The sequence below is a fragment of the Pseudoclavibacter soli DSM 23366 genome (genome assembly GCF_000423505.1).
GTDB classification, from domain to species: domain Bacteria; phylum Actinomycetota; class Actinomycetes; order Actinomycetales; family Microbacteriaceae; genus Pseudoclavibacter_A; species Pseudoclavibacter_A soli.
This window is the reverse complement of the sequence record NZ_AUIC01000005.1, coordinates 57,672-113,240: the sequence shown is the minus strand read 5'-3', so window position 1 is coordinate 113,240 and position 55,569 is coordinate 57,672. Positions and strand designations below refer to the sequence as shown.

57 protein-coding genes and 6 tRNA genes (2 of these 63 running past the window's edge) are annotated in these 55,569 nt (G+C 65.7%); 23 read left to right on the top strand and 40 right to left on the bottom strand.

Annotated features, from left to right (window positions below):
- The 3 genes in view from prpB to G557_RS11970 are tightly spaced (each overlapping or abutting the next) and all read right to left on the bottom strand, a layout consistent with a single transcriptional unit that may run on beyond the window.
- Positions 1 to 405, bottom strand: partial view of a methylisocitrate lyase gene (prpB, locus tag G557_RS0105620; protein ID WP_028245274.1) — the 5' end (the start) only. It extends 507 nt beyond the left edge of the window; the window shows 405 of its 912 coding nt (coding positions 1-405); it begins with the start codon at positions 403 to 405; its stop codon lies beyond the left edge, outside the window.
- The gene (locus G557_RS0105615; RefSeq protein ID WP_036961485.1) at positions 405 to 1,949 is read right to left on the bottom strand and encodes an MmgE/PrpD family protein; all 1,545 of its coding nucleotides are present in this window, start codon (positions 1,947 to 1,949) and stop codon (positions 405 to 407) included. The genes prpB and G557_RS0105615 overlap by 1 nt, the downstream gene beginning before the upstream one ends.
- Positions 1,930 to 2,628, bottom strand: coding sequence for a GntR family transcriptional regulator (locus G557_RS11970; RefSeq protein ID WP_051224712.1), 699 nt, complete (start codon positions 2,626 to 2,628; stop codon positions 1,930 to 1,932). The genes G557_RS0105615 and G557_RS11970 overlap by 20 nt, the downstream gene beginning before the upstream one ends.
- Before the next feature lie 209 nt (positions 2,629 to 2,837).
- Between G557_RS11970 and G557_RS11965 the strand changes: the two genes are divergently transcribed.
- Complete coding sequence (locus G557_RS11965; protein ID WP_051224709.1) at positions 2,838 to 4,799, top strand: acetate--CoA ligase; 1,962 nt, start codon at positions 2,838 to 2,840, stop codon at positions 4,797 to 4,799.
- A 215-nt stretch (positions 4,800 to 5,014) separates the two neighbouring features.
- Here G557_RS11965 and G557_RS0105600 read toward each other — a convergent pair.
- The 12 genes from G557_RS0105600 to sp36 all read right to left on the bottom strand — a co-directional run bounded on the left by G557_RS0105600 (position 5,015) and on the right by sp36 (position 15,014).
- Positions 5,015 to 5,090: transfer RNA gene (locus tag G557_RS0105600), tRNA-Thr, on the bottom strand.
- A gap of 34 nt (positions 5,091 to 5,124) precedes the next feature.
- On the bottom strand, positions 5,125 to 6,624 hold the full coding sequence (locus G557_RS11960; RefSeq protein ID WP_169337746.1) for an alpha/beta hydrolase: 1,500 nt from the start codon (positions 6,622 to 6,624) through the stop codon (positions 5,125 to 5,127).
- Positions 6,625 to 6,653: 29 nt separating this feature from the next.
- Positions 6,654 to 7,802: a DNA polymerase III subunit delta' gene (locus G557_RS0105590; protein WP_028245272.1), complete on the bottom strand. Its 1,149-nt coding sequence runs from the start codon at positions 7,800 to 7,802 to the stop codon at positions 6,654 to 6,656.
- Between the two features lie 10 nt (positions 7,803 to 7,812).
- Positions 7,813 to 8,469: a dTMP kinase gene (gene tmk / locus G557_RS11955; protein WP_051224769.1), complete on the bottom strand. Its 657-nt coding sequence runs from the start codon at positions 8,467 to 8,469 to the stop codon at positions 7,813 to 7,815.
- Positions 8,470 to 8,471: 2 nt separating this feature from the next.
- Positions 8,472 to 11,195, bottom strand: coding sequence for a type I DNA topoisomerase (gene topA / locus G557_RS0105580; RefSeq protein ID WP_028245271.1), 2,724 nt, complete (start codon positions 11,193 to 11,195; stop codon positions 8,472 to 8,474).
- A 103-nt stretch (positions 11,196 to 11,298) separates the two neighbouring features.
- On the bottom strand, positions 11,299 to 11,652 hold the full coding sequence (locus G557_RS11950; RefSeq protein ID WP_051224707.1) for a hypothetical protein: 354 nt from the start codon (positions 11,650 to 11,652) through the stop codon (positions 11,299 to 11,301).
- Entirely contained in the window at positions 11,649 to 11,990 is a 342-nt protein-coding gene (locus G557_RS11945) for a TadE family type IV pilus minor pilin (protein WP_036961477.1), read from the bottom strand. Before G557_RS11945 ends, G557_RS11950 begins: the two co-directional genes overlap by 4 nt.
- Entirely contained in the window at positions 11,968 to 12,189 is a 222-nt protein-coding gene (locus G557_RS11940) for a DUF4244 domain-containing protein (RefSeq protein ID WP_425414035.1), read from the bottom strand. The genes G557_RS11945 and G557_RS11940 overlap by 23 nt, the downstream gene beginning before the upstream one ends.
- Before the next feature lie 197 nt (positions 12,190 to 12,386).
- Complete coding sequence (locus tag G557_RS0105560; protein WP_028245270.1) at positions 12,387 to 13,352, bottom strand: type II secretion system F family protein; 966 nt, start codon at positions 13,350 to 13,352, stop codon at positions 12,387 to 12,389.
- Positions 13,349 to 14,296: a TadA family conjugal transfer-associated ATPase gene (locus G557_RS0105555; protein ID WP_028245269.1), complete on the bottom strand. Its 948-nt coding sequence runs from the start codon at positions 14,294 to 14,296 to the stop codon at positions 13,349 to 13,351. The genes G557_RS0105560 and G557_RS0105555 overlap by 4 nt, the downstream gene beginning before the upstream one ends.
- A 95-nt stretch (positions 14,297 to 14,391) precedes the next feature.
- Positions 14,392 to 14,862 carry a RidA family protein gene (locus G557_RS0105550; protein WP_036961473.1) on the bottom strand — a complete coding sequence of 157 codons (471 nt, stop codon included), beginning with the start codon at positions 14,860 to 14,862 and terminating at the stop codon, positions 14,392 to 14,394.
- Positions 14,862 to 15,014 (bottom strand): Sp36 family protein, encoded by a 153-nt coding sequence (gene sp36 / locus G557_RS13915; RefSeq protein WP_156877086.1) that lies wholly within the window; start codon positions 15,012 to 15,014, stop codon positions 14,862 to 14,864. Before sp36 ends, G557_RS0105550 begins: the two co-directional genes overlap by 1 nt.
- A 41-nt stretch (positions 15,015 to 15,055) precedes the next feature.
- On the opposite strand from sp36, the gene G557_RS11935 reads away from it, so the two are divergent.
- The 6 genes from G557_RS11935 to G557_RS0105515 all read left to right on the top strand — a co-directional run bounded on the left by G557_RS11935 (position 15,056) and on the right by G557_RS0105515 (position 23,622).
- Positions 15,056 to 17,425, top strand: a complete 2,370-nt coding sequence (locus tag G557_RS11935) for a penicillin-binding protein (protein WP_051224705.1) — start codon at positions 15,056 to 15,058, stop codon at positions 17,423 to 17,425.
- A gap of 2 nt (positions 17,426 to 17,427) precedes the next feature.
- On the top strand, positions 17,428 to 18,351 hold the full coding sequence (locus G557_RS0105535) for a metallophosphoesterase (protein WP_028245267.1): 924 nt from the start codon (positions 17,428 to 17,430) through the stop codon (positions 18,349 to 18,351).
- A gap of 23 nt (positions 18,352 to 18,374) precedes the next feature.
- Positions 18,375 to 18,451: transfer RNA gene (locus G557_RS0105530), tRNA-Pro, on the top strand.
- 53 nt (positions 18,452 to 18,504) lie between these two features.
- Entirely contained in the window at positions 18,505 to 19,488 is a 984-nt protein-coding gene (locus G557_RS14225; RefSeq protein WP_051224703.1) for a glycosyltransferase family 2 protein, read from the top strand.
- Positions 19,489 to 19,521: 33 nt separating this feature from the next.
- On the top strand, positions 19,522 to 21,474 hold the full coding sequence (locus G557_RS13720) for a DEAD/DEAH box helicase (protein ID WP_211220529.1): 1,953 nt from the start codon (positions 19,522 to 19,524) through the stop codon (positions 21,472 to 21,474).
- Between the two features lie 60 nt (positions 21,475 to 21,534).
- Positions 21,535 to 23,622 (top strand): M3 family metallopeptidase, encoded by a 2,088-nt coding sequence (locus tag G557_RS0105515; RefSeq protein WP_028245266.1) that lies wholly within the window; start codon positions 21,535 to 21,537, stop codon positions 23,620 to 23,622.
- A gap of 4 nt (positions 23,623 to 23,626) precedes the next feature.
- Here G557_RS0105515 and G557_RS0105510 read toward each other — a convergent pair whose 3' ends face one another.
- Both G557_RS0105510 and G557_RS13320 read right to left on the bottom strand, forming a co-directional pair.
- Positions 23,627 to 25,585 carry a potassium transporter Kup gene (locus G557_RS0105510; protein ID WP_245542778.1) on the bottom strand — a complete coding sequence of 653 codons (1,959 nt, stop codon included), beginning with the start codon at positions 25,583 to 25,585 and terminating at the stop codon, positions 23,627 to 23,629.
- A 45-nt stretch (positions 25,586 to 25,630) separates the two neighbouring features.
- Entirely contained in the window at positions 25,631 to 26,356 is a 726-nt protein-coding gene (locus tag G557_RS13320) for a purine nucleoside phosphorylase YfiH/LACC1 family protein (RefSeq protein ID WP_028245264.1), read from the bottom strand.
- Positions 26,357 to 26,415: 59 nt separating this feature from the next.
- Here G557_RS13320 and G557_RS11915 point away from each other — a divergent pair, with 59 nt between their 5' ends.
- Genes G557_RS11915 through G557_RS0105490 form a run of 3 tightly spaced genes read left to right on the top strand, consistent with a single transcriptional unit; the run spans position 26,416 to position 30,240 of the window.
- Positions 26,416 to 27,861 (top strand): glycoside hydrolase family 30 protein, encoded by a 1,446-nt coding sequence (locus G557_RS11915; protein ID WP_051224700.1) that lies wholly within the window; start codon positions 26,416 to 26,418, stop codon positions 27,859 to 27,861.
- A 9-nt stretch (positions 27,862 to 27,870) separates the two neighbouring features.
- Positions 27,871 to 29,241 carry an MFS transporter gene (locus G557_RS0105495; RefSeq protein WP_028245263.1) on the top strand — a complete coding sequence of 457 codons (1,371 nt, stop codon included), beginning with the start codon at positions 27,871 to 27,873 and terminating at the stop codon, positions 29,239 to 29,241.
- A gap of 9 nt (positions 29,242 to 29,250) precedes the next feature.
- A complete protein-coding gene (locus G557_RS0105490) occupies positions 29,251 to 30,240 on the top strand; it encodes a DMT family transporter (RefSeq protein WP_051224698.1) in 990 nt (329 codons plus the stop codon).
- A gap of 14 nt (positions 30,241 to 30,254) precedes the next feature.
- Here the strand turns inward: G557_RS0105490 and G557_RS0105485 are convergent, their stop codons facing one another.
- The 3 genes from G557_RS0105485 to rplJ form a co-directional block, all read right to left on the bottom strand.
- Positions 30,255 to 31,451, bottom strand: coding sequence for a cystathionine gamma-synthase (locus tag G557_RS0105485; RefSeq protein ID WP_051224696.1), 1,197 nt, complete (start codon positions 31,449 to 31,451; stop codon positions 30,255 to 30,257).
- A gap of 156 nt (positions 31,452 to 31,607) precedes the next feature.
- Entirely contained in the window at positions 31,608 to 31,991 is a 384-nt protein-coding gene (gene rplL, locus G557_RS0105480; RefSeq protein WP_028245260.1) for a 50S ribosomal protein L7/L12, read from the bottom strand.
- Positions 31,992 to 32,049: 58 nt separating this feature from the next.
- Entirely contained in the window at positions 32,050 to 32,565 is a 516-nt protein-coding gene (gene rplJ / locus G557_RS0105475; RefSeq protein ID WP_028245259.1) for a 50S ribosomal protein L10, read from the bottom strand.
- 489 nt (positions 32,566 to 33,054) lie between these two features.
- Here rplJ and G557_RS14465 point away from each other — a divergent pair, with 489 nt between their 5' ends.
- Together G557_RS14465 and G557_RS11910 are read left to right on the top strand one after the other, a co-directional pair.
- Positions 33,055 to 33,498 carry a DUF6882 domain-containing protein gene (locus G557_RS14465; protein WP_156877085.1) on the top strand — a complete coding sequence of 148 codons (444 nt, stop codon included), beginning with the start codon at positions 33,055 to 33,057 and terminating at the stop codon, positions 33,496 to 33,498.
- Positions 33,495 to 34,097, top strand: a complete 603-nt coding sequence (locus G557_RS11910; protein WP_036961468.1) for a YqaJ viral recombinase family protein — start codon at positions 33,495 to 33,497, stop codon at positions 34,095 to 34,097. The genes G557_RS14465 and G557_RS11910 overlap by 4 nt, the downstream gene beginning before the upstream one ends.
- Before the next feature lie 193 nt (positions 34,098 to 34,290).
- Here G557_RS11910 and rplA read toward each other — a convergent pair whose 3' ends face one another.
- The 5 genes from rplA to G557_RS0105440 all read right to left on the bottom strand — a co-directional run bounded on the left by rplA (position 34,291) and on the right by G557_RS0105440 (position 36,806).
- A complete protein-coding gene (rplA, locus tag G557_RS0105460; protein WP_028245257.1) occupies positions 34,291 to 34,992 on the bottom strand; it encodes a 50S ribosomal protein L1 in 702 nt (233 codons plus the stop codon).
- Positions 34,993 to 35,114: 122 nt separating this feature from the next.
- The gene (rplK, locus tag G557_RS0105455) at positions 35,115 to 35,546 is read right to left on the bottom strand and encodes a 50S ribosomal protein L11 (RefSeq protein ID WP_028245256.1); all 432 of its coding nucleotides are present in this window, start codon (positions 35,544 to 35,546) and stop codon (positions 35,115 to 35,117) included.
- Positions 35,547 to 35,613: 67 nt separating this feature from the next.
- Entirely contained in the window at positions 35,614 to 36,363 is a 750-nt protein-coding gene (gene nusG / locus G557_RS11905; protein WP_051224694.1) for a transcription termination/antitermination protein NusG, read from the bottom strand.
- 41 nt (positions 36,364 to 36,404) lie between these two features.
- Complete coding sequence (secE, locus tag G557_RS0105445; RefSeq protein ID WP_028245255.1) at positions 36,405 to 36,677, bottom strand: preprotein translocase subunit SecE; 273 nt, start codon at positions 36,675 to 36,677, stop codon at positions 36,405 to 36,407.
- A gap of 56 nt (positions 36,678 to 36,733) precedes the next feature.
- Positions 36,734 to 36,806 (bottom strand) — tRNA-Trp (locus tag G557_RS0105440).
- A 183-nt stretch (positions 36,807 to 36,989) separates the two neighbouring features.
- On the opposite strand from G557_RS0105440, the gene G557_RS0105435 reads away from it, so the two are divergent.
- Genes G557_RS0105435 through G557_RS13315 form a run of 3 tightly spaced genes read left to right on the top strand, consistent with a single transcriptional unit; the run spans position 36,990 to position 38,954 of the window.
- Complete coding sequence (locus G557_RS0105435) at positions 36,990 to 38,195, top strand: pyridoxal phosphate-dependent aminotransferase (RefSeq protein WP_028245254.1); 1,206 nt, start codon at positions 36,990 to 36,992, stop codon at positions 38,193 to 38,195.
- A 52-nt stretch (positions 38,196 to 38,247) separates the two neighbouring features.
- Positions 38,248 to 38,658 (top strand): phage holin family protein, encoded by a 411-nt coding sequence (locus tag G557_RS0105430; protein WP_036961465.1) that lies wholly within the window; start codon positions 38,248 to 38,250, stop codon positions 38,656 to 38,658.
- Positions 38,655 to 38,954: a DUF3618 domain-containing protein gene (locus G557_RS13315; protein ID WP_028245252.1), complete on the top strand. Its 300-nt coding sequence runs from the start codon at positions 38,655 to 38,657 to the stop codon at positions 38,952 to 38,954. The genes G557_RS0105430 and G557_RS13315 overlap by 4 nt, the downstream gene beginning before the upstream one ends.
- A 3-nt stretch (positions 38,955 to 38,957) precedes the next feature.
- Here G557_RS13315 and G557_RS0105420 read toward each other — a convergent pair whose 3' ends face one another.
- The 3 genes from G557_RS0105420 to G557_RS0105410 are packed head-to-tail and all read right to left on the bottom strand — an operon-like array spanning position 38,958 to position 41,016.
- Positions 38,958 to 40,088, bottom strand: coding sequence for a UDP-N-acetylmuramate dehydrogenase (locus tag G557_RS0105420; RefSeq protein ID WP_028245251.1), 1,131 nt, complete (start codon positions 40,086 to 40,088; stop codon positions 38,958 to 38,960).
- Positions 40,085 to 40,534, bottom strand: coding sequence for a MaoC/PaaZ C-terminal domain-containing protein (locus G557_RS0105415; RefSeq protein ID WP_028245250.1), 450 nt, complete (start codon positions 40,532 to 40,534; stop codon positions 40,085 to 40,087). The genes G557_RS0105420 and G557_RS0105415 overlap by 4 nt, the downstream gene beginning before the upstream one ends.
- A complete protein-coding gene (locus G557_RS0105410; RefSeq protein ID WP_028245249.1) occupies positions 40,531 to 41,016 on the bottom strand; it encodes an FAS1-like dehydratase domain-containing protein in 486 nt (161 codons plus the stop codon). Before G557_RS0105410 ends, G557_RS0105415 begins: the two co-directional genes overlap by 4 nt.
- An 81-nt stretch (positions 41,017 to 41,097) precedes the next feature.
- Here G557_RS0105410 and G557_RS0105405 point away from each other — a divergent pair, with 81 nt between their 5' ends.
- Both G557_RS0105405 and G557_RS0105400 read left to right on the top strand, forming a co-directional pair.
- Positions 41,098 to 41,832 (top strand): AzlC family ABC transporter permease, encoded by a 735-nt coding sequence (locus G557_RS0105405; protein WP_028245248.1) that lies wholly within the window; start codon positions 41,098 to 41,100, stop codon positions 41,830 to 41,832.
- On the top strand, positions 41,829 to 42,137 hold the full coding sequence (locus G557_RS0105400) for an AzlD domain-containing protein (protein ID WP_028245247.1): 309 nt from the start codon (positions 41,829 to 41,831) through the stop codon (positions 42,135 to 42,137). The genes G557_RS0105405 and G557_RS0105400 overlap by 4 nt, the downstream gene beginning before the upstream one ends.
- A gap of 14 nt (positions 42,138 to 42,151) precedes the next feature.
- On the opposite strand, the gene G557_RS0105395 is transcribed toward G557_RS0105400, so the two are convergent.
- From G557_RS0105395 to G557_RS0105385, 3 genes are all read right to left on the bottom strand, one after another.
- Positions 42,152 to 42,225 (bottom strand) — tRNA-Met (locus G557_RS0105395).
- A gap of 69 nt (positions 42,226 to 42,294) precedes the next feature.
- Positions 42,295 to 42,366, bottom strand: a tRNA-Thr gene (locus G557_RS0105390).
- Between the two features lie 96 nt (positions 42,367 to 42,462).
- Positions 42,463 to 42,544: transfer RNA gene (locus G557_RS0105385), tRNA-Tyr, on the bottom strand.
- 83 nt (positions 42,545 to 42,627) lie between these two features.
- Between G557_RS0105385 and G557_RS0105380 the strand changes: the two genes are divergently transcribed.
- The 3 genes from G557_RS0105380 to G557_RS0105370 are packed head-to-tail and all read left to right on the top strand — an operon-like array spanning position 42,628 to position 43,822.
- Positions 42,628 to 43,116 carry a YajQ family cyclic di-GMP-binding protein gene (locus tag G557_RS0105380; RefSeq protein ID WP_028245246.1) on the top strand — a complete coding sequence of 163 codons (489 nt, stop codon included), beginning with the start codon at positions 42,628 to 42,630 and terminating at the stop codon, positions 43,114 to 43,116.
- A 12-nt stretch (positions 43,117 to 43,128) separates the two neighbouring features.
- Positions 43,129 to 43,647 (top strand): tetratricopeptide repeat protein, encoded by a 519-nt coding sequence (locus tag G557_RS0105375; RefSeq protein ID WP_028245245.1) that lies wholly within the window; start codon positions 43,129 to 43,131, stop codon positions 43,645 to 43,647.
- The gene (locus G557_RS0105370; protein WP_028245244.1) at positions 43,640 to 43,822 is read left to right on the top strand and encodes a hypothetical protein; all 183 of its coding nucleotides are present in this window, start codon (positions 43,640 to 43,642) and stop codon (positions 43,820 to 43,822) included. Before G557_RS0105375 ends, G557_RS0105370 begins: the two co-directional genes overlap by 8 nt.
- A 10-nt stretch (positions 43,823 to 43,832) precedes the next feature.
- Here the strand turns inward: G557_RS0105370 and G557_RS0105365 are convergent, their stop codons facing one another.
- Genes G557_RS0105365 through G557_RS0105355 form a run of 3 tightly spaced genes read right to left on the bottom strand, consistent with a single transcriptional unit; the run spans position 43,833 to position 46,958 of the window.
- Positions 43,833 to 45,197: an FAD-dependent oxidoreductase gene (locus G557_RS0105365; protein ID WP_028245243.1), complete on the bottom strand. Its 1,365-nt coding sequence runs from the start codon at positions 45,195 to 45,197 to the stop codon at positions 43,833 to 43,835.
- Positions 45,198 to 45,216: 19 nt separating this feature from the next.
- The gene (locus G557_RS0105360) at positions 45,217 to 46,245 is read right to left on the bottom strand and encodes a polyprenyl synthetase family protein (RefSeq protein WP_051224690.1); all 1,029 of its coding nucleotides are present in this window, start codon (positions 46,243 to 46,245) and stop codon (positions 45,217 to 45,219) included.
- Entirely contained in the window at positions 46,242 to 46,958 is a 717-nt protein-coding gene (locus G557_RS0105355) for a demethylmenaquinone methyltransferase (RefSeq protein ID WP_028245241.1), read from the bottom strand. Before G557_RS0105355 ends, G557_RS0105360 begins: the two co-directional genes overlap by 4 nt.
- A 72-nt stretch (positions 46,959 to 47,030) precedes the next feature.
- Between G557_RS0105355 and G557_RS0105350 the strand changes: the two genes are divergently transcribed.
- Entirely contained in the window at positions 47,031 to 48,296 is a 1,266-nt protein-coding gene (locus tag G557_RS0105350) for an isochorismate synthase (protein WP_028245240.1), read from the top strand.
- Here G557_RS0105350 and G557_RS0105345 read toward each other — a convergent pair.
- Genes G557_RS0105345 through G557_RS14105 form a run of 3 tightly spaced genes read right to left on the bottom strand, consistent with a single transcriptional unit; the run spans position 48,274 to position 50,910 of the window.
- Positions 48,274 to 48,984, bottom strand: coding sequence for an IspD/TarI family cytidylyltransferase (locus tag G557_RS0105345; RefSeq protein ID WP_036961462.1), 711 nt, complete (start codon positions 48,982 to 48,984; stop codon positions 48,274 to 48,276). The two genes, G557_RS0105350 and G557_RS0105345, sit on opposite strands and share 23 nt — an antisense overlap.
- A complete protein-coding gene (locus tag G557_RS11900; protein ID WP_051224688.1) occupies positions 48,977 to 50,560 on the bottom strand; it encodes a thiamine pyrophosphate-binding protein in 1,584 nt (527 codons plus the stop codon). The genes G557_RS0105345 and G557_RS11900 overlap by 8 nt, the downstream gene beginning before the upstream one ends.
- Positions 50,557 to 50,910 carry a PLD nuclease N-terminal domain-containing protein gene (locus G557_RS14105; RefSeq protein ID WP_051224687.1) on the bottom strand — a complete coding sequence of 118 codons (354 nt, stop codon included), beginning with the start codon at positions 50,908 to 50,910 and terminating at the stop codon, positions 50,557 to 50,559. Before G557_RS14105 ends, G557_RS11900 begins: the two co-directional genes overlap by 4 nt.
- Positions 50,911 to 50,968: 58 nt before the next feature.
- Here G557_RS14105 and G557_RS13715 point away from each other — a divergent pair, with 58 nt between their 5' ends.
- Positions 50,969 to 51,352, top strand: a complete 384-nt coding sequence (locus G557_RS13715; RefSeq protein WP_169337745.1) for a DUF4229 domain-containing protein — start codon at positions 50,969 to 50,971, stop codon at positions 51,350 to 51,352.
- Here G557_RS13715 and G557_RS11890 read toward each other — a convergent pair.
- From G557_RS11890 to G557_RS0105315, 3 genes are all read right to left on the bottom strand, one after another.
- Complete coding sequence (locus G557_RS11890; protein ID WP_245542777.1) at positions 51,296 to 52,210, bottom strand: 1,4-dihydroxy-2-naphthoate polyprenyltransferase; 915 nt, start codon at positions 52,208 to 52,210, stop codon at positions 51,296 to 51,298. The genes G557_RS13715 and G557_RS11890 overlap by 57 nt on opposite strands.
- Positions 52,207 to 53,670: an AMP-binding protein gene (locus G557_RS11885; protein WP_051224685.1), complete on the bottom strand. Its 1,464-nt coding sequence runs from the start codon at positions 53,668 to 53,670 to the stop codon at positions 52,207 to 52,209. The genes G557_RS11890 and G557_RS11885 overlap by 4 nt, the downstream gene beginning before the upstream one ends.
- A 194-nt stretch (positions 53,671 to 53,864) precedes the next feature.
- Positions 53,865 to 54,767 (bottom strand): 1,4-dihydroxy-2-naphthoyl-CoA synthase, encoded by a 903-nt coding sequence (locus G557_RS0105315; RefSeq protein ID WP_028245237.1) that lies wholly within the window; start codon positions 54,765 to 54,767, stop codon positions 53,865 to 53,867.
- A gap of 130 nt (positions 54,768 to 54,897) precedes the next feature.
- On the opposite strand from G557_RS0105315, the gene nadE reads away from it, so the two are divergent.
- Positions 54,898 to 55,569, top strand: partial view of an ammonia-dependent NAD(+) synthetase gene (nadE, locus tag G557_RS0105310; protein ID WP_028245236.1) — the 5' portion only. Its footprint extends 174 nt past the window's final position; the window shows 672 of its 846 coding nt (coding positions 1-672); it begins with the start codon at positions 54,898 to 54,900; its stop codon lies off the right edge, out of view.

Below are 55,569 nucleotides of genomic sequence, written 5' to 3'. Positions count from 1 at the left end.
AACGACCGACTTGCCGTCGAGGTGACCACACCGCTTCGGGTTGATCTGATCTTCGATGTGCGTGCCGGCGACGCCGGCATCTTCGAGCGCCTGGATGGTGCGGGCCACGTTGAGCGGCTCACCGAAGCCGGTGTCGCCGTCGACGAGCACCGGCAGATCGGTGGCGCGCGCGTAGGTCGCCGTGCGACCGGCCACCTCGCTCAGCGTGGTGAGGCCGATATCGGGCAGGCCAAGATCGTTGGCCAGCACGCCGCCCGAGGCGTAGACGCCCTCGAACCCCTTGCGCTGGATGAGCTTTGCGGTCAGTGCGTTGTAGGCACCGGGAAAGCGCTGCAGCTCGCCGCTGGCCAGCCCCTCGCGGAATGCGCGACGCTTGGCCTCAGGAGTGACTTTGGAATACAGCATTAGAAGATTCCCTCCGGATCAGTCACGCTCTCGAGCAGGCCGGGCTTGGCGACGATGGTCAGCTGGCCGAGCTCCTCAGGCTTCAGCGTATCGAGACGCTGAGCCACGTCGAGGAAGCGCTCGATCTCGCTGGCCTCGAGCACGGGCTCGGCAAGCTTCTTGAACTTCGCGATGTAGTTGTCGCGGGCGAACGGACGAGCGCCCAGCGGGTGCGCGTCGGCAACGGCGATCTCGGCGGTGATGTGGCCGCCATCGGTCAGCTCGATCTCAGCGCGGCCGCCGAAGGCCTTCTCAGCCGGGTCGATCGAGTGGTAGCGACGGGTCCAGTCGTCATCTTCGGTCGTGGTGATCTTGTGCCACAGCTCGACGGTGTCGGGACGGCCAGCGCGCTCCGGGGTGTAAGAGGCCACGTGATCCCAGCCGCCATCTTGCAGCGCCACGGCGAAGATGTAGGGCACTGAGTGGTCGAGGGTCTCGCGAGTCGCGGTGGGGTCGTACTTCTGCGGGTCGTTGGCACCCGAACCGATCACGATGTGCGTGTGGTTCGAGGTGTGCAGCACAATCGACTTGATGTTCTTCGGGTCGGTGAGCTCAGGGTGCTCGTTGTGCAGGCGACGCGCCAGGTCGATCCAGGCCTGCGCCTGGTACTCGGCCGAGTGCTCTTTGGTGTAGGTGTCGAGGATGCCGCGCTTGGCCTCGCCTGCCTCGGGCAGCGGCACGTGGTAGAGCGCCTCGGGGCCGCCGAGCAGCCAGGCGATGACGCCGTCTTCGCCTTCCCAGATCGGCTCAGGGCTGGTCTGGCCGCGCAGGGCACGGTCGACGGCCTCAACGGCCTGCTTGCCGGCGAACGCCGGAGCGTGCGACTTCCAGGTCGAGATCTGGCCCTTACGCGACTGGCGCGTCTGAGTGGTGGTGTGCAGCGCCTGGCCGATGGCCTGGAAGATGACCTCGGGGTCGAGGTGCAGCAGGGTGCCGAGACCGGCGGCGATCGACGGGCCGAGGTGGGCGATGTGGTCGATCTTGTGCGAGTGCAGATCGATGGCCTTGGTCAGGTCGACCTGAATCTCGTAGCCGGTGGCGATGCCGCGCACGACGTCGTGGCCGGTCACCTGACGGCTGCCCTTGCCGTTGACGTGCTGAGCGACAGCAACGATCGCGGGGATGTTGTCGCCGGGGTGCGAGTACTCAGCAGCAAGGAAGGTGTCGTGGTAGTCGAGCTCGCGCACTGCCACACCGTTGGCCCAAGCGGCCCATTCCGGCGAGAAGCGGTCGGGCACGGGCAGACCAAAAACGGTCGAGCCTCCACCGTTGCTGATCGGGTGAGCCTTCGCCTGCGCGCGGGCGGCGACAATCGGGCCACGCAGCAGCGATGCAGCGGCGACCGAGGCGTTGTCGATCACGCGGTTGATGACCTGATCGGTCACCTCCTGGGTAACCTCGACGGGGTCAGCGGCGACCTCGGCGATCTTCCAGGCCAGCTGCTGCTCGCGGGGCAGGCTCTCTTCGCTCTTGTAAACACGGACATCATGCAGTTTCACGTGCATCTCCTTCATCTGGGCTGACGGACTCAGCGCGGGTGGGATCTTTCAGCGCACTCGCCTTGGTCAGGCGGTGGGCAAGGCTGCGGTAGAGGTGCACGTGCGTGGCGTCGGCGGCCAGCTGCTCGTCGCCATCGATGATGGCCTGCACGATGAGCGCATGCTCGCGAGCGGCCTCGAGCAGGCGGTCGCGGTCTGAGCGGGCCAAGTGGCGCACTCGCGCCAAGTGCGTGCGCACAGTGGTCATGGCGGCCACTAAATATGGATTGCCGACGGCGTCGTCGATGGCCGTGTCGAAGCGCTCGACGAGTTCGTAGTATTCACGGCGGGTGTGGTCTTCGGCATTGAGCAGATCGCCCACCCGCGCGAAGTCGGCCAGCAGGGCCCGGAACACTGTGACGTCGCGGTGACGAGCTGCCAGGCGTGCGGCCTGCGATTCAAGCGCCTGGCGCACCTCGTAGAGTTCGCTGATGTTCTCGAGCGATACCTCAGAGACGACGACCTCTCGCGCACCTTTGACAGCCAGACCTTCACTGATCAGACGACGAAGCGCCTCACGTACGGGTGTGCGGGAAATGCCCAAGCGCAGTGCCTGCTCGACCTCGCCCAGCGGCGTGCCGGCGGCGAGGTCTCCGTTGGTGATCTCATCACGAAGCGTGACATACGCCTTATCGCCAGCACGCATGTCACTTCCTTTCGTCACCTTCGCACGATCGCCTTCAGTGTATACACAAAATCCCCCGTGGCGGGAGAATCTGGCAATGAAGTCGCACTTTTTGGCACTTGTGTATACAGAAGTTGTGTTATATTCGTGGCAACGCTTCGAGGATGCAGCGCCACAGAGCCGTCGTGCTCGCATCCTCGAATGATCGCACTCAATGAGGAGGCAGCACGATGAACGTGACCCGCAGCGAGGTTCGTGCCGGGGCGTACGGCCAGGCATACCAGCGCAGCATCGAAGATCCCGAGGGGTTCTGGCTCGACGCCGCCAAGGCCATCGACTGGCACTCGAAACCCACGCAGGCCCTCGACACTTCGAACGAGCCAGAGTACAGCTGGTTCCCCAACGGCACGCTCAACGTCGCATACAACGCCCTCGACCGTCACATCGAGGCAGGCCGTGGCGATCAGGCCGCGCTCATCTACGAGTCGGCAGTCACTGATAAGTCACGCACGTACACCTATAACGAGCTGCGCGACGAGGTCGCCCGCTTCGCTGGTGTGCTCGCCGACCACGGTGTCGGCCTTGGCGACCGAGTGGTCATCTACATGCCGATGATTCCCGAGGCGACCATCGCCGCGCTCGCCTGTGCCCGTCTGGGGGCCGTGCACTCGGTGGTGTTCGGCGGGTTCGCCGCCAAAGAGCTGGCCTCTCGCGTCAACGACGCCAAGCCCAAGGTCATTGTCACCGCTGACGGCGGCATCGAGCCCAACCGCATCGTCGAGTACCTGCCCATCGTGGCCGAGGCGCTGGCACTGTGCGACCACTTCGTCGACGCAGTGATTGTCAAAGACCGCCCGGAGATTCCCGGCGGCGCCAAAGACGGCACCGATTGGGTCGCCAATCTCATCGAGACCGAGTGGTTCGACTGGGATAATGAGATCTCCCGCGCCGCACCGCACGATCCGGTTCCGGTGGTCTCAACGCACCCGTTGTACATCCTCTATACCTCAGGCACCACTGGTGCGCCCAAGGGCGTGGTGCGCGATTCGGGTGGCTATGCCGTCGCTCTCGCCTGGACCATGAAGAACCTCTACAACATCGAGGCCGGCCAGGTCATGTGGACCGCCTCCGACGTGGGCTGGGTCGTCGGCCACAGCTACATCATCTACGGCCCGCTGCTCGCCGGCGCCACCACGCTGGTTTATGAGGGCAAGCCTGTCGGCACCCCCGACGCCGCACAGTTCTGGCGCATCATCGAGCGCCACCGTGTGCGTTCATTCTTCACCGCACCCACCGCTATTCGCGCCGTGCGCAAAGAAGACCCGAAGGCCGAGCTGATCAAACAGTTCGATCTCTCGTCACTGCAGGCACTGTTCTTGGCCGGTGAGCGCACTGATCCCGACACCTATCACTGGGCTGTCGCGAACATCCACCCGACCGTGGTCGACCACTGGTGGCAGACCGAGACGGGCTGGGCCATCACGGGCAACTTCGTGGGGTTGCAGAAGCTCGAGTCACGTGCCGGTTCTTCGGGCCTGCGCACCCCTGGCTACAACGTGCAGGTCGTCGACGACGAGGGCAACCCGGTGCCCGATCTCGGCGAGGGCAACATCGTGATCAAGCAGCCGATGCCCCCGGGCACGCTGACCACGCTGTGGCGCCGCCACAAGCGCTACGCACGCTGCTACCTGAAGCCCTTCCCGGGCTACTACCTCACCGGAGACTCAGGCTATGTCGACCGTGAGGGCTACGTCTACGTGATGGGTCGCACCGACGATGTGATCAACGTCGCCGGCCACCGCTTGAGCACCGGTCAGATGGAAGGCATCTTGGCCGCGCATCCGGCAGTCGCCGAGGCCGCCGTCGTGGGCGCCGCAGACAAGCTCAAGGGCGAGAAGCCCTATGGCTTCGTGGTGCTGAAGTCAGGCGTCGACAGTGACGAGGCCACGCTGCGCAAAGAGCTGGTCAAGAAGGTGCGCGACGAACTCGGCCCCGTGGCGGCGTTCAAAGACGTGGTCATCGTTCACGGTCTGCCAAAGACTCGCTCTGGCAAGATTCTGCGCAAGAACCTGCGCCAGATCGTCAACGAAGAGAAGCTGATCGTGCCGCCGACCATCGAAGACACCGCGGTGCTGACCCAGGTGCAGATCGCCGTGCACAACTACGAACGCGACAAGGCCGGCGTGGCCTGATCTGACGCGCGTAGCCACAGGGCGGGCATCCTTCGGGGTGCTCGCCCTTTTGCCACGCGCCCTCGTTGGTCACGGCGTGCGCTCACTCGCCACAAACAGGCCCGCTACTGACCAGCGACGACGCATCCTGACCAACGAGCGTGCGGCGACGCTCATGGGGGCAGCAAGAAGGCCCCCGGAACCCCGAGGCCTCTGAATATTGCGCCAGTCTGATGTGGAGCCACCTGCGGGAATTGAACCCGCGACCCCTTCATTACGAGTGAAGTGCTCTACCGACTGAGCTAAGGTGGCCAAGCGCCTGCGAGAAGCGCCGCGGAACAGTTTATCAGGTGCAGCGCAGATCGTCTTGCGGCTTGGTGCCATCGACCAAGAAGCTCTCGACTGCATTGGTGATGCAGGTCGAGGCAAGGGCACGATACGCGGTGTGGCCTTCACCTACATTCGTCACCAAGAACCCCGAAGACAGTTGATCTGCCAGCGACTCTGCCCAGGCATATGGGGTTGCCGGGTCGCCCGTGGTGCCGATGACCATGATGGGGGCGGCGCCGTCGGCGGTGACGCGATGCGCGGTGCCGGTGGCTGACTCTGGCCAGCCGAGGCACATGGTGGTTCCGTCGGCGTAGAACGGGCCGAAAATGCTGCTCGCCTGGCGCAGCCGCTCGCTCAGCCGCTCCCCGGCTCCCTCGCTGTGGTCGGTGGGCAAGTCGAGGCAGTTGACCGCCTGCTGCGCTTCGAAGGAGTTGTCGTCGTAGGTGCCGTCGGTGCGACCGTAGTACGAGTCGACCAGCTGCATGGCCAGGTCTGCATTGCCCTGTTGCACCTGAGTGATGGCCTTGCGCAGGGTCGGCCACTGCAGACGGCTGTACAGCGCGGCGCTGATCGCGGTGAGCATGGATGACGACCCCAGTCGTCGCCCGTCATCAGCCTGCAGCGGTTGATCGTCGAGCGCTGAAACGAGGGCGGCAAGCTGGGTGGCCGCCCCATCTGCATCACTCGCGCTGAACGGGCACGATGTGGCCTGCAGGCAGTCGGAGAGGAACGATCTCGTGGCCTGGTCGAATCCGCTGACCTGTTCGACCAAGGTATCTTCGGCGCTCAGCGATGGGTCGATGGCCCCATCGAGCACAAACGCGCCGACTTGCTCGGGAAACAGCTCAGCATACGAAGAGCCGATGCGAGTGCCGTACGAATACCCCAGATAGTTGAGGGTTGACTGCCCGAGCACCGCACGCAGAACGTCGAGGTCGCGGGCGACGCTCGCAGTGTCAACATGCCCCAGCAGGGCGCCGGTGTTGTCGACGCATGCCTGCCCGAATGCCTCGGCCGCTTGCGTCACCTCGGCGATGTAGGCATCGGTGCCCCGAGCGTTCTCGGGCAGATCGAACAGGTAGCTGTCGGTGTCGGCAGCGTCGTAGCAGCGCACAGCTGTTGACTCGCCGACGCCGCGCGGGTCGAAGGTGACCAAGTCGAAGGCGTTGCTCAGCGCATCTCCGAAGAAGTAATCGCGATACTGCTGCACGCGCACATAGTCGAGGCTGGCTGCGCCTGGGCCGCCCGGGTTCATGACCAGAGCCCGGCCGTTCGACGAGCCGGACTGGTGCCTGGTGACGGCGATCTGGATGGTGTCTCCGGTGGGCTCGGCCCAGTCGAGCGGCACCGTCATGTCGGCACATTGAGAATCGTCGCCGCAACTGCTCCAGCGCAGCTGCTGATCGTAGAAGCTCACGAGGTCAGAGTCGACGGTCTCGGTCGAGTTCGAAGCAGAACTCGAAGAAACCGGAGCGCAGCCAGCTGCACTGACCGCCACCGCCAGTGTCAGTGCCACCCACAACCGACGCAGCTGCTGACCTTGCCTCACCGAAGCACCCCCGGAATCATCGTGACCAAGAAGGCATCAAGGGCGAGTGCAGGCGGCACGTTGCGCCGAAGCTGCTGACGCGCCTCGTCGATGGCGTCGATGGCCGACAGCAGTTGAGCCGCATTGCGGCGAGCGGCGAATTCGGCGACGCCTTCTGCCACGTCGACGTTGATCAGCGCCTCGCCAGACCCCAATGACAGCAACAACGCGTCGCGCAGCAACGCCTGTGCGTCGGTGAGCACTCGATCGACCCCGTCGACGAGCGCGCGTTTGCGCCGCCGCTTGGCGTCATCTTCGGCTTCGCGCAGCTGCCCGCGCAGCCGAGGCGGCACGCGATCATCGGGTCCGAGACCCATCTGGCGCAGCAGTCGTGCTCGCTCGGTCGCCTCGGCATCGCCCAACAGCGCCTCGGCGTCGTCTTTGGCGAGGGCGAGCAGCCGGCGCGACACATCGAGTGCCGCAGACAGCGACGTGATGCCCAGCAACGCCTGCATGGTCTCGGCGCGACGCTGACGCGCATCGGAGTCGGTGGCCAACCGGCGAGCCATGCCCACGTGAGACTGCGCAACCGTGGCACTGATCAGGGCACGCTCGGGGTCGACGCCGTCACGCCGTACCAATAGGTCGGCGACCTCTTGAGGCGTGGGGGTGTCGAGCCGCACAACGCGGGCTCGCGATCTGATGGTCGGCAGCAGATCGGCATCGCTGGGTGCGCAGAGGATCCAGACGGTGTGGTCTGGCGGTTCTTCGATGTCTTTGAGCAGAAAGTTCGAGGTGGACTCGGTCATGCGGTCGGCGTCTTCGATGATCTGGATGCGCCAGTGGCCCATCGACGGCGACATCTGCGCGGTGCGCAGCATCTTGGTGACCTCTTCGCGCTTGATCAGCACGTTTTCGGTGTGCAGTACGGTGACGTCAGGGTGCGTGCCCGCTGCGACCAGTTGGCGCTGTCGATCTGGGTCTTGCGCAGCAGCAGCCTGCAGCTCGGCGGCAAAGGCAATCGCCGCCTTTGACCGCCCTGAGCCGGCCGGCCCGGTGAACAGCCACGCATGGGTCATGACCTGCGGGTCTTCGGCGTGCGCGCTGGTGTGGCGCAGCATCTCGACGACTCGAGCCTGCCCTACCAAATCGTCGAAGGCATCCATGGGGGTCAGTCTATCGGTCGCCTCTGACACCCACGGCGGCCTCGGCAGCGAACCATTCGTCGACCGCCTGCCGCACCTGCGCATCCACCCGCTCTGGAACCTGATCGGCCGAGACCACACGGAACCGCTCGGGCTCGGCTGCGGCGAAGCGCAGAAAGGCGTCACGCACACGCTGGTGAAAGTCGATGTGCTCGCGCTCGAGGCGATCGGGCGCCCCGGCGCCGCCAGCCACACGAGCCAGCGCGGTGGGCACCGGCAGGTCGAGCAGGATGCTCAGGTCGGGCAGCAGCCCACCGGTCGCCCAGAGCGACAGCTCACGGATCTCACGGGCGCTGAGTTCGCGCCCACCGCCCTGGTAAGCCACAGACGAGTCGAGGTAGCGGTCGGAGATGACCACTGCGCCACGTGCCAGCGCCGGTTCGACGACCTCGGCGACGTGCTGAGCACGATCAGCCGCGTAGAGCAGTGCCTCTGTGCGTGACGCAATTGGCCCCTCAGTATGCAGCAGCAGCTCACGCAGTTCGCGGCCGAGTGCGGTCGCTCCCGGTTCGAGCGTTTCGACCACCTCGTGCCCCTGTTCGCGCAGCCCCAGCGCCAGCTGATGGATGCGCGACGACTTGCCAGCTCCGTCGATGCCCTCGACGCTGATGAACACGCCTCGGCTCATCATCACTCGCCGTCGGCAGGCTTGGCGGTCGTGGTCTTCTTCGCCGCAGGCTTCTTCGCCGGAGCCTTCTTCGCCGTTGACTTCTTTGCGGTCGCCTTTTTTGCGGTGCTGGCGCGTTTGGTCGTGGTCTTCTTCTTGGCCGGACCCTTCTCGCGCTTGATCGCCAACAGCTCGACAGCACGCTCGTACGTCAGCTGCTCGGGGTCTTCGGCCTTGGGCACCGTGGCATTGACCGTGCCATCGGTGACGTACGGCCCAAAGCGGCCAGATTTCACCACGATGGGCGCTTCACTCACCGGGTCTGGCTTGTCGAAGCTGCGCAACGGAGGAGCAGCCGCACGGCGACCGCCGTATTTCGGTTGAGCGAGCAGCTGCTTGGCCTCGTCGAGCGTGATCGCGAAGATCGCATCTTCGTCGGGCAGCGAACGTGTCTCTTTGCCGTGTTTGAGATACGGGCCATAGCGACCGTTGAGCGCCTCTACCGGCACCTCGTCGAGGTCGCCAACCACTCGAGGCAGACTGAGCAGTCGCAGCGCAGTGGCCAGATCGACGGTCTCTGGCTGCATCGACTTGAACAGTGATGCCGTCGGCGGCTTGACCCCCTTGGGCCACTCTTCGCCCTCGGGCAGCACCTCGGTGACATAGGGGCCAAACCTGCCGTCTTTGACCACGACGGTGTGCCCGGTGTCGGGGTTCTCACCGAGCTCGCGGGCACCGATCACCGGCGCGTCAACGATCTCCTGCGCACGCGCAGCGGTCAGTTCGTCGGGTTCGAGCCCCTCGGGCAGATTCACTCGACGCACCTCGTCGCTGTCGGGCTGGGCGACCTCGAGGTACGGGCCGTATTTGCCGATGCGCAACGTAATGGTGTCGGTGATGTGCGTTGAGTTGATGTCTCGCGCATCGATCTCGCCGAGGTTGTCGATCACCGAGCGCAGCCCCGGATGGTCGCCCTCGCCAAAGTAGAACTGGCTGAGCCAGTGGCGGCGGTCTTCCTGCCCGGCGGCGATGCGGTCGAGGTCGCTCTCCATGCCTGCCGTGAAGTCGTAATCGACCAGCGAGGCGAAGTGCTGCTCGAGCAGGCGCACCACCGAGAAGGCGGTCCAACCGGGCACCAGGGCCTGGCCCTTCGGCGTGACATACCCACGGTCGACGATCGTCGAGATGATCGCAGCGTAGGTTGAGGGGCGCCCGATGCCGAGCTCTTCGAGCGTTTTGACCAAGCTGGCCTCCGTGTAGCGCGGCGGCGGCAGGGTCTCGTGCTGTTTGGCTTCGCGCTCAAGCACCGACACGAACTGCCCTGCGGTCAGCGGCGGCAGGCGGTGCTCACGTTGGCTGGCGCGCTCGTCGTGGTCATCGTGACGAGTGGCATCACGGCCTTCTTCATAGGCGTCGAGAAAGCCCCGGAAGGTGATCACCGTGCCGGATGCGGTGAACTCGGCCTGCAGCGCCGTGCCTTTGTAAGCCAATGTGGCTGTTGCCGTAGAGCCCGTGGCGTCGGCCATCTGTGAGGCGACCGTGCGCTTCCAGATCAGGTCGTAGAGCTTGAGTTCGTCTGCGCGCAGGTTGGATGCGACCTCGCGCGGCAGCCGGAAATGGTCGCCCGAGGGGCGGATCGCCTCATGTGCCTCTTGCGCGTTCTTCGACTTGCTGCTGTAGACCCGCGGCTTCTCGGGCACGGACTGTGCGCCATAGAGCTCGGTGGCCTGAGCCCGGGCGGCGGTGATCGCCTGGTGCGAGAGACTCGATGAGTCGGTTCGCATGTAGGTGATGTAACCGTTCTCGTACAGCCCTTGGGCGACACTCATGGTCTGCCGGGCAGAGAAGCGCAGCTTGCGTGCGGCCTCTTGCTGCAGCGTCGACGTGGTGAACGGCGCCGCTGGTCGGCGGCGATACGGCTTAGACTCGACGTTGCTGACTTCGAGGCGTGCCGACTCGAGGGCCTTGGCGAGCTGCTGAGCCTCTTCTGAGGTGACCACGTGAGCCGCGCTCTTGAGCTCGCCTTTGTCGCTGAAGTCACGACCGGTGGCGATGCGCACTCCGCCGAAGGACTGCAGCCGTGCCTCGAAGGTTGGCTCGTCGGCGCTGGTCTGCGCCTCGACCGTGACGTCCCAGTATTCAGCTGAGTGGAAGGCGATGCGCTCACGCTCGCGATCGACCACCAAACGCGTGGCCGCCGACTGCACACGACCGGCAGACAGCCCCGGCCCCACCTTTCGCCACAGCACCGGCGAGATCTCGTAGCCGTAGAGTCGGTCGAGGATGCGGCGGGTCTCTTGAGCGTCGACGAGCGCCACGTTCAGATCGCGAGTCTGCTCTTTGGCCTTGGAGATCGCCTCTTCGGTGATCTCGTGGAACACCATGCGACGAACCGGCACCTTGGGCTTGAGCACTTGCAGCAGATGCCAGGCGATCGCCTCTCCCTCGCGATCTTCATCGGTTGCGAGGTAGAGCTCGTCAGCGTCTTTCAACGCTCGTTTGAGTTCAGCGACTGTCTTCTTCTTTGAAGCGGAGACCTCATAGTAGGGCTCGAAACCATTGTCGACGTCGACTGAGAATTTGCCGAGCGCGCCCTTCTTGAGCTCTGGCGGAAGGTTCTTAGGCTCGACCAGATCACGCACATGCCCGACCGAGGCGAGCACAGTGTAATCTTCGCCGAGGTATTTGCCGATGGTCTTGGCCTTCGCCGGAGACTCCACGATGACCAGTCGCTTGGTGTGTGCCACGTGTTCCTCACCCCGCAAATTCGCGGTTGCTGTGGTTGTGCGGCCAACTCAGGCCTGCCGATTCCTCAATATAGGGTAGCGCCGGTGTGAACGACAAACGACGTCACCCGGTTGGTCGGCCGCCATGGGCCGTGGCCGACATCGACCCGAACACGCTGTCATGATGCAGAACGACCAACATGCCCCGCTCGGTGGCCGTGCACTCAGCCACATCGAACCCGTTGAGCCGAGCGATGCGCGCCGCCACGTCGCAAGGCACGCCGGCAGTGATGCCGCGCCGGGCATCCGCCGCACTCACTGCCGCAGCGTCAGCCGCGGCACGCAGCAGCGCATGCTGCCGCAGCCCTACAACGATCAGGGCCAGAGCCATGAGCAGCGCAGCGGCGGCAGCGACGAGCGCCACGCCAACCGCCACGCTGCCATCGCTGGTGTGCCAACCGCTCAATTTGGGAGTCATCGGCCACCAGCCGGTGCACATACCCGGGCCGGCACATCGATAGGCACCGGCCCAAAGACGGCACGCACGGATGCGGTCACACAGACCACGTCTGATGCGTAATCAATCTGCAGAGCAGACCCTGGCGCCACTCGCGCAGCGAGCGAACGAGCCTGCTGCTCAGACTCGCCCCGAGCCAGGCTGCGTGCTGTGGCGCCAGCTGCCTCGGCAGCGACGGCGGTGCGTGCCGCAATCACGCCGGCTTGCACGATGAACGCCACAAACAGGGCGATGATCGGCAGCACCACAGCAAGCTCGACGGTGGCCGAGCCCGCCTCACGGTGCCGAGTTAAGCGCATTGCGCACGAGGTTGGTGAGTATCTCGCGCACTTCATCGCCGCGCAGGATGACCACGAGCAACCCAGCGAACCCCACCGCAGCAAGCAGCGCGATTGCGTACTCTGCCGTGGCGGCACCAGTCTCGTTACGCCACAACTGAAGACGCCGCAGCAGCCCGGGCCGCGTGCGGGCGTTGCTGTGGCTAGGCACTGGTGGCACTGGGTGTGACCCCTCAGTTTGGGCGTTGAGTCGGGAAAAGGGTAGACGTCGCATGTTCGCTCCTCTGCTGCTGAATCTGTGGAATGTGACCAGCCTGCCGTTCGCTGGCAACCAGCACGAGTGAATACGGGCGCCTGTGGATAGATCTGCCGCGAATTCGTGCTGTGCAGAAACAGTGGACGACGGCTGTTGCCGCTTCAGCCCAGCCCGGCCAGTGTCGAGAAGAGTATGGAGGCGATCATCGGCAGGATGGCAACCACCACGAACGCCGGCAGCGAGCACAACCCAAGCGGCAATAGCAGGCGCGATTCGAGCTGAGCAGCGCGCACTCGCAGACGGGCCTGACGAGCATGCGCGAGTTCGTCGAACTGAGCGCGAAGCAGGTCGAGCATGGGCACACCCGAGCGCCGCCAAAGTGCGATCAACTGCTGGAGGCGCTGCCGCTCGTCATCACGATCGTCGTGCGCTCCGACGCGCATCAGCCACCGGTCTGTCTCGGCGCAGGCCGACGCTGGATCTCTGCCAGCCTGCACGCCGAGGCCAACGCACAGCAGCAGCAAGCCGTCAGAGTGGTCGGTCTGGGTCAGTCTGCGCAGCATGCGCCGATGCCACCGAGCACCACCGAGTGTCAGACCGGCACCCACGAGCAGACACCCCCACCCGAACGGGGTACCGAGCAGCACGCCGAGCGCATCGACGCCCATGAGCACTGACAGCCCCAGGCCGAGCAGCGGCAGCATCTGCAGCACTCGCGCGGTGCTCGTCGGCCCGGCAGAGACCACCTCGGCTTCGAGACGTGCTTGGTCAACCCGGTCGAGCATGCTGCTCACTGCCTTGAGCGCGCTGGCCAGAGGGGCCCCAGTCTGCTCGGCGACGCCCCAAACCACCGCGAGCGCCGCCCACGCTTCAACCGCGCGAATATGCTCCGTTGAATGATTGCGCCCGAAGCGCAGCGGACGATGGCGCAGCGTGACAGAAGTGGCCAATGCGGCATGCGCCACCCCCTGACGAGGCGCAGTCGCAACAGTCTGTTCACTGAGCGCACGCACAAGTTCTGTTGCAGAGCCTCCCACCAAGCGCAAGGCATCGATCGGGCTGACCCCCGCATCGACCAGCGCCGCGACCGCCCGAGCAACACCCGCCACCTCTGCCGCGGCGCTCACGTGGCCGTACCCGCCAGCAGCTCAGTCTGCAGTCGACCTCGTTCATCGAGTCTCAGGCGACCGAGTTGTTCAAGCCTGCGACGCCCCGAAGTGCGCCCCACGTGCAGCAGCACATTGAATGCGCTGGCTGCCTGACGAGCCAGGGCCTCAGGAGAGAGCCCGCCGAGCAGCCCGAGCGCCTCGAGGCGAGCCGGCACATCGTGCACAGAGTTGGCATGAATGGTGCCCGCGCCCCCGCGATGCCCGGTATTGAGCGCCGACATCAGCTGGGTGAGTTCAGCACCACGGCACTCGCCCACAACAATGCGATCGGGCCGCATGCGCAGGGCCTGTCGCAGCAGTAGGTCGAGACCGATGCCGCCACGCCCGTCTGCGTTGGGCTGCCTCGCCTCGAGCTGCACCACGTGCGGGTGCGCGACCGCCAGCTCGGCGACGTCTTCAACGCAGAGGATGCGCTGGTCATGCGGCACCTCGGCCAACATTGCACGCAGCAGAGTGGTCTTGCCAGCACCGGTCGGCCCACTCACCAGCACGTTGTCGCCTCGATGTACCATCTGCGCGAGCATCTCGTGCTGCTGTGGCTGCAGCATGCCCGCCGCCACCAGCTGAGTGAGCTGAGTGAGCCCCGGCTGCGGCACTCGGATCGACAACTGCACCGCGGCCACCGCGATCGGCGGCAACACCGCATGCACCCGCAGATCGCCCAGACGCACGTCAACGAACGGCGTGGCGTCGTCGAGGTGACGCCCGCCGGCACTGATCACCGCCATGGCCAGCGTGCGCAGGCGTTGGTGGTCGCCCAGGCGCAGCGGAACCGGCTCAAGGCCAGCCCCGCGATCGATCCAGATTTGGTCGGGGCCGTTGACCAGCACGTCGGTGACGCCAGGCAGCTCAATCAGTGATCGAAGTGGCCCGAGGGCACCGAATGCAGGATGTTCGCGCATGCCTCCAGCGTTGCTCGGATGCGCTCGTCGCACCATCCACAGCAGGCACCTGTGTACAGATTCGGCTCACGTTGAGCCTGTGCATAACCGGCGGGCTAAGCCACCTGCACCGTGATCTCGACCTCGACCGGCGAGTCGAGCGGCAGCACAGCCACGCCCACCGCGCTGCGCGCGTGCACCCCGGCGTCACCGAAGATCTGCTGCAGCACCTCGCTGGCGCCATTGATGACCGCGGGTTGCGCGGTGAACGCCGGGTCGCTGGCCACAAAGCCAACGACTTTGACCACACGCACGATATGGTCGACGCCGCCGGCCGCAGCCGCAGCCGCAGCGACTGCGTTCAGGGCAGCCGTGCGGGCGAGATCGGCGGCGACCTCGGCAGTCACCTCTGCACCGACCTTGCCGGTGTGTGCCAGCGCGCCGTCGACGAACGGGAGCTGACCCGAGGTATGCACCAGGTCATCCACCCGCAGCGCCGGTGTGTATGCAGCCACCGGTACAGCGACGGGTGGCAGTTCGATGCCCAGCTCGTGCAGGCGAGCTGAAGGAAGTACCTGTTCGCTCATCACTCGGCCTCTCGCTTGAAGTAGGCCACGGGCCCGCCGGTGGGGCCTTCAATGACCTGGACGAGCTCCCAGCCCTCTGAACCGAAGTTGTTCAGAATGGCCTGAGTGTTGTGAATCAGCAGCGGCGCGGTGAGGTACTCCCACTTCGGCATAGGTGGCTCCGTTCATAGGTTTATCGCGTACGATCTACTCTATGTCCTCGCAGCATCCCGGCCTTCGCGAATCCAAAGGACGCGCAATCGTCCGTTATATCGCCGCCACTCTGGCCCTCGGTCTCGCACTCACCGGTCTGACCGCTCCTGCGCTCGCCGCCATCAGCGTCTTCGGTGGCGATGCCCTGAACATCGCTAAGACACTGCCCGCCGAGCTCGCCAATGTCGAGCTGCAGAGCCCCTCGACGCTCTATGGCAAAGTCGATGGCCAAGATGTCGCCTTCGCGACGTTCTATGAGAAGAACCGCATTCCGCTGACTTCCGAGGAGATCCCCGACATCGTCAAGAACGCCGTGGTCGCCATCGAAGACCCGCGCTTCTACGAACACGGTGGTGTCGATTTCCAGGCCGTCGCTCGCGCCGCGCTGCAAAACCAGACGGCCGGTTCTACTCAGTCAGGCGCTTCGACCATCACTATGCAGCTGGTGCGCAACCTGCGCATCGAGGCTGCTGAGTGGGAAGATGACGACGACGCCATCGCTGAGGCTCGCGCCGAGACTGCGACCCGCAAGCTGCTCGAGATGCGCTACGCAATTGGTCTCGAGCAAAACTACACCAAAGACCAAATACTCACCAGCTATCTGAACTTTGCCAGCTTCGGCGGCAACGTCTACGGCATCGGCGCGGCCGCCGAGTACTACTACGGCAAGAGCGCGGCCGATCTCACACTGCCCGAAGCTGCGCAGCTGGTCAGCGTCTTTCCCTCACCCAACGCCTACAAAGTCGACGACGAGGCCAACCTCGAGGCCGCTCTGGCTCGTCGCAACCTCGTGCTGCAGCGCATGAACGAGCGCGGCTACATCGACGATGCCACCTATCAGGAGGCGGTCAACACACCGATCACTCCACACATCACGCAGCAGTCACGTGGCTGTGAAGCCGCACTCTACGACGCCAGCTACTTCTGCGACTATGTGGTCAACCTGATCCGCAACGACAGCTCGTATGGCGAGACCGCCGAAGACCGCATTGCGCTGCTGCGCCGCGGCGGACTGCAGATCTACACCACCATCGACCTGAACCTGCAGCAAGAGACCCAGGCCGCCATCGACAAGAACATCAACCGCACCGACAAGATCGGTGCAGCCTCGACCATCATGCAGGTGGGCACCGGGCAGATTCTCGCCATGGCGCAAAACCGCACCTTCTCACAGTCGTCAAGCGACGACTCAGACCTGAGCAAGACCGCGGTCAACTACAACACGAACTCTGACACCGGTGATTCGCAAGGGTTCCAGCCCGGGTCGGTATACAAGGTCTTCACTCTGCTCGACTGGTTGAAGAACGGGCACTCGTTGAATGAGAAACTCAGCGCGCCCGTGACGACCCTGAACCAAAAAGACTTTCCAGACCGCTGCAAAGACGGCGGCTGGGTCGGCACGTGGAAGCTCCAGAACTCCGAGAGTTTCGGCTCCTCCTTTGACGTGAGTTATGCCACAAAGCACTCGATCAACACGGGCTTCGCGGCAATGGCCAAGCAGCTCGACCTGTGCGATATTCGCGATACCGCCGAGTCATTCGGCATCACCACACAGGCAAACGGCAACGAGCTCGACCACCAGCCTGCCAGCATCATCGGCGGTTCGAACAACCTCTCGCCGCTGCAGGTGGCCGGCGCCTACGCTGGCATCTCCAACGACGGCACATACTGCAGCCCCGTTGCGATTCTTCGCGTGGTCGACGGTAACACCGGCGCTGAGCGGCAGATCTCTGGCACACAGTGCTCGCAGGCAGTCACCACAGATGTGGCACGCACAGCCACCTCTGCATTGACGCAGGTGTTCGCATCTGGTGGTACTGCATCCCAAGGCAACCCGAACGATGGGTCTGCCATTGCAGGCAAAACCGGTTCAACCGATTACTACCACCACACGTGGCTGGTGGGTTACACGACAACCACGGTGCAGGCCACTTGGGTGGGCAACGGCACAGGCGCATCCCTGTCTGATCTCCGCTACTACTACATCAAAGGCACCGCTGGCTGGAACGTACGTTTTCAGCTGTTCAAAGACATCCAGAAAAACGTGCATGACTCTTACCCAGGCGCGGCCTCGTTCCCCGCTGCCGATGACACCTCTCTGACCACGAAGTCCGTGGCAATCCCCGATGTCACTGGGCAGTCAGTGTCAGAGGCACAGAGCGCTCTGGAAGATACCGGGTTTGCCGTCGCCATCAGCCCCAATCAGGTGGCCTCTGACACCGTCGACGCCGGAGCCGTGGTCTCTACCGACCCGGCAGCCGGCACCGAGACACCGCTCGGCACAACCGTCACGGTGACGCTCAGCAGCGGCCGCTCCTCCAGCGCATCAAGCGCCCCGTCGACGACTCCGTCGCCCGCCGCCGGCCAGTGAGCATGAATCGGCACCCGATCGCGAGCGCCGCCGGAGCCTTAGCTGCTGCGGGTGCCGCCACCGTGGCATACGCATCGATGATCGAGCGCCGGGCCTACGCGCTGCGCCGAATCGAGGTGCCCGTGTTGTCCGAAGACGCCAGCGCATTTCGTGTATTGCACATCTCTGACCTGCACCTGGCGCCCTGGCAGCGAGATCGTGTGCGCTGGGTGCGCGAACTCGCAGACACTCAGCCCGACCTGGTGATCAACACCGGCGACAATTACGGCCACCGCGATGCCTTCGGCGCTCTGCGTGAGGCACTGGAGCCGCTGCTCGCGGTGCCCGGCGCCTTTGTCTACGGCTCGAATGACTACTTCACCCCGCGGCCAAAGAATCCCGCGGGCTATCTGTTTCGGTCAAGCCATGTTGCGCGCACCACACCAGATATCGACACCACCGAGCTGACGCATCTGCTCGTCGACGCCGGCTGGCACAACCTGAACAATCGCGCTGCAGTGCTCGATATCGCAGGCAGCCGAGTGGCACTGGTCGGCACTGGTGACGCGCACAATGGCCATGCCGATCTCGAGTTGCTCGCCCGCAACCTCACGGCATCCCCCGCCGACGCCGACCTGCTGCTGGGCGTCACGCACGCTCCGTACCGCGCGGTGCTCGACGCGTTCACCACGCTCGGGGCCGATGTGGTGCTCGCCGGCCACACGCATGGCGGGCAGATTCAGCTGCCGTTCGTCGGCGCACTGACCACCAATTGCGATTTGCCCACTGCCTTTGCCAACGGCCTGCACACGTGGCATGCCGGTGACCGCTCGACCCAATTGCACGTGAGCGCAGGGCTCGGCACCTCGATCTACGCTCCCGTGCGCCTGGGCGTGCGGCCCGAGGCGACGCTGCTGACATTGGTGCCACGGGCGAGAACGCGGTAGACTGTTCTGGTTGCATGCAACTTCGGGGTATGGCGCAGCTTGGTAGCGCGCGTCGTTCGGGACGACGAGGCCGCAGGTTCAAATCCTGTTACCCCGACCACATGCTCATGATGCCACCGCGATCATGAGCACACATCGACACAGCGGAGACTCATGAGCGATCAGCGCAAGAAGATCAGCATCTTGGTGCCGGCCTACAACGAGCAAGAGTCGCTGCCCGCACTCTACGCGCATCTCACCGCTCTGGCCGACCGCTTACCGGCATATCGGTTCGAGTTCATGTTCGTCGACGACGGCAGCTCCGACGCCACGATATCGATCATCCGCAATCTTGGCGCCCACGACGATCGCATCGCCTGGGTCGAGCTGTCGCGCAACTTCGGCAAAGAGATCGCCATGATCGCCGGGCTCGACCACGTCACTGGTGACGCCACCGTGCTGCTCGATGCCGATCTGCAAGACCCACCCGAGCTCATTCCCGCCATGATCGAGAAGTGGCAAGAGGGTTACGACGATGTCTACGCCCGCCGCCGTTTTCGCGACGGCGAGACCTGGCTCAAGAAGTTCACCTCGAAGACCTACTACCGACTGCTGCAGCGTTCGACACGCATTCGGCTGCAGCGCGACACCGGCGACTTCCGCCTGCTCGACCGGCGCTGCGTCGAGGCTCTGCGACGCTTTCGCGAGTCAGAGCGATACACCAAGGGTCTGTTCAGCTGGATCGGTTTTCGCAAATACGAGCTGCTGTTCGACCGCGCACCCCGCCAGGCTGGCGTCACGAAATGGAACTACCGCCAACTGACCAACCTCGCCCTCGACGGGCTCACCTCGTTCACCACGGCACCGCTGCGCTGGTCGAGCTTCATTGGAGCCATCGTGTCGGCTGCAGCTTTCGTCTACATTCTCGTCATCGTGCTGCGCACGCTGATCTGGGGCAGCGATCTGGCCGGCTACCCCTCGCTCATGGCCGTCGTGCTCTTTCTCGGCGGTGTGCAGCTGCTGAGCCTCGGCATCATCGGTGAGTATGTCGGCCGCACGTTCCTCGAGTCGAAGGGTCGCCCACTTTATCTCACGCAGGATGTCCGGGTCGCCTCCTCCGAGCCCCCTGCGTCAGGCGCTGATTCGGCTCGCAGTTAGGCAGAACACGCCCTGACACACTACGGTTAGGGAATGACCTCCCCAGATTCTTCGGCTCAGCCCGATGCTGCCCTGACCTTCGCAGACCTCGGACTGCCGCAGCCGCTCGTCGACGCTGTGCGCGACCTCGGCTACGAGACGCCCTCGCCCATTCAGGCGGCGACGATCCCGGCGCTGCTCGCTGGCGGAGACCTCGTGGGGCAGGCCCAGACCGGCACCGGCAAGACCGCCGCATACGCGCTGCCCGTGCTCGCCGACCTCGACCCCAAACAGCGCACACCACAGACACTGGTGCTCGCCCCGACGCGCGAGCTGGCGTTGCAGGTGTGCGAGGCCTTCGAACAATACGCAGCTCATCTCGAGGGCGTCAGTGTGCTGCCGGTGTACGGCGGCCAGAGCTACAGCGTGCAGCTGTCGGCGCTGCGGCGTGGCGTGCAGATCGTCGTCGGCACTCCCGGCCGCATCATGGACCACCTCTCACGCGGCACGCTTGATCTGAGCGCACTGCGTCATCTGGTGCTCGACGAGGCCGACGAGATGCTGCAGATGGGCTTCGTCGAAGACGTCGAGACCGTGCTGGCCAGCACGCCCGAGTCGAAACAGGTCGCGCTGTTCTCCGCGACCATGCCGGCACAGATTCGACGCATCTCGAAGAACTACCTACGTGACCCGCAAGAGATCACGGTCAAGTCGACCACGACGACGGCCAAGAACATCACCCAGCGCTACGTACTGGTGTCGTATCAGCAGAAGGTCGATGCACTCACCCGGTTCCTCGAGGTTGAGGCTTTTGACGCGATGATCGTGTTCGTTCGCACCAAGCACGAGACCGAGACCGTGGCCGAGAAGCTGCGCGCCCGTGGGTTCTCAGCTGCCGCCATCAACGGTGACGTGCCTCAGGCGCAGCGCGAGCGCACCGTTGCTCAGCTCAAGAACGGACAGCTCGACATTCTCGTCGCCACAGACGTGGCCGCCCGCGGTCTCGACGTCGAGCGCATCAGTCACGTCGTCAACTACGACATCCCCACCGACACCGAATCGTATGTGCATCGCATCGGTCGCACCGGTCGCGCGGGTCGTTCGGGTGACGCGATCAGCTTTGTCACCCCGCGCGAGCGCCACCTGCTGCGAGCCATCGAGAAGGCCACGCACCAGCCGCTGACACAGGTGCCGCTGCCCACCGCCGACGAGATCAACGTCACCCGCCTGACCCGCTTCGACGATGCAATCACCCAGGCACTCGAGCGTACGGCCGAGATCGACCAACTGCGCGACGTGGTGAGCCACTACGTGCGCCACCACGACGTGCCTGAGGTCGACGTGGCCGCTGCACTGGCACTGGTCGGCCAGGGCGAGCGACCGCTGCTGCTCGATGCTGAGGCAGAGCAGCGAGCTGCAGCCGAGCAGGCGCAGCACAAGGATGCCCGCCGCGAGCGCGGTGATCGTCGCGAGAACTCCAACGCACGATTCACCACATATCGCATTGCCGTAGGCCGCCGTCAGAAAGTGCAGCCGGGTCATATCGTCGGCGCGTTCGCGAATGAGGGCGGCCTGAGCCGTAACGACTTCGGCGCAATTCAGATTCACCCTGACTTTTCGTTGGTCGAACTTCCGAACAACCTCGACGCCGCCACCCTCGACCGACTCGGGCGCGTACGCATCTCGGGTCAACTTACCGAGATTCGCCCAGACACTCGTGGGGGCATCCGGGCCGACCGTCGCGGCCCCGCTCACCCGCATCGCGACCATGACCGCGCGCACGACGACCGCCCGCGGAAGTCGAAGAAAGACCGCGACAAAGGCGACTGGAAACCCAAGCGCGACCACAACGACAAGGGCGACTGGAAACCCAAGAAAGACCGCGACAAGGGCGACTGGAAACCCAAGCGCGACCACAATGACAAGGGTGACTGGAAACCGAAGAAAGAGCGCAAAGGCGGATCTGACGCACGCCCGTTCCGCAAACCGCGCCACAAAAAAGACTGACGGTCTGACACGGCAAGACGCCGCAGCGCCGTGCTCGCCTAGTCGACGTACGCTGGTGAGATGACTGAGACTGCCGCAGCACCCGTCTTCACCACCGGACTGCCCTATGGGCTGCCCGAGTTCGAAGCCATCACCCACGCCGACTTCGCGCCAGCCTTCGCCGAGGCGATCGCGGCTCACGACCGTGAGATCGTCAAGATTGCCATGGCCGCTGAGCCTCCCTCGTTCGAGAACACGATTGTCGCTCTTGAACGCTCGGGGCGAGCGCTGAACCGGGTGAGTGCGGTGTTCTTCAATCTCGTCAGCACCGACGGAACCCCCGCCATGCTCGACCTCGAAGAAACAGTGAGCGCCCAGCTGGCCGCGCATGACGACGCGATCACCCTCAACTCACAGCTGTTCTCGCGCATCGACGCCGTGTATCAGCAGCGCGAAGGCCTCAACCTCGACGCCGAATCGCGTTGGCTGATCGAGCGGGTGCATCTCGAGTTTCGCCGCAGCGGGGCCGGCCTCGACCAAACAGCTGCCACACGACTGCGCGCGATCAACGAAGAGCTCAGTCGCCTCGGGGCAAGGTTCGGCACGTACTTGCTCGACGAGACCCGCGATCTGGGTGTGCTCGTCACCGACGAGGCCGAGCTTGTGGGTCTCGGAGCCGCCGACCGCGCGGCCGCACGCGAGGCAGCTGCGCAAGCCGGGCATCCTGACGGCTGGCTGATCGATCTGGTGCTGCCCACCGGCCACCCCTGGCTGGCGAAACTGCACGACCGGCCCACACGACAACGCGTCTACGAGGCATCCAGCGCCCGCGGCCGCCGTGGCGGCGCCCACGACACTCGTGCGCTGGCACTGCGCATCGCCACGCTGCGCGCCGAGCGGGCGAGTCTGCTCGGTTTCGACAGCCATGCGGCTTATGTGCTCGCCGACGAAACCGCCGGCTCGCCACAGGCCGTGCAGCGACTGCTGAGCCAGCTCACCTGCCCGGCAGTCGCCAATGCGCAAGCCGAGGCCGATGCGTTGCAAGAGCTGATTGACGACGAAGACGAGCCGTTCGCGTTGCGCCCCTGGGACTGGGATCTCTACACCGAGCGACGGAGGCAGCGCGAGCACGACATCGACTCAGAGCGGCTGACCGAATGGTTCGAGCTCGAGCGAGTGCTCTTCGATGGGGTGTTCTGGGCTGCCGAGCGCCTCTACGACGTGCATCTGCACGAGCGCCACGATCTGCACGGCTACCATCCCGATGTGCGGGTCTTCGAAGTCTGGCGCGCCGGGCAGGGCATTGGCCTGTTTCTGTTCGATCCATATGCCCGCGCTACCAAACGCGGCGGCGCTTGGATGAGCTCGTTCGTCGACCAGTCGCGGCTGCTGGGCGAGCAGGCGGTCGTCGTCAACGTGCTCAATCTGCCCAAGCCAGGGCCGGGCGAGCCCACGCTGCTGTCGATCGACGAGGTCACCACGCTCTTTCACGAGTTCGGCCACGGCCTGCACGGGTTGCTGAGCGACGTCACCTATCCCAGATTCTCTGGCACCAACGTGCCCCGCGATTTCGTTGAACTGCCCAGCCAGTTCAACGAGACGTGGGCGTTCAACCCTGAGGTGCTGGCTCACTGCGCGATCAACGTGCACACCGGCGAGCCGTTGCCAGCCGAGCTGATCGAACGGCTGCGCGAGGCCAAGGCGTTCAACCAGGGGCATGACACCCTTGAATATCTGCAGGCCACGGTCATCGACCTCGCCTGGCATTCGCTGAGCGCCGCACAAGCGGCTGAGCTGCGTGCCCAGGCTGGTGACGATCTGGTGGATGCCCCAGCGGTCGCCGAGCAGTTCGAGCACGACGCATTGCAGCGTGCCGGGCTGCTCTTCTCAAACATTGCCCCACGGTATCGCACGAGCTACTTTCAGCACGTCTTCGCCGGCGGTTACTCGGCCGGCTACTACTCGTACATCTGGAGCGAGGTGCTCGACGCCGACGCCGAACGCTGGTTCGCCGAGCACGGCGGGCTGAACCGCGAGGCCGGTGAGCACTACCTTGAGACACTGCTGCGGCGCGGTGGCAGCCAAGATCCGAAGCTCACCTACGTGCAGTTCCGAGGCCACGAAGCCCAGATCGAACCACTGCTGGAGCGTCGCGGACTGACCGCGTAACGCTTCAGAGCACGGCTTCGGCACCCATTACCACGGTGCGCTCGGGCGGCAGGTGAAACACCTGCGTGCGGTTGGCCGACAACCGCTCGAGCCATCGGAAGAGCCCGCGGCGCCAACGTGACATGCCCGAGCTCGCGCCCGGCTCGATACGAAACACCGACAACACGTAAATGGCCTGCTCGGGGTCAAGGTGCAGCTCTGGCGAGCGCCCCACCGCAAGTCTGAGCGCAGCGGGCACGTTCTGCGAGTCGTTGAAGCCCAAGCGATAAATCACCTGCACGATGCCGTCATCTTCACGCCCCAACGAGTCGATCACCACGCGCTGCTCAATGGGCACATGTGGCACTCTCAGGTTCTTCATGGTGATGATGACCACGTGTTCGTGCAGGGTGTGGCTGAACTGCACGGCCGAGCGCAGCGCGAGCGGCACGGTCTGCGGGTCGCCGTGCGGATACACCGCGACGCCGGGCACGCGCCTGATGTCGCGTTCGTGCAGCCGCTCAACGAATGGTTCGATCGGCCCCTCCATGCGGCGACGCTGCCCGAAGACGACTCGAGCCCCGCGCTGCCAAGTGAGCATCACCGCGACGAGAGCCGCGGCAATGGCGGCAGGCAGCCATCCACCCGAGGGAATCTTCACCACGTTGCCGGCGAACAGCAGCACCTCGAGCACCCCAACGCCGACGGCCATGGCGACGATGCGCCACCAGCGCCAGCCTCGCACTGTGCGGGCGTATACGAGAAAGAGCGTGAGCTCGAGCAGCAGCGTTCCTGTGACGGCCAGCCCGTAGGCCGAGGCCAACCGATCTGACGATCTGAATGCCAGCACCAACACGAGCACGCCGGTGAACAGCAGGGCGTTCACGATCGGCAGATAGACCTGCCCACCGTGCTCGCGTGAGGTCTGCACCACCCGCAGCCGAGGCAGCAGGCTCAGCCGCACGGCCTGACGCACCACCGAGAATGCCCCGGAGATGACCGCCTGCGAGGCGATCACCGTGGCAAGGGTGGCCAACACCACCAACGGCAGGCGCAGCTGCGCCGGAGCCAGCGAAAAGAACGGGCTCTCGATGGCCGCCGGATCGCGCAGCAGCAGCGCGCCCTGCCCCAAATAGACCAGTACCAACGCGGGCAGAATGAGGCTGAGCCAGGCGATCACGATCGGGCGTCGGCCGAAGTGCCCCAGATCGGCGTAGAGTGCCTCGGCGCCGGTCACGGCGAGCACCACCGCTCCCAGTGCGACGAAGGCCACCACCGGGCGCTCGATGGCAAAGTCGAGCGCATACGTGGGCGACAGGGCGCGCAGGATGGCCGGGTCTGCAATCACCCCCGGCGCACCGAGCGCGGCAATCGAGCAGAACCACAGCGCCATGATGGGGCCGAAGGCACGCCCGATGCGGCTGGTGCCACGCGACTGCACCAGAAATAGCAGGGTGAGCACGCAGATCGCGATCGGCAGCACCCACGCAGAGAGATCCCCGTTGAGGGCGTTGAGCCCTTCGGTGGCACTCATGACCGAGATAGCTGGCGTGATCACCGAGTCGCCGATGAACAGCGCCGCGCCGATCACGGCCAGCGTGAGCGTCACCGCAGAGAGTTTCGCTTTGGCCCCCAACCGCCCCGAGATCAACGCGGCCAAGGCAAAGATGCCGCCCTCACCCTGATTGTCGGCGCGAGTGATGATGCCCACGTAGCCCACCGTCACAATGATGATCAGGCACCAAATCACCATCGAGACGGCTCCGAGCACATCGACTTCGTCGAGCATGATGCCATCGTGGGCGGTGAACACCGCGCGCAGCGTGTACAGCGGAGAGGTGCCGATGTCGCCAAAGACGACACCGATCACACCCAGCAGCAGCGCAGGTGCAGCGAGCCCCCGTCGCGGTCTGCCGTCAGGGGTCAGCGGGCTGATCTGTGAGATCGCCTCCGTGGTCAGGGGAACACCCCGTGTATTGCTCACAGAGCTCATCATGGCACGTCGGCGGCGCTGCTGACGACAACGGGGTCACGCGCGCAGTGCGGCCACCACAGCATAGCGGCCGTCAACTGGGCGACGGCCGGCCAGAAACTCACTGTGAGAAAAGAAGCGCCGGTCAGTTGCCGTGTCGATAGCGCTGTGCACCAGCTGCTGCGGCGGCACTCCGGCTGCGGTCAGCTGTCTGGTCACCTCGTCGTCAAATGACCGGCCGCCGCAGCGATGCAGCGGGTACGAGCTGCCGCTGGGAGCTGGCCCCAGCCACGCTGAGACGTCACCGGGGCGGCTGCCAAAGTGCTCGGCCATCCATGCGATGGTGCGCGCACCGCCGCGCTGCTCGACGCTGTGCCGACCAAGGTGGGTGAGTGCGACCACTCGCCGCACGTGGTCGTATGCCACAACCGGCATGCAATCAGCAACCGGCAGCAGCAGCCCTACTCCGGGCTGATCGGTGGCCAGTGCGTCGGATGCCGTGGTCGCGTCTTGGCCGTCGTCTCGCCCGATGCCTCGGCTGCGTTCATCACTGCCGACTGCGCGGTAGCGACAGAAGTCTGCCGTGTCGTAGGTGACATGCACGCGCACCGCCAAGGCCGGGTCAAGGTCAGCCGCTCGAAGCAGACGGCGCCTCGCCCGCACCACCTCGCGTTGTGCAGCCCACTGGACACCGGTCTGGGGCGGCGCCCCGAGCTTCATGCTGCCGTCGCTGATTTCAGAGACGACGATGAGCACATCGGGATGCAGGTGTGCAGTCAGCATGCAGCCAGCCTATGCCCTGTCGGCTGCCGATCCGTGGCAGGGCATGCTTGGATGGGCTCATGAGTTCTGCCGACGTCACACGTGCGTTCACCGCACTGCACAGCGATGCGGCGCAGCTCGGTGCCATCGAGCACGGGCGACTCACGGCTGCCGAGAACACCAGCGCCGATCTCGTAGTGCACACTGAGCCGAGCGCCCGGGGGCAGCGCATGTTGGGTTTCGGTGCAGCGCTGACCCAGAGCGCGGCCCTGGCGCTGCTCGCCCTCGACGAACCGCTGCGCGACGAACTGCTCGTCGAGCTGTTCGCCCCCGACCACTTGGGGCTCAGCGTGCTGCGCGTGCCGATCGGCGCCTCCGACTTCGCCACGCATGCCTACACCTACGCCGACCGACGCGACCCGTCGCTGCGCTCCTTCTCATTGGCGCCCGATGAAGGTGCCGTGCTGCCGGTGCTGCGGCAGATCGCCGACATCGCTCCCGAGATGCACATCGTCGCCTCGCCGTGGTCGCCCCCGGCCTGGCTGAAACGCCCTCGCCACCTCGAGGGTCGTGCACGCGCACGCCTGTGGCGCATGCCGCTGCCCTGGCTGCGCAGCACTCGCCTCGCCGACGCGCACTACGACACCTATGCGCGCTACCTGGTGCGCTATGTCGAGGCCATGGCAGACCTCGGGCTGCCCGTGCACGCGCTGACCGTGCAGAACGAGCCCGGGTTTGCACCGCGCTATCCAGGCATGCGCATGAGTGTTGCCCAGCAGGGGCGCTTCATCGGCGAGCACCTCGGCCCGATGCTCGCCGCGCTGGGCTCGCCCACCCAGATCTGGGCGCACGATCACAATTGGAACTCAGCCGATCGCGTGCTGCAGCTGCTCGACGACCCGCAGGCGCGCGCGTTCATCGATGCCGTGGCCTGGCATGGCTACAACGGCGAGCCGCAGGCACAGACCCGAGTGCACGACGCACACCCCGAGATCGGCACGCACTTCACCGAGATCACCTCATTCGCCGATCGGCAGACGCTGCGCACTGCGCCGATCATCGACGACCTGCACTGGCACATGCGCAACGTCGCCATCGGGGCAACGGCGAACTGGGCACAATCGGTCACATATTGGAATCTCGCCCTCGACGAGACCAGCGGCCCGCGCACGGGCGCACATGTGGCAGGGTTTCTGCGCGGGGTCGTCACCGCTGACCACAGCACCCAGCAGATCGGTCGCGAGGTCGGCTACTGGAGTCTCGCCCATCTGGCCCCGGTGCGCCCAGGCGCCCAGCGCATCCATTCGACCGCCACCGGTCTGAGCGATCTGCATCAGGTCGCCTTCGTCAACCCCGACCAATCGATCGTGGTGCTGCTCGCCTCTGAGTCGCATGAATCACGCCGACTCGCGCTGTCGATCGACGGATGGCGCACACGGCTTGATCTGCCGCCTCGCGACGTGCGCACGATCGTGGTCAGCCCACCGGGTGCCGCACGACACGAAGTGTTCACCCCCGCCCAGTAGCCTTGAGCTATGACTGTCACCACCGCTGCCGTACCTCGTCGACGCATCCTCGGCTGGGCGCTGTGGGATTGGGGCTCCGCGGCGTTCAACGCGGTGGCCACCACCTTCGTGCTCAGTGTGTGGCTGACCAGCGCCGCGTTCGTGGGTGATCGAGATCTGGTGGCCCAACGCAACGACGATCTGGCCGCCGGGCTCACCTCATCGCCGGCGATCGATGCGGTGACTGCCCAGTTGGCCCAGCACTCGAGTTGGCTGGGCTGGGCGCTGTCTGCGGCAGGAGTTGTCGTGGCGCTGGCGGCGCCCGTGCTTGGGCAGCGCACCGATGCCACGGGCGGTCGACGCCGCAGCCTCACGATCACCACGGCCGCAACAGTCGCCTGTCTTGCCGCCATCGCGTTCGTGCATCCCGATGCCAGCCAGCTGTGGTTCGGCATTCTGGCTCTGGCGATCGGCAGCGTCTTCTTCGAGCTGGCCAGCGTAGAGTACAACGCGCTGCTGCCCGAGGTCTCGACTCCCGACAACGTCGGCCGCGTCTCGGGCTTCGGCTGGGGCATGGGCTATCTCGGCGGCATCGTGCTGCTGGCCATCGTGCTGGTGGGTTTCATTCAGCCCGAGGTCGGATGGTTCGGGGTGAGTGACACCGATGGCACACGATACCGCGGCGTCGCCGTACTGTGCGGGGTGTGGTTCGCAGCCTTCGCACTGCCCGTGCTGCTGCAGCGCGACCCGGCTGGCACGCGAGCGCTCGATGCGCGGCCGCGGCAGAGCATCCTTGCGACCTATCGCCGCCTGCTGGCCGACATCGCCTCGCTGTGGCGCACCTCGCGCGACACGGTGTGGTTTCTGTTCTCCAGCGCCGTCTACCGTGATGGCCTGGCCGGAGTCTTCACCTTCGGCGGCATCATCGCCGCCGGCACCTACGGCTTCGGCAGCAGCGAGGTGATCGTGTTCGCCATCGCCGCCAACGTGATCTCGGGCGTGGCCACGATCGTGCTGGGCCTGTTCGAAGACCGTTTGGGCGCTCGTCTGGTCATCGCGGTGTCGCTGATCGGCATGACCATCGCCGCCTTGGCCGTGTTCTTCGGCACCTCGGGCGGCAAAACCGTCTTTTGGATCTTCGGCATGCTGCTGTGCGTGTTCGTCGGCCCCGCGCAGTCGGCCTCGCGAGCGCTGCTGACGAAGTTCATTCCTGAGGGGCGTCAGGGCGAGATCTTCGGCCTTTACGCCACAACCGGGCGAGCAGTCAGCTTTCTGGCACCGGCGGCCTTCGCCGCAGCGGTCGCTCTCGGCGGCGCGCAGATCTGGGGTGTGCTCGGCATTGCCGCGGTGCTGCTACTCGGCCTCGCACTGTTCGCCAAGGTGCGTGTGCCGCACGCCTAAGATGAGTGGATGCACGATCGCCACTCCCCCACATCGCATCGTTCGATGCTCGGCGGGCTTGCCCTGAGCATCCTCGCCGGGCTCTCACTGCCTATGCAGTCCCGCGCCAATGGCGCCCTGGCCGCCGCGATCGACGACAGCGTGGCCGCGGCAGCAGTCAGCTTCGGCAGCGGTTTCGTGCTGCTGGGTATCGCCGCACTCGCGTATCCCGCCGCCCGGCGCGCACTGGGTCGACTGCGCCAAGTGCTGCGTGATCGCACTCTTCCGGTCTGGTACCTGCTTGCTGGTGTGCTGGGTGCGTGGCTCGTGGTCGCCCAGAGCATCAGCGTGCGAGTGTTCGGGGTGGCGCTGTTCAGCATCGCACTCATTGCCGGGCAGACCGTCGGCGGGCTGCTCGTCGATCGACTCGGTTTTCCGCGCAGCACACCGCGCCCGCTGACTGCGACCCGCATCGGTGCTGCAGCGCTGACCGTGGTCGCCGTGGCCTGGTCGGTCTCGGGTGGGCTTCATGCGGGCGACTCGCTGGCGACCACCGCGCTGGTGGCCCTGCTGCCGTTGAGCGCCGGCGTGCTCTCTGGCTTTCAGCAGGGGCTCAACGGTTTCACAAGCACGGTCACCAAGGCTCCCTTTGCCGCAACGTTCATGAACTTTCTGGTGGGCACCACGGCATTGCTGCTGTTGACCGTGGTCACCCGCATCGGCACCGGCAAGGCGCTCGTGCCCACGATGCCGGGAGTCTGGTGGATGTATCTCGGCGGCGCGCTCGGCATCGTCTTCATCTTCAGCGGGGCGTTTCTGGTGCCCCGCATCGGCGTGCTGCGCTTCACCGTCACTGCGGTGGCCGGTCAGTTGACCGGGTCACTGCTGCTCGATCTGCTGTGGCCAGCAGCTGGCTCACAGGTGACGTGGGCTACCATCGGCGGCACACTGCTCACCTTTGCGGCGATCGCTTGGTCGAGCGCCCCAGACCTGCGCCGGGCGCGACGGCTCGGCGACTGACCAATGGATGCCGGTCAGAGCCGGTCGAGCGCCTGCGCCAGATCGGCGCGCAGGTCGTCGACGCTCTCGATGCCGACCGACAGGCGCACCACATTGAGCGGAATCGCCAAAGGCGTGCCCTTGACTGAGGCATGGGTCATGTCTGAGGGGTAGTTGATCAGCGACTCGACCCCGCCCAGACTCTCGCCGAGCACGAACAGCTCGGTGCCCTCGGCAAAGTCACGGGCAGCCTGCTCGCCGCCGGCCAGAGCGACCGAGAGCATGCCGCCGAACCCGCCGTGCATCTGACGTGCGGCCACCTCATGGCCGGGATGCTCAGGCAGCCCCGGGTAATACACTCGCTCGATCCGCGGGTCGGTTTGCAGCCACTCGGCCAGCTGCTGCGCATTGCGCGAGTGCTGTGCCACGCGCACACTGAGCGTCTTGATGCCGCGCAGGGTGAGCCAGGCGTCGAAAGGCGCAGAGATCGCACCGATGGCGTATTGGGTGAACCACAATCGCTCGGCGTACTCGTCGGTCGCCGAAATGATGGCGCCGCCGACCACGTCGGAGTGCCCGCCGAGGTATTTGGTGGTGGAGTGAATCACGAAATCTGCACCAAGTGCGATCGGCTGCTGCAACGCGGGCGAGGCGAAAGTGTTGTCGACGACCACCAGCGCGCCGGCGCTGTGCGCGATCTCAGCGAGCGCCTCGATATCGCTGATCTGCATCATGGGGTTGGTCGGAGTCTCGATCCAGACGAGCCGCGGCTGCACCTCTTCGATAACGCCGCGCGCGGTGTCGATGTCTGAAAGGTTGGTCGAGATCGACTTCACGCCCCACTCGCCCCAGATTTTGGCGATCAGGCGGTGCGTGCCGCCATACACGTCGCTGCCGCTGACCACAGTGTCACCGGGCTGCAGCAGCGTGCGCAGCAATGCGTCTTCGGCGGCCAGCCCTGAAGCGAAGCTCAGTGCGGATGCCCCACCTTCGAGTGCTGCCAAGCTCACCTGCAGAGCGTCACGGGTGGGGTTGCTCATGCGCCCGTACTCATAGCCGTGTCGGCCCTCGGCGATGTGATCTTGCTGATAGGTGGAGGTCTGGTAGATAGGCGGCACCACCGCGCCAGTCTCGCGATCGGGGTCGAGGCCCACATGAATCGCCTTGGTGGCAAGATCGGCTGTGGCGAACCGGTCGCGGTTGTCGGCGAATCCCTCGGCATGCTGTGGCATCTGTGCTCCTCAATCTCTCGCCTCAAGTGTAGGCGGCGACAAGGCCGCCCACGGCAAAGTGACCCACTCGCGACAAATGCGAACAGCCCCCGCTCCGCGTGTTGCGGGGCAGGGGCTGTTCGAGCGAAGGTCGAGCCGTCTGATGACGGCGCTCGACTACTTCAGGGTGACGGTGCCGCCAGCGGCCTCGATGTCGGCCTTGGCCTTGTCGGCGGTCTCCTTGTTCGCGCCCTCGAGCACGGTGGCAGGAGCGCCATCGACGAGCGCCTTGGCCTCGCCCAGGCCCAGGCTGGTCAGGGCACGCACGGCCTTGATGACCTGGATCTTCTTGTCGCCAGCGTTCTCGAGAACGACGTCAAACTCGGTCTTCTCTTCGGCCTCTTCAGCAGCAGCAGCCGGGGCGCCAGCAGCGGCGACGGCGACGGGAGCAGCAGCGGTGACCTCGAAGGTCTCCTCGAACGCCTTGACGAAGTCGTTCAGCTCGATGAGGGTCAGTTCTTTGAAGGCCTCGATGAGCTCTTCGGTTGACAGCTTTGCCATGTCAGTTTCTACCTTTTCTTTGATGTCTTCTTATTGCCACTCGTGCAGACCTTGTGGTCTACGCGGCGGTCTCCTGCTTCTCACGCAGCGCATCGACCGTGCGGACGGCCTGCGACAGCGGAGCGTTGAACAGGTATGCGGCGCCGAACAGCGAGGCCTTGAAGGCACCGGCCAGCTTGGCCAGCAGCACCTCACGGGACTCGAGATCGGCGAGCTTGCGCACCTCTTCAGCACTCAGCGCAGCGCCGTCGAAGACGCCGTTCTTGAGCACCAGAAGAGGATTCTCCTTGCTGAAGTCACGCAGGGCCTTCGCCACAGCGACCACGTCGCCGTGCACGAACACAAGAGCGCTGGGGCCCGCGAGCGAGTCGTCGAACGACTCGATGCCCGCGTTCTTGGCAGCGATCTTGGCCAGCGTGTTCTTCACCACGGAGAAGCTTGCATGCTCACGGATCGAGTCGCGGACCTTCTTCAGGTCTGCCACCGTGAGCCCGCGATACTCGGTCAGCAGCACTGCGCTTGAGTCACGGAACGCGTCCGTGAGCTCGGCGATTGCAGCTTCCTTGTTCGCCATTGCACTCCTCGTATTCTCGTGCCGGCGGCCCATGGTGCAGCGAGTGCACCCAATCACAAAAGAAAAAAGCTCCGGCAGATAACCGGAGCTTCGCACGCAGAGCATGCTTATATCGATCACCTGCGCAGGCTGTCACTCTCGTGACCTTCGCTCACCCTCAAGAGTGAGAACCGGCGGTCTATGGCCACGGGAGAGTCTAGCGCATCAGCGTGCATCTACGCCACCTGCAGACACCGACTGGTTATACACACCCCATGCACACAAGGGGATTCCTGCACAATGTGCCGCAGGACTCGACACTTTGACAGTCGGCGCACAGAATCTCAGAAAGACATCATCACTCAGGGGAGGACCATGCTTGACTACTACTGCACACGCTGTCGGCTGCCAAAACACGACCACTCCAGTCGGTGCCCACTGCCCGCCGCCACTCACGCACCGCTCGACACACTCATCAGCCAAGCTCGCCAGCTCACCGAAAGCACTGTCGTGGCCCAGCGCCTGGGCTGGGGCATAGGCCTTGAGCGTGACAGCACTCTCGATGCGCAGTCAGGCACGCTCACGCTGCATTTCTCTGACCGTGCGCCGCTCGTCCTGCCCGCTCAGGTCATCGCCGCATACCACCCGCATCGGCGGCAGCTGCTGTGGGCGGGCGACCTCCAACTGCCATCGCACGTGACCCAAGTCAGCCGCTCTCTGCGGCACCACGCAGTGCGGCGAGGCTGGCCGCCGCTTCGCGCATCCATGCTGCAATGCAGCGCCACCGGCGCGCAGGAGCTGACCGGAGTCGCCATGCTGCTGGCGCTCGCCTCGGGCGTGCATGAGGTGGCGCTCACCCCGCAGCTGTCGGTCTTCGTGATCTACACACTGCAGGGGGCGCGCCCCGCGGCTGCCCAGCCTCGAGCAGACCACGGAGTACGCTGGGTGGCGTGACTTCTCCAGTACCCTCGTTTCTGCGCGACCGCGTGCTGGCCGACAGTCACGATCGGCCTGGCTGGCTCAAGGCGCGCAGCACCGGCATCACCGCCACCGACGCCGCCCATCTGGCCACCCCGCGCTCGGTCGACAGCGTCGTTCGCGCCAAATGCGATCCGTTCGCCTTCGCTGGCAACGCCTATACCGAATACGGGCGGGTGCGTGAGCCGATCATCGCCGCGTGGATGCTCGAGCACTTCGGCCTGCACTCGAGCACGGTGCTGTTCCGAGCCGTTGGCAATGAGCGCCATCTGGCCACTCCCGACGGGCTCAACTTGTGTGGTGATCCGGGCGACCTGCTGCTGGCTGAGATCAAGACCAGCACCAAGCCGATCGAGAAGGTGCCGCGCACATATCTGCGTCAGATCTGGTGGCAGCAGTACGTGATGGGGGCGCAGCGCACCCTGCTGGTGTGGGAACAGCATGAGAACTTTCGCCCCGTGGGCCCGCCCACTTTCCGCTGGATCGACCGCGATGATGAGCAGATCACCCGCCTGGTGAGTCTGGCCGACGCCACTTTGGCACGCATCGACGATCTGGTGGTGGCGCCCCGCTGACTGCCGGCGAGCGCCCGCTGCGCAACGGCGAGCGCCTCATCACGATGCAAGTCGGCACCCCGCCCGCCCATCGCGACGCAATGTCCGCACCCGATGCAGGATGTTTGCAGCCGCAGGGCGTGTGCTGCAGACGACGAAAGCCCCGTCAGTGCTGACGGGGCTTTCGCAGTTCAGACGACCGAAGTCGTCAGGGTCACTTGGCGGCGACCAGTGAGTTCAGGTCGACCGGGATACCGGGGCCGAAGGTGGTCGAGACGACTGCCTTGGTGATGTAACGGCCCTTGGCCGAAGCCGGCTTGTGACGGATGACCTCGTCGAGTGCGGCCTGGATGTTCTGTGCCAGCGCCTCAGCGGTGAACGAGGCCTTGCCGACGATGAAGTGCACGTTGGCGTGCTTGTCGGTGCGGAACTCGATCTTGCCGCCCTTGATGTCGGTCACGGCCTTGGCCGGATCGGTGGTGACGGTGCCGGTCTTGGGGTTCGGCATCAGGCCACGGGGGCCGAGCACCTTGCCCAGACGACCGACCTTACCCATCAGGTCGGGGGTGGCGACCGCTGCGTCGAAGTCGGTGTATCCGGCTGCGACCTTGGCGATCAGTTCGTCGCTGCCAACCTCGTCGGCACCGGCTGCGGCAGCCGCGTCGGCGGCGTCACCGTTGGCGAACACGATCACGCGGGCCGTCTTACCGGTGCCGTTCGGCAGGCTGACGGTGCCGCGCACCAGCTGGTCGGCTTTGCGGGGGTCGACGTTGAGCTTCAGGGCGACCTCGACGGTGGAGTCGGTCTTGGCAGAACCGGTCTCACGTGCGAGGGCCACCGCCTCAGCGGGGGTGTAGAACTTGCCGGGCTCGATCTTCTCGGCCGCGGCCACATAGGCTTTTGAACGCCTGCTCATCTGCTTCTCCTTGTTTCTCGGGGCGATGCCCCGGTACGCAGTCGTGGTCAACGGGCCGGCGCGGCCCTCCCACTCCTGTGTTCAGTTATCAGTGATGCACTGCTGTGCATCGCGGTCGAGTGCTACTTGCTGATGGTGATGCCCATCGAGCGCGCAGTGCCCTCGATGATCTTCGCCCCGGCCTCGAGATCGTTGGCGTTGAGATCGGCGAACTTGGTCTGAGCAATCTCGCGTGCCTGCTCGTGGGTGATCGAGCCGACCTTGTCGGTGTGGGGAACGCCAGAACCCTTCTTGACGTTTGCTGCCTTGAGGATCAGCTTCGCTGCAGGCGGGGTCTTGAGTTCGAACGTGAACGAACGGTCTTCGTACACGGTGATCTCGACCGGAACCACATTGCCACGCTGCGACTCAGTCGCGGCATTGTAGGCCTTGCAGAAATCCATGATGTTTACGCCGTGCTGGCCCAGTGCGGGGCCGATCGGCGGTGCGGGGTTTGCTGCACCAGCTTCGATCTGAAGCTTGATGAAACCCACCGCTTTCTTCTTCGGTGCCATTTCTCTTTCCTTTACCTATGTTCTCTCCGGTGTTCTGGCCGGAAAGTCTCTGTAGCGAGCCGTCGACTCAGAACTGCTTGGTGACCTGGTCGAACGCCAGCTCAACCGGCGTCTCACGCTCGAAGAGCGAGACGAGCACGGTGAGCTTGCCACTGGCTGCGTTGATCTCGCTGATCGTGCCGGGCAACCCGGCGAACGACCCCTCTTTGATGGTGATCGTCTCGCCGATCTCGAAGTCGACGTCGATCGGGATGGCCTTGGCTGCACCGCTCTGCGCGGTCTTCTTGACCTTGCCGCCGTGTGCCTTCTCAGCTGCTTTTTCGGCCTCGGCCTGAGCAGTCTCGACCACGGAGCTCTTCAGCATGTCGAAGACCTCTTTGGTGCGCAGCGGCAGCGGATCGTGCGCATTGCCCACGAAGCCGGTGACACCGGGCGTGCGGCGCACGAGCTCCCACGAGTCTTCGTTCAGATGCATGCGAACCAGCACATAGCCGGGGATGCGCACGCGCTTGACCAGCTTGTACTGGCCGTTGCGCACCTCACGCACGGTCTCGATGGGAACCTGCACCTCGAGCACATCGTCGCCGCCCGCCTGGGTCTCGCGACGCTTCTCGATGGAGTTCTTGACGCTCTTCTCGTAGCCAGCGTAGGAGTGGATGACATACCACTTGCCAGCGGCCTTGCGCAGCTGCGCGCGAAAGTCAGCGAGCACCCGGTCTTCGGCGCTGGGCTCTTCGCCCTCGGCGCCCTCGACCGACGCGGTCTGCTCCTCAGTGGGTTCAACCGTCTCGTCGGTGGTGATCTCTTCTTCTGCCACGTGTCTTCCTTGATATATCTGTCTGCCGTGCCCGGATGAGCTCAGGCGTCTCCGCCGAACACGAAGTTCACCAGTGTGCCGAAGCCGAAGTCGAGCACCGTGATGATGACCATCATGATCAACACGAAGACCAGCACCAACAGGGTCTGGTTGATGAGCTCTTTGCGGGTCGGTGTGGTGACCTTGCGAAGCTCACCGATCACCTGACGAAAGAAGAGCACGATGCGACCGATGAAGCTGCGCGCCTTGGCGCGGTCTTTCTCGGCGTTCTCGACCAGGCTCGCGTTGAGCTCATCGCTTGACGCTGCAGCCATAATGCGTGTCACCTCTCGTCAGTGCGTGCGCCTGCATCAGCTGATGCAGGGCAGTGCAGGGCGGACAGGACTCGAACCTGCAACCTGCGGTTTTGGAGACCGCTGCTCTACCAATTGAGCCACCGCCCTAAACGGTGCTGCCAGCCCGCCTGCACCCGACCCAGATTCAATGAATACTGTTTTGGGCGCAGAAAAGCTTGGCAGATTTCAACTACCTCGCCTCAGTCTACGGGAGATAACGGCCCCCTGTAAAGTCGCCGGCACGCAACCTGCGCCTGTGCGAGACGGGAACGCCTCACTAGACTGAATGACGTGACCCACGAACTGCCACTGTCGAAACGCATCCTCGCCATCAACGAATCGGCCACCCTCAAGGTCGACGCCAAGGCCAAGGCGCTCAAGGCCGCCGGTCGCCCGATCATCAGTTATGGTGCCGGCGAGCCCGATTTTCCGACTCCCGCCAACATCGTCGACGCCGCACGCACCGCGCTCGACGACCCGGCGAACTTCCGCTACTCTCCGGCAGCCGGCCTGCCCGCACTGCGCGAGGCCATCGCCGCCAAGACCCTGCGCGACAGCGGCCTGACCGTCGACCCTGCCCAGATCGTCGTCACCAACGGCGGCAAGCAGGCGGTCTACCAGGCCTTCGCCGCACTGGTCGGCGAAGGCGACGAAGTGCTGGTGCCCGGCCCCTACTGGACCACCTACCCCGAAGCCATCCGCTTGGCCGGTGGCGTGCCCGTCGAGGTGTTCGCCGGCGCCGACCAGTCATACAAGGTCACCGTTGAGCAGCTCGAGGCGGCCCGCACCGAGCGCACCCGAGTGGTGCTGTTCGTGTCGCCTTCAAACCCCACTGGTGCGGTCTACAGCCCTGAAGAGACTCGCGCCATCGCCGAATGGGCCGTCGCACACGACCTCTGGATTCTCACCGACGAGATCTACCAGAACCTCACGTACGACGGCGTGGTTGCCACCAGCATCGCCTCAGTGATCCCCGAGGCTCAGGCCAACACCGTACTGGTCAATGGTGTAGCCAAGACCTACGCCATGACCGGCTGGCGTGTTGGCTGGCTGATCGGGCCGCAGCGCGTGGCCAAAGCCGTGGCGAACCTCCAATCGCACCTGACCTCGAACGTCTCGAACATCTCACAGCGAGCCGCAGTCGAGGCCCTGAACGGCCCCCAAGAGGCCGTGGCGCAGATGCGCGAGGCCTTTGACCGGCGGCGGCGCCTGATCGTCGACGAGCTGCGCAAGATCCCCGGGTTCGCCGTTCCTGTGCCTGAGGGTGCGTTCTACGTCTACCCCGATGTTCGTGGCGTGCTCGGGCACACCTGGCACGGCGTCACGCCGCAGACCACGCTCGAGCTGGCCGAGCTGCTGCTCGAAAAGGCCGACGTCGCTGTGGTGCCCGGCGAGGCATTCGGCCCCAGCGGCTATCTGCGCCTGTCATACGCACTCGGTGACGAGGCGCTGCTCGAAGGCGTGCACCGTCTGCAGCGCTTCTTCGCCGAGGGCTGATCAGCCCTCACCGCACATGGCGGTAGGCTGACTGCAAGAGAGAGGAACCCCCATGGCACCATTTCTCCGCACCGGCGATCAGACGCAGCGCCCCTTGGGCGATGTGATCGGCGGCGTGAGCACCGACATCAGTGCACTGATCTCGCAAGAGGTTGCACTGGCCAAGGCCGAACTTCGCCAGTCTGGTCGCCGCGCAGCAGTGGGCTCAGCCCTGTTCGCCGCAGCTGGCGTGGTCGTTGCCTTCGCCTTGTTGTTCTTGTCGCTCGCCGCATGGTGGGGGCTCGGACTACTCGTTGGCAACGCTTGGTCTGGCCTGATTCTCGGTGGCTTCTGGCTGCTGGTCGCGGCTGTCGCCGTGCTCATCGCGATCCGTGCGTTCAAGCGCATCGATGGCGCACCCGAGACGATCGCATCACTCAAGAGCCTCTCTCGCACGCTCGCACCGAAAAGGAGCCGTCGATGACCACCCCTGTGCAGCCTTCCACTCCAGCGTCGGTCACACCTGTGCCACCCACGCCAAAGCCTGCGCCGACGCCTGTGCCACAGGTCATCGACCCAGCGACGCTCAGCATCGATGAGCTCAAGGCACGCATCGCTCAGACCTCTCACTCACTGCGCACGGGCCTCGACGAGCTCACCACCCGCGTCAATCCCAAGGCTCAGGTGCGTCAATTGGCACGCATCGCCAAAACCACCGCGATCGTGGGCACCGTGCTGTTCTCACTGCTGGCCGTGCGTCGCCGCTTCAAAAAGAAGTAGCGCTCAGTTCTCGACGAACCCCACCAGGTTGGGCTCTGGCTGCAACGCCACCCCGAACTCGTTGGCCACCCGCGTCTGAATGAACCCCGCCAGTTCGATGATCTCGCGCGCGCTGGCACCACCACGGTTGGTGATTGCCAGCGTGTGTTTCGAACTGACTGCCGCACGTGAGCCGGGCAACGCAAAGCCCTTCGGCACCCCGGCGTGCTCGATCAGCCACCCCGCACTGAGCTTGACTAGGGCCGGCTGACGTTGTGCGGCGGGCTGCAGTTCATCGCCGTGGTATTGCTCCAGCGGGATGGCCGTCGCAGGCGTCTCGGCTCGGCTGACGTCGACGGGCCATCGCGGCGCGTCAGCGGGCAACGCCGCAGCAAAACGCTCGTGCACCACGGGATTCGTGAAAAACGACCCGCACCCATGCGTGTCGACGTCTGAGGGGTCGTAGACCATGCCCTTGCCACGACGCAGCCGTAGCACCGTTTCGCGCACCTCGGCGACCGGCGCACGGTCGCCGGCTGGCACGCCGAGGGCCTCGGCCAGCTGGGCGTACTGCACCGGCGCCGACTGCCCATCGGCGCTCAAGCGCAACGTGATGCCGGTGACCACAGCCTCGAGTTCGCCACGCTTGAACGCGCTGGTGCGATAGCCCAGTCCGAGCACTGCGGCGGCCAAGGTCGCGGGCTTGGCGGTGACAACATCAACGATGTCAACGCTCACCAAAGTTTCGGCCAGATCGTGCCCGTAGGCGCCGATGTTCTGAATCACCGCAGCACCGGCGCGGCCCGGAATGCCACTGAGCGACTCGATGCCGCCCCAGCCCTGTGCAACGGTGTGCGCAACCAGGTCATCCCAGGGCTCGCCTGCGGCCACATGCAGCAGCACCGACCCGTCTTCGGCGTGCACTGCGTGCAGCCCACGGTTGCGCATCACCAGCACAGTGCCGTCGAACCCCTCATCGGCCACCACAAGGTTGGAGCCGCCGCCGACCACGAGCAGCTCGTCGCTGACATGCACGTGCGCATCAAGCGCACGCGTCAAGTCGTCAGTGCTTTCGATAATCTGCGCCTCGGCGGCGGCACCGCCGACGCCGACGGTGGTGTGCTCGGCGAAGCGGAACTCTCCCGCAGCGCTCAACGCAGCACCTGTGCGACAGCCTTGCCGAGCACCGTGCGCCCTTCGAAGGTGACGGTGAGCGCGACCGTGGCGATCTCGCGCCCGGCGTGGCGGCCTTCGGCGACCTCAGCGATGCCAGTCACCTTTGCGGTGATGTGCAGATCGGCGCCGTCAGTGCCGTCGACGACGACCGGGCGGGTGAAGCGCACCTGGTAGTCGAGCACTCGGCCTGGATCACCTTCAGCCACCCAATCGACCACCGGCTGCACCGACACCCCCTGGGTGAGCATGCCATGAGCGAGCACGCCGGGCAGCCCCGCGTGCTGAGCCACGTCGTCACGATAGTGAATCGGATTGAAATCTCCGGAGGCGCCAGCGTAGCGCACCAGCGAATCACGCGTCAGGTGCACCTGCACGGGGCCATATGAGGCGCCGACTGCAACCTCGGGGAACGTCTGAGCGGTCATTGTGCAGCCTCCTGCGGTGCAGCATCGGCCGACTGCTCGGCCGGCACGTCGCGAATGACGAATGTGGCGATCGCGGTGCTCACCAGAGCGCCGTCGCGGTCGGTGATCTTGGTGACCGTGGTGACCAGCGAGTTGCCGCCGAGCTGCTTGACTGCGGTGACCGTCAGCTGCGCGCTGAGCTCGTCGCCTGAGACGATCGGTCGCTCGTGAATGAAGCGCTGGTCGCCGTGTACCAAGTGCCTGAAGTCGATGCCCGCCTCAGGGTCGTCGAGCAGCGCGGCCTCAGCCTGCTGCGAGATGATCACTGCGAACGTGGGCGGCGCCACCAGCCCGGCATACCCGGCGGCGAGCGCAGCCGCCGGATCGGTGCTGAGCGGTGATGTACTCAAGACGGCCGCGGCGAATTCGCGCACCTTCTCTCGACCCACCAGATAGGGATTCGTGGCCGGGTACGTCTTGCCGGCGATATTCAGGTTCACCACGTCTTCAGTCTACCCAGCGCTCCGCCACTCAGGAACGATGTACCCCGGCGTCGTGCGGCACCTATGACGCACAATGGACGGGTGACCTCATCCGACCTCGACCAGGCAGCACAGCGCAGCGCGACCTGGCGCATGGCGCTCTCCGTCTCGATTGCGACGGCGCTCTACGGCATCAGCTTCGGCGCGCTCTCGGTGACCGCGGGCTTTACCGTGTTGCAAACGCTCGCGCTCAGCCTGTTGTTGTTCACTGGCGGCTCGCAGTATGCCATCGTCGGCGTGGTGGCCGGTGGCGGCATGACCGCCTCCAGCGCGATCGGTGCGGTCACCAGCTCGTCGCTGTTGGCCATGCGACACAGCCTCTATGGCATGCAGCTGGCCCCGATTCTCGACGTGCACGGGCTGCGACGTCTGCTGGCCGCGCAACTGACCATCGACGAAACCGCGGCCGTGGCACTGGCGCAGCCCACGCCGTCCACGCGGCGACTGGGGTTCTGGGCAACCGCCGCCGGGGTCTATCTCGGCTGGGGCGGGCTGACCCTACTCGGTGCGCTGATCGGGCAGAGCATTCCCGATCCGAGTGTCTGGGGGCTCGACGCCGCTGCTTCGGCTGCCTTTCTTGGTCTGCTGTGGCCCAGGCTGCGCGGGCGCGAGCCCGTGGCCATTGCCGCGGCGGCCGCACTGGTGGCCATTGCGCTGACTCCGGCCGCGCCTGCGGGGGTGCCGGTGCTGGCCGCAGCAGCAGTCGGCTTCGGCATCGCCTGGCTCGGTGATCGTCGCCGCAGCAGCGCACACCCCGATGTGGAGCAGCACGCATGAACATCGAATGGATCATCGTGCTCGCCGCAGCGGGCCTCGCCTTCGCATTGAAACTCACCGGCTATCTCGTGCCCGCGCGACTACTCTCGTCACATCGCGTGCAGACGCTGCTCGGCGGGGTGACGGTGGCGCTGTTGGCCGCGCTGGTCGCGGTGCAGACGTTTACGACAGGTTCGGCGATCACGGTGGATGCCCGGCTCGCCGCGCTCGGTGTGGCAGCACTGCTGCTGTGGCTGCGGGTGCCGTTCATCGTGGTGGTTGTGGCCGGTGCGCTGGTGGCCGGGTTGCTGCGACTGTGGTGGTGAGTGAGAGAAAACTGTAGCTGGGGTGGGACTCGAACCCACGACCTCGCGATTATGAGTCGCGCGCTCTCACCAACTGAGCTACCCAGCCATTGCCTGCAGCTGTCGTGTGAGCGACAGTCACATCGGAATCAGCGGAGATCGGAAAACCCACACTGTGAGCCCCGAGCGAGGATTGAACTCGCGACCCCTTCCTTACCATGGAAGTGCTCTACCACTGAGCTATCGGGGCATGCGACCGCACATGAGCGCAGGCACCATACGAGGATAGCGTATCTTCGTCACCTGCGCGCGTTGCGCGCTCGACTCAGCGGCGAACCGCTGTGCGTGGCGGGTGCAGGATTCGAACCTGCGAAGGCTACGCCGGCTGATTTACAGTCAGATCCCTTTGGCCGCTTGGGTAACCCGCCAGTGCCGAGCCGTGGCGAGACGGCCCAACCTCATTAGGATACTCATAACTTGCGTGCGCAGCAAAACCCCTATGATTAGAGCCATGGCAGACTCCTCATTCGACATCGTCAGCACCCTCGACCGTCAAGAGGCCGACAACGCGCTGAATCAGGCTGCCAAAGAGATCTCTCAGCGCTACGACTTCAAGGGCACGGGCGCATCGATCGCCTGGAGCGGCGACAAAGTGCTCATCGTGGCCAACAGCGACGAGCGCGCCAAAGCCATTCTCGACGTCTTTCAGACCAAACTGATCAAGCGCGGCATCTCGCTGAAAGCCTTCAACGCTGGCGAACCCGCCGCCAGCGGCAAAGAGGTGCGCATCACCGGAGAGTTCGTCGAGGGCATCGCCCAAGATCAGGCCAAGAAGATCAGCAAGATCATCCGCGACGAGGGCCCCAAGGGTGTCAAGGCGCAGATTCAGGGCGACGAGCTGCGCGTCAGCTCGAAGTCGCGCGACGATCTGCAGGCCGTGATCGCCCTACTCAAGGGCGCCGACCTCGACATCGCACTGCAGTTCACCAATTACCGATAAAGGCTGGGGGGCATGAGCCGCGTCGACGAGAACAGCGCGTGGCGGCAGATCGCCGCGGCGGCATGGGATGTCGCCAATGACGCCGCACCGGCGTCCACTCTTCGCCTGTTCGAAGAACTCGTGCCTTACATGGACGACTCTGACCCCGGCGCACTGCTGCAACTGGCCAGCGCGTACTACTACGCCAACGACTACGTGAAGGCCTCGCTCTTTCTCGAGTTCGTGCTCGAGCGCGATCTCGACGACGAGCAGCGCTGCTTGGCCGTGCTGCAGATGGCCGACTCGCTGCGCGCACTGGGTCGCGGCAGCGAAGCGCTGCGCTGGCTCGACCGCGGTCTGGTCGAATGCGCCGACCTCGAAGGGGCAACTTGGCTCACCGCGCTGAAGGTGCGCACGCTGGCCGACCTGGGCCGAGTCGACGAACTCACCCAGATCACCCTTGAGCTGCTCGGTGTGCCCGCTGAGGCGCACCCCAACACATCCGGCTCCTCGACGAGGCGCTCACGGCAGAGAGGCGGCCGACATGGCTGAGAATTCCCGCGCACCCAAGCCCATCGCCCAAGTGATCTTCGGGCTCATCTGGGGCGTGATCGTCGGCGTCGTGGTCGCCTGGCTCACTCAAGAGTGGTATTGGGTCTTTCCGGGCATCGGCATCGGCCTGCTCAGCGGCCTGATGATCCGCCCTTCAGCAGACCGCAAGCGCTGAGCCGCCGGGGCTACTCGCCCTGCGATGAGCCGCTGGCGTCGAGCTGCCCGCGCCGCGACACGATCTTGATGCGCTCACGCCCGACGGCCTCGCCGAGGGCGCGCTCAGCAGCGTCAAGGTTGTGCCAGCCGTCAAGCTCGACGTACTCGACCCCGCGAGCCCGCAGCAGCTCGGGGATCGACTCCTCAGCCGGCTGCTGTGGCTGCCAAGTACGCCCTGCATCGACGTCGGCAATGAGATTCGTGACGGTCTCAAGCGCATCAGACTTGGTCGAACCGATCAGCCCCACCGGGCCGCGTTTGATCCAGCCGGTCGCATATTCGCCCACCACGGGCTCGTCGCCGTCGAGCACCCGCCCGCCGGCGTTGGGAATCACCCCGTGCAGCTCGTCGAACGGCACCTGCGCCAGCGGTGACGAGTAGTACCCCACCGCACGATAGAGCTGGCCGATCGGCACCTCAGTGACCTCACCAGTGCCCACGACGTGACCGTCGGCATCCAACGCGGTGCGCTCAACGCGCAGGGCCTCGACGTGACCGTCACCGAGCACCTCGACCGGTCGCGACCAGAAGTGCAGGTGAATGCGGCGCGAGGCCGTACCCGGCTCTCGCTTGAGCCAGCCGTCGAAGATGCGCCGAATGACCTTCTTCTGGTTGTTGCCTGCGAAGGTGGCCTCATCGGCCTCGGTGTAGGCGAAGTCGCGCTCGTCGAGCACAATGTCGACGTCGGGCACCTCGCCGAGCTCACGCAGCTCGAGGGGGGTGAACTTCACGTCGGCCGGGCCGCGCCGCCCGAACACGTGCACATCGGTGACCGCCGACGCCTCGAGCCCGGCCTGCACGTTGGCCGGGATCTCGGTGGGCAGCAGATCTGGCACATGCTTCGCAAGGATGCGCGCGACATCGAGTGCCACGTTGCCGTTGCCCACCACGGCGACCTGGTCTGCGTTGAGGGCCCAGTCGGTGGGAAAGTCGGGATGGCCGTCGTACCAGTTGACGAAACGCGCCGCACCGAACGAACCGGGCAGATCGATGCCCGGAATCGCCAGCGGCGCATCTTCGATGGCCCCGGTGGCGAAGATCACCGCGTGATAGTGCGCCCGCAGATCGTCGAGAGTGATGTCGGTGCCGAAGTCGACGTTGTCGAACAGCCGAATACCACCGCGGTCGAGGGTCTCGCGCAGCGCGTTGATCACGCCCTTGATGCGCGGATGGTCAGGGGCCACCCCATAGCGCACCAGCCCGTATGGAGCGGGCAGACGCTCGAACAGGTCAATCGACACCTCGAAGTCACGCTCGGCCTTGAGCAGAATGTCAGAGGCGTAGATGCCGGCGGGACCGGCTCCGATGACGGCGACGCGAATCTTCTCAGACACGACGGATCCTTTCGGTGGGTCAGTGGCGACGGTCGACGATGTAGTCGGCCAGCTGCATGAACAGCGACTTGACGGCACCGTCGGGAAGCGGGTCGAGCGCAGCCTTGGCGCTGATGCTCCACTGGCGGGCTTGGGCCAGGGCCTGATCGGTGACCGGGTGTGCAGCCAGCACCGCAAGCGCCTGCTCGAGCGTGGCGTCGTCGGCCAGCAGCGCAGTGACCTCATCGCGGGTCTGGGCGGCTGCGGCGTCGGTCTCAGCTTCGCGCTGCAGCAGCAACCAGGGCAGCGTGGGCACGCCTTCGCGCAGGTCGGCGCCGGGGGTTTTGCCAAGTTCGGCCGCCGACGAACGCAGATCGATCACATCGTCGACGAGTTGAAAGGCCACGCCGATGCGCTCGCCGAACTCGCGCACTGCGGTGACGTACGAAGTGGGCGCTTTGCCCAGCAGCACGCCGAGCTCACCGGCCGCGGCGATGAGCGAGCCGGTCTTGTCGCTGAGCACCGAGATGTAGTGCTCAATGGGGTCGTCACCTTCGCTTGGGCCGAGCGTCTCGCGCAGCTGCCCCTGGCACAGGCGATCGAAGGTGCGAGCCTGCACGCCGATGGCCTCTGCGCCCAGCACGCTCATGACCAGCGAGGCTCGAGCGAACAGGATGTCACCAGCGAGAATCGCCACGTTATTTCCCCAGACGCGCTGGCTGCTGGGCACACCGCGGCGAGTGTCGGCCTCGTCCATCACATCGTCGTGGTAGAGGCTCGCCACGTGAGTGAGCTCCAGCGCGGTCGCCGCCTCAATCACCTCATCGTTGGCACCCTCGCCCAGCTGCGCAGCCAGCAGTGCCAGCAGAGGGCGCACCCGCTTGCCACCGGCTTCAAGTAGATATCTGCCCGCGGCATCGGCCACCGCATCGGCGCTGGCTGCAGCCTGCATCAGGCGCTGCTCGACCTGCTCAAGCCCGGCCTCCATGCTCTGGACCAGCCGACGGTCGTCGCTGTGCAGAAAGAAGCGCCGCGCGCCACTGACGAGTTTCACTGGGTGATCGCTCACGACTGCGAACCTGCCCTTTCTGAAGGGGTGAAGGCACGATGCAGCGCGACGATGCCACCGCTGAGGTTGCGCCATTCGATGCGTTCGAAACCTGCAGCCCGCAGCAGATCTCCCAGCGCTCGCTGATCTGGCCACGCGAGAATCGACTCGGACAAATATGGGTACGCGCTGTCGTTGGTGCTCACCAGTCGTGCGCCGAGCGGCAGCACGTTGCCCAGATAGAAATCGTAGAGCTTGGCGAAGGGGCGCCAGGTCGGCGTGGAAAACTCGCAGATGACCACACGCCCGCCCGGCCGCAGCACGCGCAGCATCTCTGCGAGAGCGCGCTCGGTGTCGACCACGTTGCGCAGCCCGAACGAGATGGTCACCGCGTCGAAGCTCGCATCGTCGAACGGCAGATCGGTCGCATCCGCCCATACGAAGTTGAGCTCGGGATGGCGGCGGCGGCCCTCGGCCAGCATGCCCTCAGAGAAGTCAGCCGCAGTGACCACAGCCCCGGCGCGGTCAAACGGCACGCTCGAGGTGCCGGTGCCGGCCGCAAGGTCAAGCACCCGCTCACCCGGTTGCGGGTCGACCGCGCGGGTGGTTGCCGTGCGCCACCGAGCGGCCTGCCCCAGGCTCAGCACGTCGTTGGTGCGGTCGTAGCCAGGGGCGACCTCATCAAACATGGCAGAGACCTCTTCGGGCCTCTTGGTCAGATCTGCGCTCGTCACGAGCCCTAAGTCTAGTGAGTTTGCCGACACGCGTCACCGTGCCCGCCCACTCGGCGCGCTAGGCTCGTTGCCGTGTTGCAACTGATCGCCCGAAGTGTGCCCGTCGACCCCATCGGCGACCCCTCTCGGGTGCTCGACGGCGGCGACCCACTGCTGTGGTGGCGAGACGGCGCCGGGATGGCCGGGCTGGGCCGAGCCGCCACCCTCACCACGAGCGGCACTCACCGCGTCGCCCAGGCCAGACGACAGTGGCGAGAACTCGTCTCCCGCGCCCAAGTGCACGATGAGGTGCGTCTGCCGGGCAGTGGACTGATCGCCCTGGGGTCGTTCGCGTTCGCCGACAACTCTGCCGCCGAGAGCATCCTGATCGTGCCCGAGTTGGTCATCGGCACCCGCGACGGGGTCGGCTGGGCCACCCGCATCGTCGATGCCGCCGCGCCAGATGCCCCGGCATTGTTGACCCCCGAGCGCATTCGCGCCGACGTGCGCGCCGCAGCGGCCAGGCCGGCGCGCGCGCAGTCATCTGCCGTCACGCTGCAACCGGGTCTGCAGACGCGCGAGCGGCATCTGCAAGCCGTGCAGGGGGCGCTGCAGGGCATCCATGCGAACGCGCTGCGCAAGGTGGTCATCGCCCGCGACGTGATCGGCGAGGTGCCGGCCGGGTATGACCCGCGCACCACACTTGCCCGACTGATCGAGCGTTACCCGCAGTGCTGGGTGTTTGACGTCGACGGCTTCTTCGGAGCCAGCCCGGAGACTCTGGTCGAAGTGCATGCCGGCCATGCCCACGCACGAGTGCTGGCCGGCACCAGGGCGCGCGGCGTCGACCCCGCCGATGATCAGGCCGTGCGCGATCGGCTGCTCACCGATGCCAAGGAGCTCGCCGAACACGCTTTCGCCCGCGACAGCGTGACCGAAGCGTTGGCTGCCCATGTGCGCGATCTGCATGCTGCGCGGCAGCCGTTCGCCCTGCAGCTGCCCAACGTCTGGCATCTGGCCACCGACGTCGACGGCACCCTGAACGATGAGGCCGACGTGCTGGCGCTCGTCGAGGCTGCGCATCCGACTGCGGCGGTCGCCGGAGTGCCCCGTGCCGCAGCTCTGGCCGCCATTGAACAGCTCGAAGTGCTCGATCGCGGTCGATTCGCCGGCCCAGTCGGCTGGGTCGATGCCCAAGGCGACGGGCAATGGGCGGTGGGGCTGCGCTCCGCTCAGCGCCACGGCGATCAGATCACGGCTTGGGCTGGCGGGGGCATCGTGGCCGGTTCAGTGCCCGAACGGGAATACGACGAGACCTCGCTGAAGCTGCGCCCGATCACTGACGCGCTGAACGGCTGAGCAGTCGCTCGGCCACCTCGAGGTCGGCCGGCGTGGTGATCTTGAGGTTGTCTGGCTCGCCGGGCACCACCGCGATAGGTTCGTGCGGCAGCATGGCACGCACCAGCCCGGCGTCATCAGTCGCGGCGCACCCGGCTCTGGCCTTGCGATGCGCCCGACCGATCACCTCGAGGGCGAACGCCTGCGGAGTCTGCACCCGCCAGAGCTCGTCGCGCGGCTCCACCTGCTGCAGCAGCCCGTGATCGACGCGCACGATCGTGTCAGTTGAGGGCAGTGCGGCGGTGACCGCGCGCCGGCGATCGAGCGCAGCATCGATGCGGTCGAGCAATGCGGCACCGACCATGGGCCGAGCCGCATCGTGCAGAAACACCCGGGCCTCGAGCTCATAGCGCTCGGCAAACCAGAGCACAGCGAGCGCTGACGAGGCACACCTGGTGTCGCCGCCGGCAATCACCGGAATGCCACGGCGCCGCTCGTCGCCGTCGAGCACTTCCCGAGCGCGGTCAAGGTGGGCCTCGGGCATCACCACGAGCAACTGGTCGAACCGCCCCCAGTCGAGCAGGGCCTGCACGGTGTGTTCGATAACGGTGGCGCCGGCAATCTCGATGAACTGCTTCGGCTGCTCGGCACCAACTCGGGTGCCGGTGCCCCCGGCGAGAATCGCACACACGCGCTGTGGTTCAGCCATGATGCTCCTCATGTTCACGCCTGCTCGGCAGCGGCGGCAGCTGCACCTCGATGATGCCGGGCTGCGCCGAGACGAGCTCGAGGCGCAGCTGACCGACCGTGGTCACGGCGGCATACCGCCAGCCGTAGGCTCGTGCGAGCCCGGCCACATCGATCGGTTGCGGCGTTCTGACGACTCGGTCGAACAAGTCAGGGTCTGCGCCGGCGACCTCGAGCCCCGCGAAGATGCTGCCTCCGTGGTCGTTGACCACAATCACCTGCAGCGCGGGCTCGGGCTCGCACTGCGGCCGCAGCAACCCGCCGGCGTCATGGGCGAAGGCCAGGTCACCGACCAGCACCCGCAGAGTGCCCCGACCACGCCCGGTCGCTACGCCAGTGGCCACCGAGAGAGTGCCGTCGATGCCAGCCAGACCACGATGTGCGTATACCGGCAGACGACTGGCCCCGCTCGCTTCGTCCGCCACACGCACCATGGTCGACGAGGCCAGATAGACTGCGTCATTCGGCCCGGCACTCTGCCAGACTGCGCCCACGATCAGGGCTCGAGTCAGCGGTGCATCGGCGGATCCGGCGACTGCCGAAGTCAGCGGGGCGACCGGCGGGCGGCGCTCACCCTCACCGGCGAAGCGCACACCATCGACACGGCGACCCCGGTGTTGCGGATCGAAATACTCGACGCCCGCGGGCGCCACCGCGAGCAGCGTGAGATCGTCGCGCAACCCGAGCCGCCACACCTGGCGGGAGAGCGTAGGCAGCCCCGTGACCACCACGTGCGTCACACCGGGTGCGCCGGCATCGAGCCAGGCGCGGTAATCGGCGACGTTGTGTCGCGACCTGGCCGCTGAAGTGACCTCGGCGATCACACGCACCCCGGCATCTGAGGCACGGCGCACAAGTTCGGCATCGGCCCCCTGCCCAGCGACGACCAGCGTGCCCTGCGCCGGCACAGTGACCACCGCATCCGACATCGCTGTGCGCGCCGACGAATGCCGAGTGCCGCAGGATGCCCGAGCGCGTTGCACGGCTCGGCCCACGTCGCCGTGTGCACCAGAGAGCGGCTCGATGAACTGCAGGTTGAGCTGCACCGGCCCGGTGACGCCCTGCACGTGGTCTGCCAGACGGGTTGCAGCGGCGGCCGGTGCCGACTCGTATTCCGCAACGGGAATATCAAGCGCGAGCTGTGCGAAGGCGCCGAACATGCCGGCCTGTGCAGTGGTCTGATTGGCGCCAGTGCCGCGCATCTGCGCTGGCCGGTCGGCGGTCAGCAGCAGCAGCGGATCACCGCCGCGAGCGGCCTCCATGACGGCAGGCATCAGGTTGCCGACCGCTGACCCCGAGGTGGTGATGACCGCCGGCGCTCGCCCGGTCGCTTTGCTCAGCCCGAGGGCCACGAAGCCAGCTTCACGCTCGTCGATGCGCACGGTGAGCCGCACCAAGCCGGCACGCTCGAACTCAGCGGCGGCCAGGGCCAGGGCCTGCGACCGCGAACCCGGGCTCACCACCACGTCAGTCAGGCCGCGAGCCACGAGGGCAGCGAGCAGCTCGACGGCGAATTCACTCGAGGCTGCGACGCTCACGCGCCGGCCTTGGGCTCGCTGGAGCCGCCCCGGTCGTCGTGCTCTTCTTCATCGAGTTCGGCGAGTTCGTGCTCGAGCCAGGCAATGCGCTGCTCGGGGGTCATCTGCTCAATGCCCGTGGCGCCCGCCGGCTCTTCGATCGTGGGCGCGGCGCTCGACGTGGTGGCACGAGGATGCCCGGCGTACCACCACAGCACCGCGCCGATGACGGGCAGCAGAACTACAACAGCCAGCCACCCCCATTTGGGCAGCACGGCTATGCGGCTGCGGTCGGTCAGCGCCACGTCGATGAGGGCCACGAGCACCATGGCGACGGCCAGGATGGCGGCGATGATCACGATGCGCAACATGCCCTCCACTCTACCCAGTGAGCACGCGCTCGGGCCCGGCCGACTAGACTCATCTGCTGTGAAGAGACTCCCACCCTGGCTCGTGTACACGGTGCTGCGCGTCGGTCTCGTGCTGGTGCTGCTGGCCGTGCTGTTGCTCCTGGGCATCAACCCGTTCTGGGCTACCGGCCTGGCCGTAGTGCTCGCGCTGCCCATCTCGTATCTGGCCCTCGATGGCCCGCGCCGACGCTTCAGCCAAGAGCTCGCCGAGCGCAAAGCACACCCCGAGAAGTTTGAGTCGGAGCGCCAGCCCGGTCGGGCCGATGCCGCCGAAGAAGATGCTCTGCTTGACGAGCTCGACACGGCGTCGCCTGCGTCGGCAGAGCCAGCCGAGACTGCCGAGGCGTCAGCCGAGCAACTGCCAGCCGATGGCGAGCAGCACAGCGAAGGCGAGCGCCCCTAGGCTCACGAACTTGAGCCCGGCGATCTGGTCGCGTGGGGTGCGCGGCGCCAGCCCCCGCCACAACGCATAGCCCACCGGCACGATCGCGGCGATCGCGATCCAGCCGAGGCGGCCGGCCGGGTTCAGCGCGACGAACAGCAGTGCGAACGGCACCAGCGAGAAGCTCGCGAAGGCGATGCGAGCCCCGGTGTGCCCCAAGCGCACCGCCAGGGTGTGCTTGCCCGAGAGGCGGTCGGTCTCGATGTCACGAATGTTGTTGATCATCAGCACGGCGCACGAAAACAGCCCCATGTCTACCGCCGCCCAGAATCCGAGCCAGCTGGTCGTTGAGGTTTGCACGAATTCGGTGCCCATGGTGGCGATCAGTCCGAAGAACACGAACACGGCGACCTCGCCCAGCCCGGCATAGCCGTAGGGATGCTCGCCCCCGGTGTAGAACCACGCGGCGATGATCGAGACCACCCCGACCAAGATCAGCCACCAGTGGCCAGAGGCGATCGAGAGCCACAGCCCCGCCACTGCAGCGATGCCGAAGCAGCCGAACGCCGCAGCCTTGACCGCAACCGGCCGAGCGAGCTTTCCGGCGGTCAGGCGCACCGGCCCCACCCGGTGCTCATCGGTGCCGCGAATGCCATCGGAGTAGTCATTGGCGTAGTTCACCCCGATCTGCAGCGCAAGTGCCACGATCAGCGCAAGCAGCGCGAACATCCATTGGAATGCGCCGAAGAACCCGGCCACGCCAGAGCCCAGCACCACCGGTGCGATGGCCAGCGGGAGCGTGCGCAGGCGCGCGCCCTCAACCCAGTCTTCGAAAGTGGCCACGCGAGTGAGCGAGCCAGATGGGTCTTGCAGATTCAAATCGCATCCTTCGGGGAGGGCTGCTGCGCCGCCAGCGCCGAGCCCGCGAGCTTGTCGGCGGTCTGTTTGAGGCTCTCGACGTCGACCTTACCGTTGGCCAGCAGCGGCAAGCCGAAGTCGATGTAGGTCAGTGCGGCAGCGCCGGCGTGACGGCCCAGGCGCGCGCGCAGCGTGACGTTGAGCTCGTCGCGGGTAATGCGGGTGATCCGTGGGCGACCGTCGGCGTACACCGCGAAACGCGTGCCCCATTTCTCGTCTTCGAACGGCACCACGACGGCATCGCCCAGGCCGGGCTGCTCGTGCACCACCTGCGCGACCTCGTTCAGGTCGAGCTTGACGCCGCCTGTCGAGATGATCTGGTCTGTTCGTCCGGTCACGGTCAGCCCTTTCTCGTCGAGTGAGCCGACATCGCCGGTCACGAACCATCGGCGGCCTTCGAACGTGATGAAGGCCTTCGCCGTGCGATCGACGTCGCCGAGATATTCTCGGGCCAGCGTCGGCCCTGAGATGAGCACGGCGCCGTCTCTGACTGCAAGTGTAGTGTGCGCGAGGCGCTGTTGACCGTCGGCGAAGCCGTACACCACGCCTCCGCTGGTCTCAGAGCTGCCGTAGGTCGTCACCAGTGCGACACCGGCATCTCGTGCCCGCTGCAGAACTTCCGGGTCGGTGCGCTGTCCGCCGACCAGGATGGCGCGGTAGCGTCGCAGCGCGGTCAGCACTGAGTCGTCGGTGCCAGCCGCCGTCATCAGCGTATGCAGCTGCGTGGGAACAAGTGCGGTGAGCAGGGCGGGCTGTTGCTCGGCGATGTTGGCCAAGGTGGCGTCGGCCACGTGATGTGGTGAGTCTGCGGCCTGCGCACGGGCCGCCTGCCGAACCAGCTCGTCGGTGGCTGTCATTGCCCGCTGAGCAAGCTCGGCGGTGGCTGTCACGAATGCTTCGGCAGAGAAGTGGCCCTGCGGCTCGACGAGGTGCGGCATCACAACCGGATGCGTTCCCGCAGCGAGTGCGCGCACGAGCACCTGCAGCCCGGCGATGTAGTGCACCGGCAGGGCGAGCAGCCAGAATGGCTGCGGGGTGACCGGGCTGGGCTGGGGCACGGGGCTCTGCCTGCCCGCCGAGGTGAACGGAATCTGCGAGGCAAGCAGGGTGTTGGTCGCGCGAGCCGAGGCCAGCAGCGCCTCGGCTGGCAGTGCGACGCGCTTCGGAGACCCCGTCGAGCCCGAGGTGCGAATCACGACTGCGACATCGGCGTCGACCGCCACCTGCGCACCCTCGAGGCCGCCGGGATGCTCGACAAACGCGACCTCCGCATCCACCGTTTCAGCGCTGACGGGCAGCAGCGCGGGGCCAATGCCGGCCAGCGCCTCGGGCAGGCGACGCAGCAGCACCTCGGGGTCGGCGGGCACCACCGCGAGGGCGCGGGCAAGCCCTGGTGCCGGGTGCGCAGTGAGGGGAGTCATCTGTCTGATTCTACGTGGGGGGGTGTGCGTACCCTGTTGTGAGAGAACACGCGCGCCGGGCGCGGTTTGGGCGCACTCTCAGCACACAGGTGTCACGAGGTGCGGTTTACGGCATGCACGTACGCACACAGGTGTCACGAGATGCCACTGAGCTCACGCAAAACAACAATCCATGACACCTCAACGCGCGCGCCTCAGAACTGCCAGGGGAACGGGCTCCAATCGGGCTCGCGCTTCTGCAAGAACGAGTCTCGCCCCTCGACCGCCTCGTCGGTGCCATAGGCAAGCCGCGTCGCCTCACCGGCGAAGATCTGCTGGCCCACCATGCCGTCGTCAGGCGCATTGAAGGCGAATTTGAGCATACGGATGGCCGTGGGCGACTTGGTGAGAATCACCCGCGCCTGCCGCAGGGCTTCGACCTCGATCTGGTCGTGATCGACCACAGTGTTGATCGCGCCCATCTCGTAGGCGCGCTGCGCGTCGTAGGTTTCGGCGAGAAAGAAGATCTCGCGGGCCACCTTCTGCCCGACCTGCCGGGCGAGCAGCGCCGAACCGTACCCCGCGTCGAACGAGCCGACATCGGCATCGGTCTGCTTGAACATCGCATGCTGACGCGAGGCGATCGTCAGGTCGCACACCACGTGCAACGAGTGCCCGCCGCCAGCCGCCCAGCCGCCGACCACCGCGATCACGACTTTCGGCATGAAACGAATCAGCCGCTGCACCTCGAGAATGTGCAGCCGCCCCGAACGCGCCTGCTCAGCCGGGTCGACCTCAGTCTCAGAGTCGGCGTATTTGTAGCCATCGCGCCCACGGATGCGCTGGTCGCCACCCGAAGAGAACGCCCAGCCGCCGTCTTTGGGGCTCGGCCCATTGCCGGTGAGCAGCACCACGCCGATGCGCGGGTTCTGCCGGGCATCGTCGAGGGCGCGATAGAGCTCGTCGACCGTGCGCGGCCGAAACGCGTTGCGCACCTCAGGCCGGTCGATCGCCACGCGCGCAATACGCCCCGACACGTCGTGGTGGTAGGTCACATCGGTGAAGTCGGCAGCCAACGGCACCTCGCGCCACTGCGCGGGGTCAAAGGTCTCTGACACTCGACGGGGTTCGGTGGATGCGCTGGTCGGCTCGGTCTGTTCGCTCACCTGCCCGATTCTACCGTCGTGGCCCCACCCGGGCCCTGGCACCTGTTACCCGTGCGAAACGCCGCGGCGCTACGCTGGTGCCATGAGACCGCTTCAGGCAGAGATCATCGCAGCGCTGCATGTGCAGCCCACCATCGACCCGGCCACCGAGATCGAGCGACGGGTGTCGTTCATCGCCGACTACACACGCGCCGTGCATGCCCACTCGCTGGTGCTCGGCATCTCAGGCGGGCAAGATTCGTCGCTCACCGGGCGCCTGGCTCAGCTCGCCGCCGAACGGCTGCGCGGCGAGGGCCACGAGTGCACGTTCATCGCGGTGCGTCTGCCCTACAAGGTGCAGGCCGACGAAGACGACGCGCAGCTGGCGCTGCAGTTCATCGCGCCCGACGAGTCGCTGGTGTTCAACGTGGCCGAGGCCGTCGACGGTTTCGAGGCCGAGTACGAGCGCTCTACCGGCGAGCCGATCAGCGACTTCGTGAAGGGCAACACCAAGGCTCGCGCACGCGCAGTCGCGCAGTTCGCCATCGCGGGTCGCCGCCAGGGGCTGGTGCTCGGCACCGACCACGCCGCTGAGGCGGTCACCGGCTTCTTCACCAAGTTCGGCGACGGGGCAGCAGACCTCACCCCACTGACCGGTTTGACTAAGGGGCAGGGCGCTCAATTGCTTGAGCACTTGGGCTCGCCCGCGCGCCTCTACGAGAAGACCCCGACCGCCGATCTGCTCGACGACAATCCGGGCCAGACCGACGAAGAC

Bases quoted from the DNA above. Each gene is read 5' to 3' on its own strand.
- G557_RS14225 (WP_051224703.1), top strand. From the start codon at position 18,505: ATGAGCGATCAGCGCAAGAAGATCAGCATCTTGGTGCCGGCCTACAAC.
- G557_RS0105615 (WP_036961485.1), bottom strand. From the start codon at position 1,949: ATGCACGTGAAACTGCATGATGTCCGTGTTTACAAGAGCGAAGAGAGC.
- G557_RS11935 (WP_051224705.1), top strand. From the start codon at position 15,056: ATGTCCTCGCAGCATCCCGGCCTTCGCGAATCCAAAGGACGCGCAATC.
- G557_RS0105345 (WP_036961462.1), bottom strand. From the start codon at position 48,984: ATGGCTGAACCACAGCGCGTGTGTGCGATTCTCGCCGGGGGCACCGGC.
- G557_RS0105495 (WP_028245263.1), top strand. From the start codon at position 27,871: ATGACTGTCACCACCGCTGCCGTACCTCGTCGACGCATCCTCGGCTGG.
- rplA (WP_028245257.1), bottom strand. From the start codon at position 34,992: ATGAGCAGGCGTTCAAAAGCCTATGTGGCCGCGGCCGAGAAGATCGAG.
- G557_RS0105590 (WP_028245272.1), bottom strand. From the start codon at position 7,802: ATGGATGCCTTCGACGATTTGGTAGGGCAGGCTCGAGTCGTCGAGATG.
- G557_RS14105 (WP_051224687.1), bottom strand. From the start codon at position 50,910: ATGTTGCGCATCGTGATCATCGCCGCCATCCTGGCCGTCGCCATGGTG.
- G557_RS13315 (WP_028245252.1), top strand. From the start codon at position 38,655: ATGACCACCCCTGTGCAGCCTTCCACTCCAGCGTCGGTCACACCTGTG.
- G557_RS0105400 (WP_028245247.1), top strand. From the start codon at position 41,829: ATGAACATCGAATGGATCATCGTGCTCGCCGCAGCGGGCCTCGCCTTC.
- tmk (WP_051224769.1), bottom strand. From the start codon at position 8,469: ATGAGCCGAGGCGTGTTCATCAGCGTCGAGGGCATCGACGGAGCTGGC.
- G557_RS11965 (WP_051224709.1), top strand. From the start codon at position 2,838: ATGAACGTGACCCGCAGCGAGGTTCGTGCCGGGGCGTACGGCCAGGCA.
- rplJ (WP_028245259.1), bottom strand. From the start codon at position 32,565: ATGGCGAACAAGGAAGCTGCAATCGCCGAGCTCACGGACGCGTTCCGT.
- G557_RS11885 (WP_051224685.1), bottom strand. From the start codon at position 53,670: ATGACTCCCCTCACTGCGCACCCGGCACCAGGGCTTGCCCGCGCCCTC.
- G557_RS0105415 (WP_028245250.1), bottom strand. From the start codon at position 40,534: ATGACCGCTCAGACGTTCCCCGAGGTTGCAGTCGGCGCCTCATATGGC.
- sp36 (WP_156877086.1), bottom strand. From the start codon at position 15,014: ATGCCGAAGTGGGAGTACCTCACCGCGCCGCTGCTGATTCACAACACT.
- rplL (WP_028245260.1), bottom strand. From the start codon at position 31,991: ATGGCAAAGCTGTCAACCGAAGAGCTCATCGAGGCCTTCAAAGAACTG.
- G557_RS0105555 (WP_028245269.1), bottom strand. From the start codon at position 14,296: ATGCGCGAACATCCTGCATTCGGTGCCCTCGGGCCACTTCGATCACTG.
- G557_RS11970 (WP_051224712.1), bottom strand. From the start codon at position 2,628: ATGCGTGCTGGCGATAAGGCGTATGTCACGCTTCGTGATGAGATCACC.
- secE (WP_028245255.1), bottom strand. From the start codon at position 36,677: ATGGCTGCAGCGTCAAGCGATGAGCTCAACGCGAGCCTGGTCGAGAAC.
- G557_RS0105380 (WP_028245246.1), top strand. From the start codon at position 42,628: ATGGCAGACTCCTCATTCGACATCGTCAGCACCCTCGACCGTCAAGAG.
- G557_RS13320 (WP_028245264.1), bottom strand. From the start codon at position 26,356: ATGCTGACTGCACACCTGCATCCCGATGTGCTCATCGTCGTCTCTGAA.
- G557_RS13720 (WP_211220529.1), top strand. From the start codon at position 19,522: ATGACCTCCCCAGATTCTTCGGCTCAGCCCGATGCTGCCCTGACCTTC.
- G557_RS0105535 (WP_028245267.1), top strand. From the start codon at position 17,428: ATGAATCGGCACCCGATCGCGAGCGCCGCCGGAGCCTTAGCTGCTGCG.
- rplK (WP_028245256.1), bottom strand. From the start codon at position 35,546: ATGGCACCGAAGAAGAAAGCGGTGGGTTTCATCAAGCTTCAGATCGAA.
- G557_RS0105550 (WP_036961473.1), bottom strand. From the start codon at position 14,862: ATGAGCGAACAGGTACTTCCTTCAGCTCGCCTGCACGAGCTGGGCATC.
- G557_RS0105430 (WP_036961465.1), top strand. From the start codon at position 38,248: ATGGCACCATTTCTCCGCACCGGCGATCAGACGCAGCGCCCCTTGGGC.
- G557_RS0105485 (WP_051224696.1), bottom strand. From the start codon at position 31,451: ATGCCACAGCATGCCGAGGGATTCGCCGACAACCGCGACCGGTTCGCC.
- G557_RS0105490 (WP_051224698.1), top strand. From the start codon at position 29,251: ATGCACGATCGCCACTCCCCCACATCGCATCGTTCGATGCTCGGCGGG.
- G557_RS0105375 (WP_028245245.1), top strand. From the start codon at position 43,129: ATGAGCCGCGTCGACGAGAACAGCGCGTGGCGGCAGATCGCCGCGGCG.
- G557_RS11950 (WP_051224707.1), bottom strand. From the start codon at position 11,652: ATGACTCCCAAATTGAGCGGTTGGCACACCAGCGATGGCAGCGTGGCG.
- G557_RS0105515 (WP_028245266.1), top strand. From the start codon at position 21,535: ATGACTGAGACTGCCGCAGCACCCGTCTTCACCACCGGACTGCCCTAT.
- G557_RS11915 (WP_051224700.1), top strand. From the start codon at position 26,416: ATGAGTTCTGCCGACGTCACACGTGCGTTCACCGCACTGCACAGCGAT.
- G557_RS0105370 (WP_028245244.1), top strand. From the start codon at position 43,640: ATGGCTGAGAATTCCCGCGCACCCAAGCCCATCGCCCAAGTGATCTTC.
- G557_RS11945 (WP_036961477.1), bottom strand. From the start codon at position 11,990: ATGCGCTTAACTCGGCACCGTGAGGCGGGCTCGGCCACCGTCGAGCTT.